49 protein-coding genes and 1 pseudogene (2 of these 50 running past the window's edge) are annotated in these 56,776 nt (G+C 71.8%); 20 read left to right on the top strand and 30 right to left on the bottom strand.

The features are described 5' to 3' along the window. From WQO_RS08750 to WQO_RS08780, 7 genes and pseudogenes are all read right to left on the bottom strand, one after another. Positions 1-99: the start of a cupin domain-containing protein gene (locus WQO_RS08750; RefSeq protein WP_010057744.1), read on the bottom strand. Its footprint begins 279 nt before the window's first position; 99 of the gene's 378 nt are visible here — the first part of the coding sequence; the start codon lies at positions 97-99; its stop codon lies off the left edge, out of view. 10 nt (positions 100-109) lie between these two features. Next, positions 110-343, bottom strand: a pseudogene (locus WQO_RS08755) (hypothetical protein); the annotation flags it as partial. Between the two features lie 14 nt (positions 344-357). Further along, entirely contained in the window at positions 358-924 is a 567-nt protein-coding gene (locus WQO_RS08760) for a GNAT family N-acetyltransferase (RefSeq protein WP_010057741.1), read from the bottom strand. Positions 925-975: 51 nt separating this feature from the next. Continuing rightward, positions 976-1,509 (bottom strand): chloramphenicol phosphotransferase CPT, encoded by a 534-nt coding sequence (gene cpt / locus WQO_RS08765; RefSeq protein ID WP_010057740.1) that lies wholly within the window; start codon positions 1,507-1,509, stop codon positions 976-978. A gap of 66 nt (positions 1,510-1,575) precedes the next feature. Next, positions 1,576-2,535: a M55 family metallopeptidase gene (locus WQO_RS08770; protein WP_010057739.1), complete on the bottom strand. Its 960-nt coding sequence runs from the start codon at positions 2,533-2,535 to the stop codon at positions 1,576-1,578. A 34-nt stretch (positions 2,536-2,569) separates the two neighbouring features. Continuing rightward, positions 2,570-3,031 carry a hypothetical protein gene (locus tag WQO_RS08775; RefSeq protein WP_010057738.1) on the bottom strand — a complete coding sequence of 154 codons (462 nt, stop codon included), beginning with the start codon at positions 3,029-3,031 and terminating at the stop codon, positions 2,570-2,572. 133 nt (positions 3,032-3,164) lie between these two features. Then, entirely contained in the window at positions 3,165-3,470 is a 306-nt protein-coding gene (locus WQO_RS08780) for a hypothetical protein (RefSeq protein WP_030718660.1), read from the bottom strand. A 119-nt stretch (positions 3,471-3,589) separates the two neighbouring features. On the opposite strand from WQO_RS08780, the gene WQO_RS08785 reads away from it, so the two are divergent. Beyond that, a complete protein-coding gene (locus tag WQO_RS08785; RefSeq protein ID WP_010057736.1) occupies positions 3,590-3,955 on the top strand; it encodes an ArsC/Spx/MgsR family protein in 366 nt (121 codons plus the stop codon). 77 nt (positions 3,956-4,032) lie between these two features. On the opposite strand, the gene WQO_RS08790 is transcribed toward WQO_RS08785, so the two are convergent. Beyond that, on the bottom strand, positions 4,033-4,551 hold the full coding sequence (locus tag WQO_RS08790) for a carboxymuconolactone decarboxylase family protein (RefSeq protein ID WP_010057734.1): 519 nt from the start codon (positions 4,549-4,551) through the stop codon (positions 4,033-4,035). A 50-nt stretch (positions 4,552-4,601) separates the two neighbouring features. Here WQO_RS08790 and pdxR point away from each other — a divergent pair, with 50 nt between their 5' ends. Beyond that, positions 4,602-6,083, top strand: coding sequence for a MocR-like pyridoxine biosynthesis transcription factor PdxR (pdxR, locus tag WQO_RS08795; protein WP_029182018.1), 1,482 nt, complete (start codon positions 4,602-4,604; stop codon positions 6,081-6,083). Here pdxR and WQO_RS08800 read toward each other — a convergent pair. Continuing rightward, positions 6,034-6,954 (bottom strand): Gfo/Idh/MocA family protein, encoded by a 921-nt coding sequence (locus WQO_RS08800; protein WP_010057730.1) that lies wholly within the window; start codon positions 6,952-6,954, stop codon positions 6,034-6,036. The two genes, pdxR and WQO_RS08800, sit on opposite strands and share 50 nt — an antisense overlap. 291 nt (positions 6,955-7,245) lie before the next feature. On the opposite strand from WQO_RS08800, the gene WQO_RS08805 reads away from it, so the two are divergent. The 4 genes from WQO_RS08805 to WQO_RS08820 all read left to right on the top strand — a co-directional run bounded on the left by WQO_RS08805 (position 7,246) and on the right by WQO_RS08820 (position 12,134). Further along, the gene (locus tag WQO_RS08805; protein ID WP_010057729.1) at positions 7,246-8,733 is read left to right on the top strand and encodes a hypothetical protein; all 1,488 of its coding nucleotides are present in this window, start codon (positions 7,246-7,248) and stop codon (positions 8,731-8,733) included. 64 nt (positions 8,734-8,797) lie between these two features. Continuing rightward, a complete protein-coding gene (locus WQO_RS08810; RefSeq protein WP_010057728.1) occupies positions 8,798-9,943 on the top strand; it encodes an ARPP-2 domain-containing protein in 1,146 nt (381 codons plus the stop codon). 145 nt (positions 9,944-10,088) lie between these two features. Next, positions 10,089-11,123, top strand: a complete 1,035-nt coding sequence (glnII, locus tag WQO_RS08815; RefSeq protein ID WP_010057727.1) for a glutamine synthetase — start codon at positions 10,089-10,091, stop codon at positions 11,121-11,123. 363 nt (positions 11,124-11,486) lie between these two features. Continuing rightward, entirely contained in the window at positions 11,487-12,134 is a 648-nt protein-coding gene (locus WQO_RS08820; protein ID WP_010057725.1) for a winged helix-turn-helix domain-containing protein, read from the top strand. Between the two features lie 88 nt (positions 12,135-12,222). Here the strand turns inward: WQO_RS08820 and WQO_RS08825 are convergent, their stop codons facing one another. Further along, a complete protein-coding gene (locus WQO_RS08825; protein ID WP_010057723.1) occupies positions 12,223-14,340 on the bottom strand; it encodes an MMPL family transporter in 2,118 nt (705 codons plus the stop codon). Positions 14,341-14,585: 245 nt separating this feature from the next. On the opposite strand from WQO_RS08825, the gene WQO_RS08830 reads away from it, so the two are divergent. After that, complete coding sequence (locus tag WQO_RS08830; protein ID WP_058953920.1) at positions 14,586-15,854, top strand: sensor histidine kinase; 1,269 nt, start codon at positions 14,586-14,588, stop codon at positions 15,852-15,854. Beyond that, the gene (locus WQO_RS08835) at positions 15,839-16,486 is read left to right on the top strand and encodes a LuxR C-terminal-related transcriptional regulator (RefSeq protein WP_010057721.1); all 648 of its coding nucleotides are present in this window, start codon (positions 15,839-15,841) and stop codon (positions 16,484-16,486) included. Before WQO_RS08830 ends, WQO_RS08835 begins: the two co-directional genes overlap by 16 nt. Before the next feature lie 37 nt (positions 16,487-16,523). On the opposite strand, the gene WQO_RS08840 is transcribed toward WQO_RS08835, so the two are convergent. Further along, entirely contained in the window at positions 16,524-17,018 is a 495-nt protein-coding gene (locus WQO_RS08840) for a MarR family winged helix-turn-helix transcriptional regulator (RefSeq protein WP_010057720.1), read from the bottom strand. Positions 17,019-17,050: 32 nt separating this feature from the next. On the opposite strand from WQO_RS08840, the gene WQO_RS08845 reads away from it, so the two are divergent. Next, complete coding sequence (locus WQO_RS08845) at positions 17,051-17,596, top strand: carboxymuconolactone decarboxylase family protein (RefSeq protein ID WP_029182016.1); 546 nt, start codon at positions 17,051-17,053, stop codon at positions 17,594-17,596. Positions 17,597-17,674: 78 nt separating this feature from the next. Further along, positions 17,675-19,168, top strand: a complete 1,494-nt coding sequence (locus tag WQO_RS08850) for a DUF1996 domain-containing protein (RefSeq protein ID WP_058953921.1) — start codon at positions 17,675-17,677, stop codon at positions 19,166-19,168. A 33-nt stretch (positions 19,169-19,201) separates the two neighbouring features. On the opposite strand, the gene WQO_RS08855 is transcribed toward WQO_RS08850, so the two are convergent. Together WQO_RS08855 and WQO_RS08860 are read right to left on the bottom strand one after the other, a co-directional pair. Next, entirely contained in the window at positions 19,202-19,690 is a 489-nt protein-coding gene (locus tag WQO_RS08855) for a hypothetical protein (protein WP_029182015.1), read from the bottom strand. 27 nt (positions 19,691-19,717) lie between these two features. Next, entirely contained in the window at positions 19,718-20,470 is a 753-nt protein-coding gene (locus tag WQO_RS08860) for a class I SAM-dependent methyltransferase (RefSeq protein WP_029182014.1), read from the bottom strand. Positions 20,471-20,561: 91 nt separating this feature from the next. On the opposite strand from WQO_RS08860, the gene WQO_RS08865 reads away from it, so the two are divergent. The 3 genes from WQO_RS08865 to WQO_RS08875 are packed head-to-tail and all read left to right on the top strand — an operon-like array spanning position 20,562 to position 23,323. Continuing rightward, entirely contained in the window at positions 20,562-21,467 is a 906-nt protein-coding gene (locus WQO_RS08865; protein WP_010057712.1) for a metal-dependent hydrolase, read from the top strand. Between the two features lie 3 nt (positions 21,468-21,470). Continuing rightward, positions 21,471-22,559 carry a PDR/VanB family oxidoreductase gene (locus WQO_RS08870; protein ID WP_010057711.1) on the top strand — a complete coding sequence of 363 codons (1,089 nt, stop codon included), beginning with the start codon at positions 21,471-21,473 and terminating at the stop codon, positions 22,557-22,559. A gap of 35 nt (positions 22,560-22,594) precedes the next feature. Next, entirely contained in the window at positions 22,595-23,323 is a 729-nt protein-coding gene (locus tag WQO_RS08875; protein ID WP_010057710.1) for a TetR/AcrR family transcriptional regulator, read from the top strand. Positions 23,324-23,329: 6 nt separating this feature from the next. Here WQO_RS08875 and WQO_RS08880 read toward each other — a convergent pair whose 3' ends face one another. From WQO_RS08880 to WQO_RS08920, 9 genes are all read right to left on the bottom strand, one after another. Then, on the bottom strand, positions 23,330-24,034 hold the full coding sequence (locus WQO_RS08880; protein ID WP_010057709.1) for a DUF2470 domain-containing protein: 705 nt from the start codon (positions 24,032-24,034) through the stop codon (positions 23,330-23,332). A gap of 116 nt (positions 24,035-24,150) precedes the next feature. Continuing rightward, a complete protein-coding gene (locus WQO_RS08885; protein ID WP_058953922.1) occupies positions 24,151-26,301 on the bottom strand; it encodes an ATP-binding protein in 2,151 nt (716 codons plus the stop codon). A gap of 159 nt (positions 26,302-26,460) precedes the next feature. Next, positions 26,461-31,779, bottom strand: coding sequence for a pullulanase-type alpha-1,6-glucosidase (gene pulA / locus WQO_RS08890; protein ID WP_029182012.1), 5,319 nt, complete (start codon positions 31,777-31,779; stop codon positions 26,461-26,463). A 79-nt stretch (positions 31,780-31,858) separates the two neighbouring features. Further along, positions 31,859-33,592: a carbohydrate-binding module family 20 domain-containing protein gene (locus tag WQO_RS08895; protein ID WP_010057706.1), complete on the bottom strand. Its 1,734-nt coding sequence runs from the start codon at positions 33,590-33,592 to the stop codon at positions 31,859-31,861. A gap of 448 nt (positions 33,593-34,040) precedes the next feature. After that, positions 34,041-35,096, bottom strand: a complete 1,056-nt coding sequence (locus WQO_RS08900) for a LacI family DNA-binding transcriptional regulator (protein WP_010057704.1) — start codon at positions 35,094-35,096, stop codon at positions 34,041-34,043. Further along, positions 35,081-36,757, bottom strand: coding sequence for a glycoside hydrolase family 13 protein (locus WQO_RS08905; RefSeq protein WP_010057702.1), 1,677 nt, complete (start codon positions 36,755-36,757; stop codon positions 35,081-35,083). The genes WQO_RS08900 and WQO_RS08905 overlap by 16 nt, the downstream gene beginning before the upstream one ends. 112 nt (positions 36,758-36,869) lie before the next feature. Continuing rightward, positions 36,870-37,751, bottom strand: a complete 882-nt coding sequence (locus WQO_RS08910) for a sugar ABC transporter permease (protein WP_010057700.1) — start codon at positions 37,749-37,751, stop codon at positions 36,870-36,872. Next, positions 37,748-38,767, bottom strand: a complete 1,020-nt coding sequence (locus tag WQO_RS08915; RefSeq protein WP_058953923.1) for a carbohydrate ABC transporter permease — start codon at positions 38,765-38,767, stop codon at positions 37,748-37,750. Before WQO_RS08915 ends, WQO_RS08910 begins: the two co-directional genes overlap by 4 nt. A 19-nt stretch (positions 38,768-38,786) precedes the next feature. Further along, the gene (locus tag WQO_RS08920; protein WP_010057696.1) at positions 38,787-40,055 is read right to left on the bottom strand and encodes an extracellular solute-binding protein; all 1,269 of its coding nucleotides are present in this window, start codon (positions 40,053-40,055) and stop codon (positions 38,787-38,789) included. Between the two features lie 346 nt (positions 40,056-40,401). On the opposite strand from WQO_RS08920, the gene WQO_RS08925 reads away from it, so the two are divergent. Both WQO_RS08925 and WQO_RS08930 read left to right on the top strand, forming a co-directional pair. Continuing rightward, positions 40,402-41,445, top strand: a complete 1,044-nt coding sequence (locus WQO_RS08925) for a LacI family DNA-binding transcriptional regulator (RefSeq protein WP_010057694.1) — start codon at positions 40,402-40,404, stop codon at positions 41,443-41,445. Positions 41,446-41,521: 76 nt separating this feature from the next. Continuing rightward, positions 41,522-42,541 (top strand): phosphatase PAP2 family protein, encoded by a 1,020-nt coding sequence (locus tag WQO_RS08930; RefSeq protein WP_010057693.1) that lies wholly within the window; start codon positions 41,522-41,524, stop codon positions 42,539-42,541. Here the strand turns inward: WQO_RS08930 and WQO_RS08935 are convergent. After that, complete coding sequence (locus WQO_RS08935) at positions 42,510-44,108, bottom strand: amidohydrolase (RefSeq protein WP_010057692.1); 1,599 nt, start codon at positions 44,106-44,108, stop codon at positions 42,510-42,512. The genes WQO_RS08930 and WQO_RS08935 overlap by 32 nt on opposite strands. A gap of 22 nt (positions 44,109-44,130) precedes the next feature. Continuing rightward, positions 44,131-45,600 (bottom strand): APC family permease, encoded by a 1,470-nt coding sequence (locus WQO_RS08940; RefSeq protein WP_010057691.1) that lies wholly within the window; start codon positions 45,598-45,600, stop codon positions 44,131-44,133. Positions 45,601-45,716: 116 nt separating this feature from the next. Here WQO_RS08940 and WQO_RS08945 point away from each other — a divergent pair, with 116 nt between their 5' ends. Beyond that, positions 45,717-46,373, top strand: coding sequence for a TetR/AcrR family transcriptional regulator (locus WQO_RS08945; RefSeq protein WP_010057690.1), 657 nt, complete (start codon positions 45,717-45,719; stop codon positions 46,371-46,373). Between the two features lie 256 nt (positions 46,374-46,629). On the opposite strand, the gene WQO_RS08950 is transcribed toward WQO_RS08945, so the two are convergent. After that, on the bottom strand, positions 46,630-49,626 hold the full coding sequence (locus tag WQO_RS08950; protein ID WP_058953924.1) for a bifunctional [glutamine synthetase] adenylyltransferase/[glutamine synthetase]-adenylyl-L-tyrosine phosphorylase: 2,997 nt from the start codon (positions 49,624-49,626) through the stop codon (positions 46,630-46,632). 183 nt (positions 49,627-49,809) lie between these two features. Here WQO_RS08950 and WQO_RS08955 point away from each other — a divergent pair, with 183 nt between their 5' ends. After that, positions 49,810-50,331: a pyridoxamine 5'-phosphate oxidase family protein gene (locus tag WQO_RS08955; protein WP_010057686.1), complete on the top strand. Its 522-nt coding sequence runs from the start codon at positions 49,810-49,812 to the stop codon at positions 50,329-50,331. Between the two features lie 26 nt (positions 50,332-50,357). Here the strand turns inward: WQO_RS08955 and WQO_RS08960 are convergent, their stop codons facing one another. Both WQO_RS08960 and WQO_RS08965 read right to left on the bottom strand, forming a co-directional pair. Continuing rightward, positions 50,358-51,152 carry a putative protein N(5)-glutamine methyltransferase gene (locus WQO_RS08960; protein WP_010057684.1) on the bottom strand — a complete coding sequence of 265 codons (795 nt, stop codon included), beginning with the start codon at positions 51,150-51,152 and terminating at the stop codon, positions 50,358-50,360. Between the two features lie 254 nt (positions 51,153-51,406). Further along, the gene (locus WQO_RS08965) at positions 51,407-52,906 is read right to left on the bottom strand and encodes an MFS transporter (protein ID WP_050992249.1); all 1,500 of its coding nucleotides are present in this window, start codon (positions 52,904-52,906) and stop codon (positions 51,407-51,409) included. A gap of 237 nt (positions 52,907-53,143) precedes the next feature. Between WQO_RS08965 and WQO_RS08970 the strand changes: the two genes are divergently transcribed. Further along, a complete protein-coding gene (locus tag WQO_RS08970) occupies positions 53,144-53,743 on the top strand; it encodes an acyl-CoA-like ligand-binding transcription factor (protein WP_010057682.1) in 600 nt (199 codons plus the stop codon). Between the two features lie 56 nt (positions 53,744-53,799). Here the strand turns inward: WQO_RS08970 and WQO_RS08975 are convergent, their stop codons facing one another. Further along, the gene (locus WQO_RS08975; RefSeq protein WP_029182009.1) at positions 53,800-54,609 is read right to left on the bottom strand and encodes a GntR family transcriptional regulator; all 810 of its coding nucleotides are present in this window, start codon (positions 54,607-54,609) and stop codon (positions 53,800-53,802) included. Positions 54,610-54,769: 160 nt separating this feature from the next. Here WQO_RS08975 and WQO_RS08980 point away from each other — a divergent pair, with 160 nt between their 5' ends. Both WQO_RS08980 and WQO_RS08985 read left to right on the top strand, forming a co-directional pair. Then, positions 54,770-55,108, top strand: coding sequence for a hypothetical protein (locus tag WQO_RS08980; protein WP_010057680.1), 339 nt, complete (start codon positions 54,770-54,772; stop codon positions 55,106-55,108). A 144-nt stretch (positions 55,109-55,252) separates the two neighbouring features. Beyond that, positions 55,253-55,549 (top strand): hypothetical protein, encoded by a 297-nt coding sequence (locus WQO_RS08985; RefSeq protein ID WP_010057678.1) that lies wholly within the window; start codon positions 55,253-55,255, stop codon positions 55,547-55,549. Positions 55,550-55,682: 133 nt separating this feature from the next. Here the strand turns inward: WQO_RS08985 and WQO_RS08990 are convergent, their stop codons facing one another. Both WQO_RS08990 and glnA read right to left on the bottom strand, forming a co-directional pair. Further along, positions 55,683-56,600: a MerR family transcriptional regulator gene (locus WQO_RS08990; protein ID WP_010057676.1), complete on the bottom strand. Its 918-nt coding sequence runs from the start codon at positions 56,598-56,600 to the stop codon at positions 55,683-55,685. Between the two features lie 165 nt (positions 56,601-56,765). Then, on the bottom strand, positions 56,766-56,776 hold the 3' end of the coding sequence (gene glnA / locus WQO_RS08995) for a type I glutamate--ammonia ligase (protein WP_006124033.1). 1,351 nt of this gene lie beyond the right edge of the window; 11 of the gene's 1,362 nt are visible here — the last part of the coding sequence; its start codon lies off the right edge, out of view — the gene reads right to left on this strand; the stop codon is at positions 56,766-56,768.

Raw genomic sequence — 56,776 nt, forward strand, 5'->3', positions numbered from 1 at the left:
GTGGCGCGGGTCTCCGACGTCCTTGAAACGCCCGAGGAGCCATCCTCGGTCCAGTGCCCCGTCCTTGCCCGCGTTGCCCACGTACACGCTGTCGTTCACGTGGGGGACGCTAGCAGCGGCTGTCGGCATCGATGTTCCACGCCTTCGGCAGATCACTGCCGCAGAAGACGCAGACGAAGTCGTCCTCGCGCACGATGGTGCACTCCTGGCAGCCGGGGCAGCGTCGGAAGACCACTGGGTGGGTGAAGTGGGGTGGGCGCCCGAGCTCGATGGCGTCCAGCGCGTGGGCGACTGCCGGCCAGGAGACGACGTCCGGGCAGTATCCGGTCGACTGGTTGCTGACCCTCGGCGCAGCCCTCACCGCAGCAGCGGCCGCGCCCGTCCCGCCCAGTACTCGTCCGCCGTGATGCCCAGCAGGACCACGTCGTGGTACGTGCCCGCGAAGTACTCGTGCTGGCGCAGACGGCCCTCCTCCACGAAGCCGAGTTTGCGGTAGAGGGCGAGGGAAGCGTCGTTGAAGGCGTAGACCTCCACCTCGCACTTGTGGCAGCGCTGTTCGGCGAACATGTAGGTGAGGATCAGTTCGGTGGCCTCGGCGGCGTAGCCCTGGCGGCGGTGTTCCCGGGTGACCTCGATGCCCGTGCGGAAGCGGCCCGCCCGGGTGTCCGTCTCGCCGACCGACACCGCGCCGACGAAGGCGTGCTCGAAGCGGGTCTCGATGACCAGTTGGTACGAGGCCGGGTTCGGGGTGCGGCCGGCGCGCTCGGCGGCCCAGGTACGGAAGCTCTCGTCCGAGCGCGGGGGTTCGACCACGTCGGCGTTGCGGGCGTCCACGGTGTGCAGGGCCAGGGCCCGGAAGCCCTCCCAGTCCTGGGGTTCGATGCCTCGCAGGCGTACTCGCTCGCCGGTCCACAGGTCGGTCATCTCGCTCCAGCAGGGTGGGAGGGGTGTAGGGGCAGGTCGCTCAGTCGGCGGTCAGGTTACGTGGGCTGCGATCGTCCTCGCGCAGGCCAGGGACTCCATGTGTGTCGTGTCCACTTCCAGGTCGTAGGACACCCCGTCGTGCACCTTCTCCGCCTGGGCTGCGGCCATGCCCTTTGGGCGGTCCCCCCGGGCGATCTCGCGGGCCTCGGCCACCTCACTCGCGCACCGGACGCCCACCCACAGGACGTTCAGGCCTGTGAGCGCCTTCCGCCACGGTTCCTGGGAGGCGGGGCCGCTGAGGAACACGTCGTCGATGATGACGTTCGCGCCCGCCCGGGCCGTCGCGGTTACACCCTCGCGCCAGGCCGCCTCCAGTCTCCGGAACTCCTCGCCGATGGCCACGCCACCGTCCTCCGCGAACGCGATGCCCGCGTCCGTCGTGCGCAGGGACGCGGGCAGGGAGTCCACGAAGGCGTCGATCGCGGCGGCGAGCCACGGGGTCGGCAGCTCCGCCTGGAGGCAGCGGATGATGCCGGACTTGCCGGAGCTGGAGCCGCCGTTCAGCACGATCACCTGGATGGTCACCCGGACACGGTAGAGGCAAGGCGTGCGGTGTTCGAGGTGTTTTCCGGGACGTCCGCCGTGCGCGGCCTACGCGGGCCTGATCGTGGCGAGCTGCGCCAGCAGCAGGATCAAGCGGTACGCCGTCCCGTAGTCGGGGGCCGTGAAGGCGACCGTCCGGGCGCCCGCAGTGCGTGAGACGCCCGGGACCAGGGTCGCCAGGTCGATCGTGTGCGGGCTCGCGAGGTCGACCTCCACGTCCAGCGGGCCGGTGAGGGCCAGCGGCGGGATCTCCGTGCGGCGGCTCACCGCGTCCGCCGCCGCCCGGCGCAGCCGGTCCCGGGCCTCCTCCGGGTGCAGGGTCACGGCGGCCGCCATGCCCAGGGCCTCCTTGACCGGGACGGTGACCACCTGGGGGATCAGGTCGGCCGCCTCGGCGCAGGCCGCGTCGTCGCCGCTGAGCAGGACGACCGGTACGCCGAGGTGGCCGGCCATGGCGGCGTTGAGCCCGATCTCGCCCAGGGAGCGGGCGGTGGTCCGTGAGTCTTCGCCCGGCTTGGGGGCGGTGACCTGTACGCCTTCGCCCGGCTTGGGGGCGGTGATCCGTACGTCCTCGTCCGGCGCGTGGGCAGTGATCCGTACGCCTTCGCCTGACGCGCGGCCCGTCACCCGTACGTCGAGGATCTCGCCGTTCATCGTGTGCGCCAGCACGCCCGGGCCCTCGCCCGCGCGGACGTGGTAACCGACGAACAGCGCCGCGTCCGTCTCCTCGTCGAGCCCGGCCAGCATGTTCAGTGCGCGCGGCTTGCCCCTTACCAGGCGGGCGCGGCGGTCGAGTTGCTCCGGCAGGAGGTTGCGGAAGGTGCCGTGCGCGTCCGCGACCAGGACGTCGGCCGTGGGCTCGGCGTCCAGAACGCCCGCGATCACCGCGTTCGCCTCGGCGGTCATCAGCTCCCGGCCGCGCCGGTAGTCGTAACGCTCGGGGTTGGTCTCGGAGGAGTGGACGATCCCCGAGATGCCTTCCATGTCGACCGAGATGAGTGCCTTCATGGGGGTGGGATCCTACCTGTCGTCGTTCTGCTGCTCAGGCGCCTGCGAGGCTCGCCCGTGCCGCGTTCATGAACGCCGTCTTCGCCTCCTCCAGGTGCTCGTTGACCTCGACGTCCCCGATGTCGCGCCACACGGCGGCGTTCAGCGCGTGGCCGTACGTCCGCACCGGCTCGCGCAGGGCCTCGTCGCACAGCAGCGTGACATTGCCGGACGCGGTCCACAGCGCGGTCATGACCGGGCCCGTCTGCGTCATCCAGCCGTCCTCGTCGTCGCCCCACGGCTCGGGGCGGCGGTAGGCGGCCCGTTCCGCGGCCTGGGCGCAGGAGACGAACTCCTTGAGTACGTCGATCTGTTCGGCCCTGCGGCTCTCCGTGGTGGTTGCGGTCTGGCGACGTTCCTCCGCGCGTTGTGTGGCGCGTTGGGCGAGGGCTGTCAATCCGCCGCCCAGCGCCACACCCGCGAGCGAGACGACCGACGTCCATAGATCGGCAGCCATGGTGATGCCCCTTCGCCCGTTCCCCTGTTCGGTCGAGGTCATGGTGCCGGACGGCGGCCGACGGCGTGCCGGTGCCCCCGGCCGGATGCAGAGGGGCCGGGGGCACGGGTGGAGCGGTCGATGAGCGGTGGGGTCAGCGGCCGTAACGGATCAGGGCGCGGACCATGCGGCAGGTGGTGTCGGACGGCGGGTGGATGCCCAGGCGCTCGGCGGTGATCCGTATCCGGTGGTTGCCGGCGCTGGAGGGCTGGTAGACCCCGCTGTCGAGCAGGGCGATGGCCAGGCGCATGGCCTTGAGGCGGCGGTTGTGGGAGACGTACCACTCGCGGGGGCGGCCGGCGGGCAGCCGCTTCTTCGCGGGCGGCGTGGGGAGCGGCGGGTGGAAGGGCATCGGGAGCTGTCGGTCGAGCGGCTCGGTCGTGACTGTGGCGACGGCCATCGGCATCCTCCTGGCAGCGTGGTGGAACCCTCACGAACTCCCTCCATTTTACTGCCCCCCACTGACAATCGCCCCTGGCCAGAGGCCTTTTCGGCAGTCCCTCGCGTACCCTTGGCCCCATGGAGATCTGGATCAATCCCGCCTGTTCCAAGTGCCGCAGCGCGGTGACTCTGCTGGACGCCGAAGGGGCCGATTACACCGTCCGCCGCTATCTGGAGGACGTGCCCTCGCCCGAGGAGATCCGGGCCGTGCTGGACCGGCTCGGTCTGGAGCCGTGGGACATCACGCGGACGCAGGAGGCGGCGGCAAAGGAGCTGGGTCTCAAGGACTGGCCGCGGGAGGCCGGTTCGCGGGAGCGGTGGATCGTCGCGCTGTCCGAGCATCCGAAGCTGATCCAGCGGCCGATCATCACGGCCGAGGACGGCACCGCCGTGGTGGCGCGGAGCGAGGAGGCCGTGCGGGACGCGCTGGGGCGTGGTGCCTGAGGGCGAGGTGCCTGAGGGCGAGGGCCCGTTGACGACCCGGCTGATACGAGCCCGGGGCCGGTGCGTGCCGGGCAGGCTCAGCGTTCGTCCGTGCCCGCGCGCTTGGCCGTGGACAGGGCGATGCGGTTCCAGGTGTTGATCGTGAAGATCAGGGCCAGCAGGTGGCCCAGCTCCTCCTCGGTGAAGTGGGCCGCCGCCCGGTCGTAGACCTCGTCCGGCACCCCGGCGTCGCCGATCCGGGTGACCGCGTCCGTCAGGGCCAGGGCGGACTGCTCCCGGTCCGTGAAGAAGTGGTCCGCCTCCTGCCACACCGCGACCATGTGCAGGCGCTCCTCGCTCTCGCCCGCCTTGCGCGCGTCCGCGGTGTGCATGTGCAGGCAGTACGCGCACCGGTTCAGGTGCGAGGCGCGGATCTGGACCAGTTCGACCAGGGCCGGGTCCAGGCCCTCGCGGGCCGCAGCGTCCAGGCCGATCACGGCCCGGAAGACCTTCGGGACGGTCTTCGCGAAGTCGAGCCGGGCACTGGCCGGGTTGCTCCGGACGGTGGTGGCGGGGGCGGTCGTGCGGTCGTTCGTCTTGATCTCCGTCGTCGTCATGGGTACGAATCTAGGGCGGCAGGCGACTGGATACGGGGTGCATTTCTGTGATGAATTCATGGGTCAATTCGGCGGAGATCCTGGGCAGCGATCTGCCTCTGGAACTCTCCGGCACCGGGAACCGCCGGGCCCTGCTGATGGACGCCCTGCGTGAGGCCGTGCGCAGCGGGCGGCTCGCCCCGGGCACCCGGCTGCCGCCCTACCGTTCCCTCGCCGCCGACCTGGGCCTGGCCCGCAACACCGTCGCCGACGCGTACGCGGAGCTGGTCGCGGAAGGGTGGCTGGCCGCCCGCCAGGGGTCGGGGACCCGGGTCGCCGAGCGTGCCGCCCCCGTGACCCCGGTGCACCGGCCCCGTACCCCCGAGCGTGCCGCCCGTCCGGTCCACGACCTGGTACAGGGGCAGCCGGACCCCTCGGTCTTCCCGCGCACCGCCTGGCTGGCCTCGGCGCGGCGGGCGCTGGCCGCCGCGCCCGACGACGCGTTCGGGCCCGGTGATCCGCACGGGCGGCCCGAGCTCCGGCGGGCCCTGGCCGGCTATCTCGCCCGGGTACGCGGGGTGCGGGCCGCGCCGGATCGCATCGTGCTCTGTTCGGGCGCCGCGCACGGGCTGCGGCTGCTGGCCGAGGTGGTCGGCGGGCCGTGGGCGGCGGAGGAGTACGGGCTGCCCTTCCACCGCGGGCTGCTCGCCTCCCACGGGGTCGGCACCCGGCCGCTCGGCGTGGACGCGGACGGCGCCCGGGTCGACGGGCTCACCCGCCACGACCGGGCCGTACTCCTCACGCCCGCCCACCAGTTCCCCACCGGCGGGCCCCTGCACCCCGCGCGGCGGGCGGCCGTCGTCGACTGGGCCCGGGCCACCGGCGGGCTCGTCGTCGAGGACGACTACGACGGGGAGTTCCGCTACGACCGGCAGCCCGTGGGGGCCGTCCAGGGGCTCGATCCCGACCATGTGGTGCTGGTGGGATCGGTGAGCAAGAGCCTCTCCCCCGCTCTGCGGATCGGGTGGATGGTGCTCCCCCAGCGGCTCGTCGCCCCCGTCGTCGCGGCCAAGGGCGAGCGCGAGCAGTTCTCCAGCGCCACCGAACAGCTCACCCTCGCGGACTTCATCGAGTCGGGCGCGTACGACCGGCAGGTACGCCGGATGCGGCAGCGCCACCGCCGCCGCCGGGACCAGTTGGTGGCCGCCCTGCACGCGCGGGCCCCGCACGTCCGGGTCACCGGGATCGCGGCCGGGCTGCACGCGGTGCTGGAACTGCCGCCCGGCACCGAGCGGTCGGCGGTCCGGGCGGCGGCCTGGCAGGGGCTCGCGGTGGAGGGCCTGGGCGACTATATGCACCCGGGTGCGGAGAACGCCCGTCTTACCGCTCGGGCCGGTGCCTGCCCCCTCCCCCACCGCGACGGGCTCGTCGTCGGGTACGCGACCCCCGCCGAATCCGCCTACCCGGAGGCGCTCGACGCCCTGTGCCGCTCGCTGCCGCCGGTCAGCCCGCCGCCTGTGCCTGCGCCTCCGCAGCCGCCAGCAGCTCCGTGAGGTGGAGGCCGAAGCGCGCGTCGCAGGCGTGCGGCACTCCCGTGCGTACCGCTTCGGCCAGGGCGTCCACCGCGCCCCGGAACGCGGTCTCCGCTCCGGCCCAGCCCGGGATCGACGCCGTACCCCGCTCGCCCCGCACCTCGATCTCGACGCCCGCCGCACCGGGCGGGGCGCTCAGCCCGAGGGTCACCGTGCTGGACGCGCCGGAGGTGTGGCGCAGGATCAGGTGCGTGGTGTCGGCCGGTCCGGCGGCGGCCGTCAGGTGCTCGACCTCGCCCAGGACCGGGATCAGCACGGACAGCGCGTGCGGGCCGACGTCCCACAGGCCGCCCTTGTCGCGCCGCCACGGGGAGTCCGCGTACTCGCTGTCCGAACCGGCGGCGTAGAGCGAGCCCAGCCACTGGGCGCGCGCCGTGAACCAGCCGTCCACCGCCGCCTGTTCGGCGATCCAGGCGGCGGTCTCGGGTGCGAACCGCAGCGTGCAGAAGACGACCGAGGCCACCGACGCCTTCTCCGCGGCCTCGGCCACCGCGCGGGCCCCGGCGACCGTCGTGGCGACCGGCTTGTCCATCAGCAGGTGGCAGCCCGCCTCCGCCGCCCGGACCGCGAGCGGGGCCTGGACGTCCGGCGGCAGCGCGAAGGCCACCGCGTCGCTCGCCTGAAGGAGCGCGTCGATGCCCTCCTCGCCCGTGTACGCCCGGGTCCCGTGGGCGGTGGCGAGGGCGTCCGCCGCCTCGGCCCTGCGGCCCCAGACTCCGCTCAGCTCGACGCCGGGGTGGGCGGCGAGCGCGGGGGCCTGGGTGTTACGGGCCCAGGGGCCGGTGCCGAGGAGGCCGATGCGCAGAGGAGGAGTGGTGTCCGCAGTCGTCATACGTGCCAGTGTGCCGGGCGCGGCGGGCGTGCGGACAGGGGCCCGGGGCCCGCCGTCGCGCCAGGCTCGAAGGACGCGGGGCCCTGAGCCCACGCCGAGCCCCTGAGCCCACGCCGGGCCCCGAGCGGCTCCGGACCCGAATGCGGTGGCGCGAGGCCGCCCCGCCCCGTTACGTTTCCGGAGCCGGCCGCGGGACTCCGGTGCGACTTCCGAGACCTGCCTGTGAAGCAATGATTTCGCTGTTCGCGCCCCCATTCCCCGGCCGGCACTCCAGCCACCCGGGGGACGACCATGAACATGCCCGACAGCCGCGCCGACAGCCCCGCCGACCTCGTCGCCGCCGAGGACGTCCTCCTCTTCGTGAACGCGGCGATCACCGCGACCGGGCAGCGCGAGTTCCGCTCCCGCGCCGTCGACCAGCAGCTCTCCCTGGACTTCCTGCACACCTACGTACGGGTCAACTACCGCCGGGTGTACGCGGCTTCGCTGGCACTGGACATCAATCACCACAACGCGGCGCTCATCGTGCGCCGGCTGCTGGAGACCTCGGACGAGGCGTCCCCCGAGGAGCGGCGGACCGAGGGCCGGCTGATCGCGGCCCGGCTGGCGACGCTGCCGCCGCAGCGCGTCTACCGGCTCTTCGGCGAGCTGCGCCGCGCCAAGGTCAACAACCGGCGCACCCGGGCGATCATGCGGGACTGGCTGGCGGCCCGGCCGGATCTGGGCCATGACGCGGTGAAGTACCGGGCCGGGCTGAAGACCGTCGCCCGGCACATCCACCTGCCCTGCCCCGAGGGGCGCGGACCGCTCGCCGAGGTCGGGGCGTTCCTGTTCCGGCCGGGCCGGCTGCCCCGGTACGAGCACGGGACGCTGGACGCCTGGCGGCGCGCCCACTACGAGCAGGGGGCCGTGGCCGAGCTGCCGTTCACCGTGGCGGAGGGGTTCGCCGCCCAGCACGGGATGAAGCGCGAGGTGTTCCTGAAGCGGGCCGCGCCCCGGATGACCCGGCTGGAGCGGCTGCGCACCCAGGAGCAGCGGGTGGTGGGCGACCGGCGGCCGGACGTCGATCTGAGGGTGATGCCGCTGACCCGGCTCGCGCTGTACGTGCTGTCGCTCGGTTTCGAGGAGCGCTCCGAGCGCCGGGCCGAGCTCACCGGCGCCCTGCGCGCGGCGGCCCGGCGGGCGGCGGGCGCGCACGCGGGGAGCTGGGGGCGGGTGCACGCGGTGCTGGACGACAGCTTCTCCTCGTCCGGTTCGGGGCAGAAGCGGCGTCGGCCGCTCGCCGTGGCGCTGGCCTGCCACCACCTGTTGGCGGTGCTCGCCGCTCCGGGAGCGTACCGGGGGCTGTGGACCTCGGGGGCGCGGGACGCCCTGCTCGTCCGTCCGTCGGGGCCGACCCCGCTCGGGATGCGGATCCTGGACGCTCTGGAGCCGGGGGCCGACGGGGCCGCGCCGGACCGGCTGGTGATCGTCTCGGACGGCTGGGACAACGCCCCGGCGGGTCTGGCGGGCGAGGTGCTGCGGGTGTGGCGGCGTCGGCTGGATCCGGCGCGGCGGACGGCGGTGGTGCACGTCAACCCCGTATACGACGCGGAGGGTTTCGACGTGCGGCGGCTGGCGGCGGGGGTGGCGACGGCCGGGATCCGGGATGCGGAGGATCTGCCCGCCCTGGTGGAGGTCGCCCGGTTCGCGGAGGGGCGCTCGGGCTCCGCGGAGCTGTACGCGTATCTGGACCGGCAAGTGGCCCGGTTCGTCAGCGGAGAGGGCGCGCGCTCGTGAAGCGGCCGGAGCAGGAACCGACGACCGCCCGCACCGCGCGGGCGCCCGGAGAGGACGTGACACCGTGAACCGGCTGGAGCTGACCGGACTCACCGCCGGTCCCGCGCAGGTGTGGGGCGGTGTCCGGCTCGTCCCGCTGCTCCGCGAGGCGCCGGTGGCGGGGCTGCGGCTGCATCGCGAGGTGTACGAGGGGCTCGGTGCGGGGATCGTCGAGCTCGGGCCCCGGGAGCGCTATCTCTCGTACATTCCGCACGGGCTGGTCGCCGACTGGTCGGGCGAGGAGGACGGCGGCCGGGGCCCGGGGGCGGGCCGGCAGTCGGCCGCGTACGGCACCCAGTTCGGTGGCGGTGACGCGCCCCGGGCCATTCCCCTGCCGCCGGTGCCGCACCACCGGATGGCCAAGCGGCGGCCCGGCGACCGGCTGCGGTTCCTGCCGCTGCACCTGGCGCTGGAGGGGTATCTCGCGCTGCACTTCGGCGGTCCGTCGACCGCTTGGGAGGAGTGGTCGCGCACGGCCCTGCGCGACGGACTCTCGCCGCGTGCCGAGGACGCGTACCTCGGGCTGTCGGTGCGCGGGCTCCCGGACGCGCTGCGGATCTTCGAGATCCATCCGGGCCAGTGCGGGGTGATGGTGTACGTCTCCGACGCGCTCGCCGCCGCGTTCGTGGTGCCGCACCCGGACGACTACCGCCTGCTGCACGGCTCGCTGGTGGAGGATCTCTACGGGGAGCTGGTGCACCAGTACGCGCTGTACGGGGCTCCGGTGGCCGATGCTCCGGTGCGGATCGGGGGCGCGGAGCACATCCGGAACCTCGGGGAGCTGCGGTCGGCCGCGCGGGCGCAGGAGCGGGCGTGGGCCGAGGCGCACGACACCCTGTTCGCGCGGGAGCTGCTGGACACCTCGTACGCGTTCGACCGGGTGTACCGGATGAAGTCCTTCACTCTGTGGCGCTTTCTGCCGCCGTTCGTCCGGGACGGTGGCGGTCAGCACATCGGGGAGACGATCACCGACCACCAGGGGCAGGTCGCCTACCTCAAGACGTTCCGGCTCTCCGACGCCCAGATCCGCCGGGGCCATCTGCTGCGGACCGTGGCCGGGGCCGGCTGGGAGCTGGACCGGGCGGCCGCCGCGCTGGGGTCGAGCCGGGAGGAGCTGGTGCGCCGGATGCGGGCGGCCGGGTTCTCGGCCCTGCTCAGGAGCAGCCTCTGAAACGCAGCCCCTGAGGCCGCCCGCGCACAGCGGAAAACCGCAGGAAACCTCGGTAACACGGGGTTCACACTCGGGCAACGGACGGGAAATCGCATCTTGCCAAGCTGCGCTGCATAGACCGCTGCACCCGCAAAGGATGGCGTCCGTGACGTTCAAGGCTGAGTACATCTGGATAGACGGCACCGAGCCGACCGCCAAGCTTCGCTCCAAGACGAAGATCATGGACGGCGCGCCGTCGGGGGACGTGGCGGATCTGCCGATCTGGGGCTTCGACGGTTCCAGCACCAACCAGGCCGAGGGCCACGCGTCCGACCGGGTGCTGAAGCCCGTCTTCACCTGTCCGGACCCGATCCGCGGTGGCGACGACGTCCTCGTCCTGTGCGAGGTCTTCAACATCGACATGACACCGCACGAGTCCAACACGCGTGCCGCGCTGCGTCCGGTCGCCGAGCAGTTCGCGGGCCAGGCCCCGATCTTCGGCATCGAGCAGGAGTACACGTTCTTCGACGGCCACCGACCGCTCGGCTTCCCCGAGGGCGGCTTCCCGGCCGCGCAGGGCGGCTACTACTGCGGGGTCGGCGCGGACGAGATCTTCGGCCGCGAGATCGTGGAGAAGCACCTCGACAACTGCCTGGCGGCGGGGCTCGGGATCTCCGGCATCAACGCCGAGGTCATGCCCGGCCAGTGGGAGTTCCAGGTGGGCCCGCTGTCCCCGCTGGACGTCTCCGACCAGCTGTGGGTGGCCCGTTGGCTGCTCTACCGCACCGCCGAGGACTTCAACGTCTCCGCGACGCTGGACCCGAAGCCGGTCAAGGGCGACTGGAACGGTGCGGGCGCGCACACCAACTTCTCCACCCGGGCGATGCGCGAGGGCTACGACGCGATCATCACCGCGTGCGAGTCGCTGGGTGAGGGCTCCAAGCCGATGGACCACGTGAAGAACTACGGCGCGGGCATCGACGACCGGCTCACCGGTCTGCACGAGACCGCCCCGTGGAACGAGTACAGCTACGGCGTCTCCAACCGCGGCGCCTCGGTCCGTATCCCGTGGCAGGTCGAGCAGGACCGCAAGGGGTACATCGAGGACCGCCGCCCGAACGCCAACGTCGACCCGTACGTCGTCACGCGGCTGATCGTCGACACCTGCTGCACCGCGCTGGAGAAGGCCGACCAGGTCTGATCCCGACGCCGATCGCGTACGTACGAGGGGCCCGCAGGTTCGCCGGCGGGCCCCTCCGGCGTGGCCGCTGTCGGCGTCGCGTGAGGAACGTAACGCGGCGGGCCGTATCGAGGGGCGAGAGGAGTCTGATGCACGGCCGCAATGTCTGCTTCAATGGAGGACATGGCCAGCTTCCAGTACATCGCGTCGGGTCGCAGCGACCTCGAACCGTTCTGGCCTTCCCGTCAGCACCATGATTTCGACCGGGTGTGTTGCCGCGCGTGGAACGCGCAGGCCCACTAAAGCCGCTCACCCCGGCCTTCGGTCCGCGCGTACGACGCAAGTCCGTCCCTGACGACTCCTCGCGCGAAAGAGCTGACCCTCATGGCGAACACCCGTACCTTCTCCGCCGCGTCCGCCGCCACCGCGGCGTCCCCGGCGCCCGCTGCGGCCCACCCCACCGCTCGCTCCGTTCCCGCCCACCCGAACCGGCACCGCCTGCGCGCGGTGGACCGCGACGAGGTCGCGACCCCGGCCGATGTGGCGGGCTTCCTCCCGCCCGGGGCCACCTGGCTGCCGGCCCCGCCGCACACCCTGCCCTCGCTGCCCGGCCAGCCGCCGATGATCGGTTACCTGGTGCTCGTGCCGGCCGACCAACAGCCCGCGCTCGCGGGGGCCGTCGCCGGCGCCCCGCTCCGGCCGGCGCCCGACGCGGGCTCCGGTGCGGCTGCCGGTGCCGAGGGGGGGTCGGCCGGTCCGGTCCGGATCGACGCCACCCGGCGTACGGCCTCGGTCGACGGCGTCGTCCTCGACCTCACGTACCTGGAGTTCGAGCTGCTGGCCCATCTGGTGGCGCACCCGCACCGGGTGCACACCCGCGACCAGTTGGTGACGACGGTGTGGGGCTACGGGCATGTGGGCGACGGGCGCACCGTCGACGTCCATGTCGCCCGGCTCCGCCGCAAACTGGGCGCGGAGTACCGCCGTTCCATCCAGACGGTCCGCCGGGTGGGGTACAAGTACACGCCCTGACCAGCCGGTCGGGCCTTGCATGACAGCACGTCCGGCGGCCCCGGAGCACGGTTCTCGTTCACCGTGCTCCGGGGTCGCCGCCCTGTCCTCAGACGCGTACGGTGTCGCGCTCCGGCTCGGCGGGCTCCTCGTGCTCCAGGCTCGGGAGCCGGGAAAGCCCGCGCGGGGTGCGCCAGTTGCGCTCGCCCAGCAGCAGCATCACGGAGGGCAGCAGCACCATCCGTACGACGGTGGCGTCCAGCAGCACCGCGACGGCGAGGCCGACGCCCATCTGCTGCATGTCCTGCATGGACAGCGTCCCGAAGACCGCGAAGACCGCCACCATGATGGCCGCCGCTCCGGTGACCGCGCCGGCCGTGCGGCGCAGACCGGTCTCGATGGCCGACCGGTTGTCCAGGCCGCCGCCGCGTGCCTCGCGGATCCGGGAGACGACGAAGACGTGGTAGTCCATGGAGAGGCCGAACAGGACGACGAGGACGAACAGCGGCATCCACGCCTCGATCGCGCCGACGCCCTCCGAACCGATGAGTGAAGCGCCCCAGCCGTGCTGGAAGACGGCGGTCATCACCCCGTAGGAGGCGGCCACCGAGAGCAGGTTGAGGACGATGGACGTCACGGCGATGACGTAGCTGCGGAAGCAGAACAGCATCAGCAGGAAGGTGACCGCCGTGATGAAGGCGAAGACCGGGACGATGCCGCGGCGGAGCTGGTCGTTGAAGTCGACCGATCCGGCGGTCTCGCCCGCGACGTGGGCTTGCGCCCCGGTGCCGTCGAACGCGGCGGGCAGGGTCCGCTCGCGCAGTTCGGTGAGGTCGGCCTCGCCCTTCGGCAGGGGGATCTCGATCTCGGCGACGTTCTTGTCCCGGTGGACGGTCACGTCCTCGAAGCCGCCCAGGGCCTTGGTCACCTCCGGGGTGGTGATGTCGGGCGCGGTGACCACGACGAGGGCGGGGGCAGGACCGCCGGGGAAGCTGTCGGTGATGCGGTTGTAGGCGATCGAGAGCTGCGCGTCGGAGCCGAACTGCTTCTCCAGGCCCAGGGATTCGGTCTTCATGCCGAGGGCGGGCGCGGCGAGGGCGAGCAGCAGGACGACGGCGGCGACGACGAAGGTGCGGGGCCGGGCGAGGACGGGGCCGAGCAGCCGGCCGGTGATGCGGCCGCTGCCCGTGTGGCCGTGCTTGGCGCGGCGGTTCAGCAGCGGGATACGACCCGCGTCGACGCGGTCGCCGAGCCAGGAGAGCAGGGCGGGCAGGACGGTGACCGAGCCGAGCATGGCGATGAACACGACGATGATCGTGGCGAGCGCGAAGCCCTTGAACAGCAGAAGGCCGGAGAGGAACATGCCGCCCATCGCGACCATCACGGTGAGGCCGGAGACGAGGACCGCCCGGCCGCTGGTGGCGGCCGCGATGCGCAGGGCGGTCTCGGCGTCCCGTCCGGCGGCGCGTTCGTCGCGTTCGCGGCGCAGGTAGAAGAGGCAGTAGTCGACGCCGACGGCGAAGCCCATCAGGAACATCACCGAGTACGTCGTCTGGAACAGGTGCAGCTGGTGGCTGGCGATCGACAGGAGGCCGAAGGCGGCCATGCACGCGGTGAGGGCGAGCCCGACCGGGAGCAGGGCGGCGACGATCGCGCCGAAGGCGACGACGAGGATGCCGAGGGCCAGCGGTACGGCGGTGAACTCGGCCTTCTTGAAGTCCTCGGCCAGCAGGTCGCCGAGCCACTTGCCCGCGCTGGCCTCGCCGAACTGGTGGATCTCGACGCCCGGGTGGTCGTCGCCCACGGCGGCGACCGCGTCCAGGACGGGCTGGATCCGGTCGGGCGAGGTGGCGGCGTCGCCCTTCATCTCGAAGGTGACCAGGGCGTCCTTGCCGTCCTTCGAGGCAACGGGCGGGGCGATGTTCTGCGCCTCGCCGGTCTCGCGTACGGCGGTGGCGAGAGCCTCGGCGGCCGGCTTCCAGTCGCCGGCGGCGGGGGCGGAGACCATGACCAGTTCGCCTGCGGGCTTGTCGAGCCCGGCGTCGAGGAGGATCTGCTCGGCGCGGGCGGACTCCCCGGCGCCGTTCTCCGCGTTGGTCATCTCGACCATGCCGGTGGCTCCGCCGATGCCCGTGGCGAGCACGACGAAGAGCAGCCAGCCGAATACGGCGGTCTTGCGGTGGTGCGTGCTCCACACGCCGATGCGTGCGGCGAGGTTGCGCCTCATGTGGTCTCTCCCCCGGAGGTAAGCGTCAGGTAAATGGATCGGGACGCTTCGAATCTAGGAATCGGGGGCGGTCCGCCCCAGCCGTCGAAGCCCCCGGTCGCGGAGGCGTAAGGGGCGGATGCGGGGGTGGTGCCAGGTACACCCCCTTCGGGTGGCGGACCGGCTGACGCGGCGGGGCGGGCCCGGGTGAGACTGGCATCCGGATCGGGCATCGGCCCGGCTCCGGTGAGGGGAGAGGGATCGCGATGAAGGTGTTCTCGGGGCGGCTGGGGCCGGCGATGCTGGCGGCGGGGCGGGGGCTGTTCCTGTCCGTGGTCGGTCTTGCGGTGTCCATCACCCTGTTCGTGCTCGCGATGCTCTCGATCGCCTTCATCTCCCTCGGCATCGGGGTGTTCACCACCCCGGTGGTGCTGGAGGCGGTCCGCAAGCACGCCAACCAGCGGCGGCTGTGGGCGATGACCTGGTCGGACGTGCGGATCCCGGTGCCGTACCGGCCCTTCCCGAAGGACCTGCGGCCGGGTGTCACCGGTCAGGTGGAGCGGACCACGCTGATGCTGAGGGATCCGGCGACCTGGCGGGATCTGCTGTGGCTGCTGGTGGACATGACGGCGGGAACGGTGCTGGCGGTGGTGGCCGCCGGGCTGATGCTCTACCCGATTGAATCGGTGGTGCTGGCGGCGGGGCTGTGGCGGGTCTTCCAGGACGAGCCGTACTGGTACATGTTCGTTCCGGTGGACAGCCAGTTGACCGGGCTGGCCGCTCTCGCGCTGGGCATCGTGCTCTTCCACTTCGGGATGCGGGCAACCGAGGCGGTGCTGCGGTCGCACTTCCTGCTCGCCCGCACCCTGCTGGAGCCCACCCGGGACGAGCAACTGGCACAGCGCGTCGAGCGGCTGACGGAGACCCGGCACCAGGCCGTGGACACCGCTGCCGCCGAACTCCGCCGCATCGAGCGGGACTTGCACGACGGGGCGCAGGCCCGGCTGGTCGCGATGGGCATGAACCTGGGCACGATCGAGGCGCTGATCGAGAAGGATCCGGCGCAGGCCAAGAAGCTGCTGGCGATGGCCCGGGAGTCCTCGGCGGAGGCCCTCACCGAGCTGCGCGACCTGGTCCGGGGCATCCACCCGCCGGTCCTCGCCGAGCGCGGTCTCGGCGACGCGGTCAAGGCGCTGGCGCTGCGGCTGCCGGTCGCATCCGAGGTGACGGTCGAGCTGCCGGGCCGGGCCGAGGCCGCGGTGGAGTCGGCGGCGTACTTCGCGGTCAGCGAGGTCCTGACGAACACGGCGAAGCACGCGGAGGCCGAGCGGGTGTACGTGGATCTGCACCACGCGGAGGGGATGCTCCGGATCTCCGTGACAGACGACGGCCGGGGCGGCGCGGCGGTCGGATCGGGCTCGGGCCTGAGCGGTATCGAACGGCGACTGGGTACATTCGACGGCGTCCTGGCCGTCAGCAGTCCCGCGGGCGGTCCCACCATGGTGACCATGGAGATCCCTTGCGAGTTGTCCTAGCCGAAGATCTCTTCCTGTTGCGCGACGGCCTGGTGCGCATGCTGGAGGCGTACGACTTCGAGATCGCCGCGGCTGTGGAGACCGGGCCCGAACTGACCAAGGCACTCGCCGAGTTGGAGCCGGACGTCGCTGTCGTCGACGTCCGGCTCCCGCCGTCGCACACGGACGAGGGCCTCCAGTGCGCCCTGGCCGCCCGACGGGCCCGGCCGGGGCTGCCGGTGCTGGTGCTCTCGCAGCACGTGGAGCAGTTGTACGCACGGGAGTTGCTGGCGGACGGCAACGGCGGGGTCGGCTATCTGCTGAAGGACCGGGTCTTCGACGCGGACCAGTTCATCGACGCGGTACGGCGGGTGGCGGCGGGCGGCACGGCGATGGACCCGCAGGTCATCTCCCAGCTCCTGTCGCGCCGTTCGCAGGACAAGCCGATGGGCGGCCTCACCCCGCGCGAGCGGGAGGTGATGGAGCTGGTGGCGCAGGGCAGGTCGAACGCCGCCATCGCCTCGCAGCTGGTCATCACGGAGCGGGCGGTGGCCAAACACACGTCGAACATCTTCGGGAAGCTGGACCTGCCCCCGTCGGACGACGACAACCGCCGGGTGCTGGCGGTGCTGGCATATCTGGACCGCGGCTGAGCGGTGGTACGCGCGGACGGGGTGCGTATGAGGGCGTTCAGCCTGTGAACCAGCCCGCCGCGTCCAGCCGGAACGCGCCGCCCGGGGCCATCGTGCGGAGGTCCTGCTCCAGGGCGGCCAGCCGTTCCTCGCCGAGCGTCCGGGCCCAGTCCGCCCGCAGCCGGTCGAAGCCCTCGGCGGACCGGGCCAGCAGGTCGACGCCGTGCGGGGTGAGGCGGATCAGGGTGCGCCGGCCGTCGGCGGGGTCCGGGGTGCGCTCCACGTAACCGAGCCCCTCCAGCTTCTCGACGGTCTTCCCGGCGGCCTGCTTGGAGACCCCGAGGCGTCGCCCGATGTCACTGATGGCCGCGCCGTCGCGCCCCACCGCCTGGAGGGCGAAGCCGTACGCGGGCCGGGTCTCGGGGTGTCCGCGCTCGGCGAGGTCACGGTGCAGGGCGTCGATGATCGAGCGGAAGCCGGCGAAGAGGAGCAGTGGCAGTTCGAAGCCGTTGCGGGACTCGACAACCTGGTTTACCTTTTTTTCGTCAACCATGTTGTCGACCCTATCTCCCTGAGAGGTTCCCCATGCCCTTTGCCGATCTCACCCCCGCCACCGCCCCACCCGCATCGCGGCGCGCCATGGAGGCGGTGACGGAGCGCCTCGGCTACCGCCCCGCCGCCGTCGCCCGGCTCGCGGCCTCGCCCCACGCCCTGGACGGCTTCCTGAAGATCAGCGCGATCTTCGATGCCTGCACGCTGGACCCGCTCTCCCGCGAGGTCGTCATCATGACGATGGCCACCCGCAACGACTGCCATGTCTGCGTCGCGATGCACACCGCGAAGCTGACCGCCCTGGACGCCGACCCGGCGCTGATCGCCGCCCTGCGCGACGGTATGGAGGCTCCGCTGCCGGACGAACGTCTGGACACTGTACGGCGGTTCACCCTGGCGGTGCTGGCCTCGGCGGGCGCGGTGGACGACGCGGACCTGCGGGACTTCCTCGCGTACGGCTACACCGAGCAGAACGCCCTGGAAGTGGTGCTGGGCATCGGCGCGTACACCCTGTCGACCCTGGCCAACCGGCTCACCGGAGCCCCCGTGGACGAGCAACTGGCGGCTATCGCAGGCTAGTCGGGGGATGAGCTGAACGGGCCGGGCCTCCCGTCCGTATGGGACGTCACGCTTCTCCCTCGAAGCACGAGGAGTCCCATGCGACGCACATCGCGCAAGAAACGTTCCACGCTGGCCAACCGGGCCATCGCCGCCTCCGCAGCCCTGATCCTGGGGGGAGGCGGTCTGGTCGCGGTCAATGTCTACGCCTCCGCGGGAGAAGGACCGTCCGGTTCCTCTCCGCCCACCCGGACGCAGAACGCCGGCCGCCAGCTGTCCACCATCGACTGTCCCGAAGCCGTCAACGGACTGCCCCAGGTGCCGGACGAGGCACGCGGGGAGGTCGACCGCGAACTCGCGGCGATGGATACCCAGATCACCGACGCCTACCGGCAGTTCGCGGACCGGAAGGAGCAGATAGCCCGGGATCCCGGGCTGGCGGAGAACGCCGTGCTCGGCCCGTTGCGCAGCAAGCGGACGGCGAGCCTCGACCGTATCGGCATCGCGATCGGACGCGCTGGCGAGCGGCCGGCGGGGCTGGAGAGCCTCGCCGGATGCAGCCTGCGCGCCGACGACAGCCGCGGCGGAAACGGCGGCGGCCGCGGCAACGGCGGCGGTGACGGTGGCCAGGACGATGGCCAGGGCCAGGACCAGGGCCAGGACGGGGGCCAGGGGCAGGACCCCGGGCAGGACCAGGGCCAGGGCGGCAACGGGCCCGTGGCCGCCGATTTCGTCGATATCCAGTCCGTGCAACCCAACGTCGACCGGCCCCGCCAGCGCCGCGGCGCGTCCCGGGGCACCTTCACCACCGACTGCGGCCGTAATGAGAACGGGAAATTCAACCCGGACAACGTCATCGTCGCGCCCGGCGTGAGCAACGGCGCGCACCATATGCACGATTACATCGGCAACCAGGCCAACGACGCCTTCGCGAGCGACGACGATCTGGCGAACGGCGCGACCACCTGCCGCAACCAGGGCGACCGCTCCACCTACTACTGGCCGGTCCTGCGTCTGCAGAACGGACAGAACGAGGACGACGTGGACGCGGACGGCGGCGGCCGGGACCAGAACGTCGGGGAGATCCAGACCCCGTCGCAGGTGACGCTGAAGTTCGTCGGCTCGCCCGTCGGCCGGGTCACCGCGATGCCGCGCTTCCTGCGGATCATCACCGGCGACGCGAAGGCGTTCACCAACGGCGACGCCAACGCCAACGCCTCGTGGAGCTGCACCGGATTCGAGGACCGTCAGTTGACGGACAAGTACCCGATCTGCCCCGAGGGCAGTCAGGTGGTGCGGACGTTCGCCTTCCAGAACTGCTGGGACGGGCAGAACACCGACAGCGCCAACCACCGCACCCATGTGGCGTTCGCGCAGGAGAACGGCCGGTGCCCGAACGGGTTCCGGGCGGTGCCGCAGCTGGTGCAGCGCATCGTCTACGACGTTCCGCCGGGGCCCGGCTTCGCCGTGGACTCGTTCCCCGAGCAGTTGCACAAGCCGATCACCGATCATGGTGACTTCATCAACGTCTTCGACGACCGGCTGATGAACAAGATGGTGCGGTGCATCAACGACGGCCGCCGCTGCCGCTGACGCGGCGCGTGCGGCCCCCGTGAACCTGCTCGGTCAGCCCGGGTGGTGACCGGAGTGCCCGTCCTCGCTCCCCCCTCCGCCACTGTCCCCCGGGTGGTGAGGCGAGGCGGTCTCCACCGTCCCCCCGAGCCGGCCGCGCAGCGCCGCGATCACCTCCGGTTCACCGACGGCCACCCACCGCCGTCCGACGAGGTACGAGCCGCCGTAGTCCTTGGCCTCGTTGATCCACTCCCGCTGCCCGCGGTCGGTGGCGAAGGTGGTGAGGACGTAACGCCCCTCATCGGCCTCGCAGTTCGCCTGCCGAAGCTCGGCCGCGTCGGTCTGCACGTTCGGGGCGCAGCCGGCCTTCTTCGCCAGCTCCTCCAGCGTGCCCGTCGCGGCCGGCTTCGGCGTGGGCCGCTCCCGGCCGCCGTTGTCGTCGGCCGGTTCCGCGCTGCACCCGGCCACGAGCAGAAATCCCGCCAGGACAAGGGCCGTTGCCCCGCCGCGCCTCATGTCTCGCCATTCCGGTTGTGTCACCATCGGGCCATCCTGCACCCGGAAGCGGGGCTACGGGTGGGCTACGGCAAGACTCACGAGATACGCCTCTTCGACCTCGCCGTCCGGGAACAGAGCGGCCAGCAGGGCCCGTTCACGGTCGAAGAAGTCGCGGACCGCCACCGGGTCGCCGATCAGGAAGTCGGAGTGGGTGGCCATGTTGGCGATATGGACGTCGACCGGTACGCGGCGGCTCCACGCAACCTGCCGGGTGCGGTAGTCGAGCCCGTCGGGCAGCACGGCCCGGTAGCGGGCCCTCACGCCGGGGACGACCGGGATGTCCACGCCGAAGAAGACCCGCATCCGGTTCTCCTGGTCCGCCAGCCACTCCACGGCCGGGTCGCCGTCGTTCCACCACAGGGCGAGCGCCCCGCCCGGCCGCAGCACCCGGCGGGCCTCGGGGATCGAGCGGGCGCGGTCGGTCCAGTGCCAGGCCTGGGCGTACGTGATCAGGTCCATCGAACCGGTCCGCAGCGGCAGGTTGTTCCCGTCGCCCCGGACCAGGGGCACGTGCGGCAGGCTCCGGGCGAACTGCTCGGCCATCCCGTCGCCCGGCTCCACCGCGGTGACCCGGGCCCCGCGCTCGTGCAGCCGGGCCGTGCCGAGCCCCGTGCCCGCGCCGACGTCCGCGACCCGGGCCCCGGCGAGCGGGATTCCGGCCAGCTCCTCGATCGCGTCGAACAGCGCGGGCGGGTAGGAGGGACGGTGGGCGTCGTAGGCGGCGGCGATGGCGTCGAAGGAGCGGGCCTGCACAGGTTCTGTCATACAGCGATCATCGCGCGACACCCCGCGGAGCCGCTGGGAGAATCCCTGCACGCCTCTGGTCCGCCCGCATACCCGTCAGTACATTGACAGTATGTCTAACACGCAGCCAGCGGCGGTCGCGTCGGAGCGGACGCCCCTCAAGGCCCGCAAGGTGTCCTTCGCCTGGGAGAAGACCCCCCTGCACTGGGTGCCGGGCGACCCGTTCACCACGCACACCATCAACGTGCTCCATCTGCTGCTCCCGGCCGGGGAACGCTGGTTCATCCACGTCTACCGGCAGATCCTCCCGTACATCCACGACGACCAGCTCCGCGAGGACGTCATCGGGTTCATCGGGCAGGAGGCCGTGCACTCGCAGGCGCACGACGATGTGCTGCCGCATCTGCGGGAGTTGGGCCTCGACCCGACCCCGTACACCGCGCAGGTCGACTGGTTCTTCGAGAAGCTGCTCGGGGACCGGACGCTGCCGCCGGGGCGGGCGTCGAAGTGGTGGCTGATGGAGCGGGTGGCGACGATCGCGGCGATCGAGCACTACACCGCGTTCCTCGGCGACTGGATCCTCAACGCCGAGGCCCTGGACCGCAAGGGCGCGGACCCGACCATGCTGGACCTGCTGCGCTGGCACGGGGCCGAGGAGGTGGAGCACCGGTCGGTGGCCTTCGACGTCTTCATGCATGTGGACGGCGGCTACCGGCGGCGCGTGCGCACCTGGGCTGCGGCGTTCTCCGCGCTGGTGTTCCTCTGGCAGCGCGGCACCCGGTTCTTCATGGAGAACGACCCCACGCTGCTGGACGGCAAGGCCTCCTTCAAGGCGTTCCACGCGAGCGGCAAGCAGGGCACGCTGCCGAGCACCGGCGCGATCCTGCGCTCGGTCCCCAGCTACCTCAGCCGGTCCTACCACCCTTCACATGAAGGCAGTACGGCCCAGGCCGTCGAGTATCTGACCCGCTCCCCCGCCGCCCTCGCCGCCGAATCCGCCACGGCGAAGGGGGCCTGACCGATGGCGCTGTCCCGTCTCCGTACCGTCGTGCTGGTCTCCGGCGCCGCCCTGCTCACCCGGCGCGCCCTGAAACGCCGGATCGCCCGGTCCCCACTGTGGCCGCTGCCCGCCCTGCCCGAGCCGGTATCGGGCCACTCGAAGCGGCGCGCGACGGCGGTCCGCAAGCTGCTGATCACCGGGCGGACCGAGGTCGCCGACGGAGTGGTCCAGCTCCGCCTGGAAGGGCCCGGCCTGCCGCCCTGGTCGCCCGGCGCCCATCTGGATCTGGTGCTGCCGTCCGGCCTGGTGCGCCAGTACTCGCTGTGCGGCGCCCCGGAGGACACCGGGGCGTACACAGTGGCGACCCGGCTGGTGACGGACGGCCGGGGCGGTTCGCGGGAGGTGCACGAACAGCTCCAGGAGGGCCTGGAGGTGGAGGTCCGCGGACCACGCAACCGCTTCCCGCTGACCGAGGCCCCGGGGTACGTCTTCGTCGTCGGCGGCATCGGCATCACCCCGGTCCTGCCGATGCTGCGGGCGCTCGCCGCGTCGGGTGCCGAGTGGCGGCTGCTGTACGGGGGCCGGTCGCGGGCCTCGATGCCGTTCCTGGAGGAGATCGAGAAGCTGGGCGCGGACGGGGGCCGGGTCACGGTCGTCGCCCAGGACGAGGCGGGCCACCCGGACGTGGCGGGGGCGCTGGCGGACGTCGCCCCGGGGACGGCGGTCTACTGCTGCGGCCCCGAGCCGCTGATGTCCGCCGCGACCGCCGCACTTCCCGAGGGCTGCACCCTGCATCTGGAGCGGTTCTCGGCCGCGACGGGCGGCGCGGCCGGCCCCGGTGAGGGCTCCGCGGCGTTCGAGGTGGAGCTGCGGCGCAGCGGGCGTACGGTGCCGGTCGCGGCCGGGCAGTCGGTGCTGGCCGCCGTCCGCGCGGAGCTGCCCCATGTGGCGTACTCCTGCGAGCAGGGGTTCTGCGGGACCTGCCAACAGCGGGTGCTGGAGGGCCAGATCGACCACCGGGACGAGCTGCTGACCGACGACGAGCGGGGCGACTCGATGCTGATCTGCGTCTCGCGGTGCCGGGGCGGGCGTCTCGTCCTGGACCTCTAGGGTCTTCGCGGCCGCACCCCGGATAGGCTGTTCGCATGACGACCGGGGTGCGGCGCAGGATGGGCGTCGACGAGCGCAGACAGCAACTGATCGGCGTCGCGCTGGACTTGTTCAGCCGCCGCTCGCCCGAGGATGTGTCGATCGACGAGATCGCCGCCGCGGCGGGCATCTCGCGTCCGCTGGTGTACCACTACTTCCCCGGGAAGCAGAGCCTGTACGAGGCGGCGCTGCGCCGGGCCGCCGACGAGTTGGCGACCCGCTTCCTGGAGCCCCTCGAAGGGCCTCTGGGAGCGCGGCTGCTGCGGGTGATGGGACGGTTCTTCGACTTCGTCGACGAGCACGGCCCGGGCTTCTCGGCGCTGATGCGCGGCGGGCCCGCGGCCGGCTCCTCGACGGCGAACGCCATGATCGACGGGGTGCGGCAGGCCGCGTACGAGCAGATCATCACGCACCTCGGGGTGAGCGAACCGCCCGCCCGGCTGGAGCTGGTGGTGCGCTCCTGGGTGTCGCTCGCCGAGTCCACGGCGCTGATCTGGCTGGACGGTCGGCGCATTCCGCGCGAGGAGCTGGAGAAGCAGCTGGTGCACGACTTCGCGGCGCTGGCCGCCGTCAGCGCCGCGTACGACCAGGAGATGGCGGGCATCGTGCTGCGGGTGCTGTCCCAGGAGCCGGCGGACGGCCCGTTCGGGGACCTGCTGGCGCGGCTTTCCGCGTTCGCCCCGGATGTGCCGACGGTCCCGCCGCAGCGGCTGCCGAAGCCGTAGGACCGCTCAGGCGGGCAGGCCGTTGCGGTGGGAGACGCGGCGGGCGGCGGCCAGCAGGGCGTGGATCTGCGGGCCGGCCTGGTCGATCTCGGTGACCGGGCGGGGGAACGGCAGCCGGACGTCCTCGTGGGTGCTCGGGTATTCGAGCCGCAGGGTCACGCCGTACCGGTCCATCGCCAGCGGCACGGCCCGGGTCATGCCGCGCTCCGGGCGGGGGTGGACCAGGCGCAGCAGCAGCGGGACCAGTTCGGCGTGGTCGTCCACGAGATGGGTGAGCATGCCCGCCTCGCAGGCGGCGATCGGGTCGGTCTCCGCCTCCTCCAGCTCCTCCAGGGTGACGAAGGCGCGCCCCTCGGCGTCCTCCAGCACGGCCTGCCCGAACTCCATGCAGGTGGACTGCTCGGTGTCGGTGCTGTACGGGGAGGCCAGCAGCCCGGTGACCGTGACGCGGGCGCGCAGCCGGTCGCGTACGGGAGCGGCGGCGATGTCCGTGAACTCCAGGCGGGCCGGGACGCGTTCGGTGCTCGGCGCGTGGTTGCCGTCGTTCGGGGCGTGCAGGTGGATGTGGCCCATCGCGCCCGTGCCGTCGAGGCGGCGGACTTCGGTGTGCAGCCCGTCGCTGACCACCGTCATGGAGTGGGCGACGGTCAGGATCGACCGGACACGCTCGGCGCGGGTCGGCTGCGTGGCGCGGGGGCGGGAAAGACGCATCCGAGTTCTCCAGGGAGGGTCAGCGGAACCCAAGAGGCTACTTAGGTATGCCTAACCTTACCCACAGGGCAGTGGATGCGGGTAGTCCGGGGACACGAGTGACACACAGGCCCTGGTCAGAGCTGTAGTTCGGTACGCAGGGCGGCTGCGAGGCCGACCTCCGCGTTGTCCGACTGACCGCGCTCGAAGGCCCGCTGGTAGGCCTCGTCGCCGACGGCCGCCCGCGCCTGGAGTTCGCACCGCTCGCGGACCGGGCCCAGCTCGGGCGTGCCGCGCTGGGGGTGGCCGACCATCCGCCAGTACGCGTGCCCGGTGCCGTAGACCCGCGCGGCCTGGGCGCCGGCGCCCTGGGCGGCGATGGCGGCGGCGAGGAGGTCCAGCCCCAGCGCGATGCCGAAGCTGTCGCGGAGCCGGTGCTTGCCCGCGAGCATCGCCCGGGCGTGCGCGGCGGAGGCCTCCGGGCGGCCCTGGAGCAGGGCGATCAGGGCGAGCTGGTAGTCCGCGTAGGTGCGGGTCCAGAACTCGCCGCCGCGTTCGCAGGCCCGGCGCAGCGCGGTGGCCGCCGCCTCGGACTCGTCGAGCCGGCCGAGCGCGGTGAGCGCGAAGACGGTGACGAGGCGGCAGCGCAGCCGGTGGCCGGAGTCCCCGGGGACGCCCTCGGTCATCCGCAGGACGCGCCGGGCCGCCTCCAGGGCCGCCTCGGGCTCCCCGGTCATCAGCTGCGTGATGCCGGAGAGATACGTGGCGGCGAGCATGCCCTCGTCGTCCTGGTCGTACAGGGCGGTGGCCGTGCAGAGCGCCCCGTACTTCTCGGCGGTCGCGAAGTCGCTCTGGAGCAGGGCCGCGACGCCGAGGACCCACTGGAGCCTGGTCCGGTGAGGTCCCTCGACGGGGCCCGCGTCCAGGGCCCGCTGAGCGTAGTTCCGGGCCTCGGAGAGGTGGCCGCAGCAGGCCCAGAAGAAGCCGACCCGGCCCGCCATCTCCTGGGCGCCTTCGACGTCGTGGGCGAGCAGGTGCTCCAGAGCGGCGCACAGGTCCAGGTGGGTGTCGGACACCTTGTGGTACCAGGACACCTGGTCAGGGCCGGTCCAGCCCTCGTGGGCGCGGCGGGCGAGGCCGAGGAAGCTGCGCGCGTGCCGGTCGGCGGCGGCGCGGGCCTCGCCCAGCTCGGTGAGCCACATCCGGCCGTACTCGCGCAGCGTGTCGAGCATCCGGTAGCGGTCGCCGTCGCGCTGGACGACGGACTGGGCGACGAGCCCCTGGAGCGCCCGGTCCACCCCGTCGGGGGTGAGCGGTCCCCCGGCGCAGACCTCGCGGGCGACCTCCGCGTCGAAGTCGGTGCGCAGCGGGGTGAGCCGGGCCCACAGGAGGCGCTCCAGCGGGGTGCACAGCTCGTGGGACCAGCCGATGGCGGTGCGCAGGGTGCGGTGGCGGCGGGGCCAGGCGGTCTCGTCGGCGAGGAGGTCGAGCCGGGAGGTCCCGGGGGCCGGGGACGCCCCGACGCCGCCAGGGAGCCCGGCCGCGCCGGAGGAGCCGTACGCCCCGGGCGCGCCGACGGTGAGGCCCGGAGCGTCGAAGCGGGTGCCGATCCGGTGGGCGAGCTGGGCCACGCTGTGCCGGCCGATGCCCGCGGCGGCCAGTTCGATGGCGAGCGGGATGCCTTCGAGGCGGCGGCAGATCTCGGCGGCGGCCGCCTCGTCCCCGGGGGCGTCGAGGCCGGCCCGCGGGTCGGCGGAGCGGAGCCGGTCGGCGAAGAGCTGGAGGGCGTCGGGCGCGCCGTCCACCGGGAGCGGCGGCACCTCGACGACGTACTCGCCGCGGGTGCCGAGCGGCTGCCTGCTGGTGACGAGGACGCTCAGCCCGATCGAGGTGGTCAGGATCTCGGCGAGCAGGTGGGAGCAGGGGCCGCGGAGGTGTTCGGCGGAGTCGAGGACCAGCAGGAGGTGCTTGTCGCCGAGCCATTCGCAGAGCGCCTCGACGGGCATCCGCAGGGTGTGGTCGGCGAGCCCGACCGCGTCGGAGACGGTGGGGAGCAGCAGCCGGTCGTCGGAGAGCGGGGAGAGGTCGGCCCACCAGACGCCGTCCGCGTAACGGTCGGCGGCCGCGCGGGCGGCCCGGAGCGCGAGCCGGGTCTTGCCGACCCCGCCCGGGCCGATCAGGGTGGTCATCCGCCGGGTGGTCAGCGCGGTGTGCAGCCGGGCCAGTTCGGCCCGCCTCCCGACGAAGCTGCTCGTCTCCTCGGGAAGGTGTCCCACCTTGGTCATCATCACCGTCCGCGCGCTGGGGCAGGGTGCGCCGGCGGGCCGACAGCCGCGGGCCGGCCCCGTCCTCCCCCGGAGGGGTGGGCGGGGCCGGCCGGACGGTACCGGGTACGGCTGTCGCGGCTCCGTTGCCGACGTCTGCCGTCACCGTAGTGCCGTGGGAGGTCAGCGCAGGGTGAAGACGGCCGCCGTACGTCCCGGTACGGTGAAAGTGGCTGATTTCCCGTCGTACCTGGCTCGTTTGACCGTAAGATCCGCACCCTTGGCCTGGACCGGGTGCAGCGCGTACGTCTTCCCGGCCGGTGCGGCGAGCCGCTGGGTCGCGGTGTCCGGGGCGGCGTTGAGGACGACGACGAGCTTGCCGAGGCGCATGGTGATCACGCCGGGGGTCTCGTCCTTGCCGGAAAGCGGGAAGGACAGGGACGACTGCACCTGATCCGCGGTGCGCAGGGAGAACTCCTTCTCGGTGGAGCGGATGGTGAGCAGGTCTCGGTAGGCGGCCGAAGCCCCGTCGATCTGCGCGCACTTGGGGGCGATGGTGCCGGTGGCGGCCAGGAGCGGCTTGGCGTACGACCACTTGTCCCGGTTGTCGGCGGCGGGCGGGAGGCCCCGGCCGAAGCCGTTGCCGTCGCGGCAGTCCCAGTGCAGGGCGTTGAACCAGTCGCCGCTGTCGTAGGAGTTGCGGTCCAGGGACTTGGAGCGCAGCAGGTCGGTGCCCGCCTGGGAGAGCGAGGGCCCCTGGGAGAGGACGGAGGCGCCCATGGCGACCACCTGGGCCCTGGCCCGCTCGGCGGCCGTGGAGTCGGCCGGGAGCTTGAAGGCGAGGGCGTCGAAGAGGGTCTCGTTGTCGTGCGCGTCGGAGTAGGCGAGCGCGTCGCCGGGTGCGGCCGCGTATCCGGCGGGCGCCCCGTTGTAGTCGACGTCGGAGCCCTTGACCGTGCGCCCGGAGGTGTCGGTGAAGGTGTAGCCGGCGAGGTTGCCGGTGAGGCCGACCTTGATCAGGTCCTGGTAGTGCAGCAGCCGGGCCTTCTGCTCGGCGCGGGTGCCGTTGGCGGGCGAGGAGTTGGGGTCGGTGTAGAGGCCGGAGGCGAAGCCCTGGACGCCGGGGTCCTCGTCGAACGGGCCGCCGCCGCGCACGGCGTCGCGGGCCCGGTCGGAGAAGGTGGCGATGCCGGTGCCGGCCATGTTCTTCTGGGTGGCCTGGACGAAGCGGGCGTCATCCGCGATCTCGCCGAAGTTCCAGCCCTCCCCGTACAGGATGATCTTCTTGCCGTCGACGCCGTCCTTGGCGAGCGTGAGCCGGTCCAGCGCCTTGCGGACCTCCAGGATGTTGTCCTTGGGGTGGTGGCCCATCAGGTCGAAGCGGAAACCGTCGACCTTGTACTCCTTGGCCCAGGTGACGATCGAGTCCACGACGAGCTTGCCCATCATGGTGTTCTCGGGCGCGGTGTTGGCGCAGCAGGTGGAGGTGGCGACGGTGCCGTCCTCCAGGAGCCGCTGGTAGTAGCCGGGCACGATCCTGTCGAGGACCGACTTGTCGTCCTGACCGGAGGCGACGGTGTGGTTGTAGACGACGTCCATGACCGTGCGCAGCCCGGCCTCGTTCAGGCCCTGGACCATCTGGCGGAACTCGACCGTGCGCTCGGTGCCGTCCGGGTCGGAGGCGTAGGAGCCCTCGGGGACGGTGTAGTGCAGCGGGTCGTAGCCCCAGTTGAAGCCGTCCTTGGCGGCGGCCTCGCTCACGCACTCCTGCTGCTTCTCGGAGTCGGGTGCGGGGGCGGTCAGGTCGCAGTCGGGGGTCGCCTGGTCCTTCTTCTTCTCCGGGACGGTCCCGATGTCGAAGACGGGCAGCAGGTGGACGTAGCTCGTGCCGGAGTCGGCGAGCTTCTTGAGGTGCCGCATGCCCTGCGAGCGGGTGTCGGTGAAGGCCCGGTACTCACCGGGGTGCTTCGCCGTGCGGTCCGTGATCGAGAAGTCCCGGACGTGCAGCTCCTGGATCTGGGCGTCCCGCAGCGGGGTGGCGGCGGGCTTCTTCAGGCCGGACCAGCCGCGCGGCGCGAGCTTCGGGTCGGTGAGGTCGACGACGAGGCTGCGGGCGGAGTCGGCGGTCAGGGCGGTGGAGTAGGGGTCGGTGACCTTGTTGGTGACCAGCTTCTGGACGGTGGGGGCCCAGACGGTCACGGCGTACCGGTAGGGCTTGCCCTGCCAGCTCTTCTTCCCGGTGACGGACCAGACCCCGGTGCGGTCGTCGCGCTTCATCGGGACGGTCCGGCCGTCGAGTTCGAGCGAGACGGTACGAGCGGTGGGAGCCCACACGGAGAGGGTGGGCGTCGACCCCCGGAAGACCGGGCCGAGTTCGGCGGAGGCGGCCTTCTTGCCGTACAGGTCGTCCAGGATTCCGGCCGTCTGTACGCCGGTGGCGGCGAGCAGGGCCCCGTTGGCGGCACGCTGGGTCGCGATCAGCTGGCCCCGCAGGGACTCGCGGACACGGTCACGGTCACGGGCGTCCACAGTGAACGCCGGATAGTCCTTCAGGTGGGGGAACTTGGCCTTCTGGGCGTCGCTCAGCTCACCCTGCTGGAGCCGCAGCCACTGACCCTCGTCGGAGAGCGCCCCGTCGACGACGGAGATGCCGCCCTTCTTCGCGTACACGAGCTGCTGGCTGGTGGCGTCGGTGGTCTTCACCTTCCAGACGACGGTGTTCGCGTCGATCCACTGCGCCTCGGCCTTGGACAGGTCGGGGGCCGCGCCGCCGCCGGTCTGCGGGAGGAGGTAGCCGGGCTTGCCGCCGAGCATCCAGACCTCGTGGCCGTAGGTGGCGAGGTCGAGGGACTGGTCGCTGGGCAGGTCCTTCTCGTCGCCCTTGTGCAGGATGTAGCTGAGGCTGGTGGCCCCCTCCACGAGCGGCACCTCGAAGGCGACCCCGTAGGCGTCCTTCTTCACCGGCATCAGCGGCTTGGCCCAGTCGGTGGGCTCCTTGGCGCCGGTCCAGGTGTGCAGCCCCCAGCCGTCGTAGTCGCCGTCCGGGCGGTGGTAGTTGAGGACGGCCTTGGTGGTGTCCTGCGGCGGGGTCTCGGGGGCCTCGGCCTGCTGCCCGTCCTTGTCCTGCTCGATCCAGACCTGTCCGGTCACGCCGAGGTCGATGGTCCGCTGCGGTCCGTCGGCCGTGCCGTTCTTCTCGACGGTGTACGGGACGGAGTCGGTACCCTTCTCCAGGTCGATCCAGGCGAACGCGCCGTAGGCGGTCCTGCCGATGAACTCGGCGGTCTTCTCCCCGGACTTGAGCTGCCAGCCGTCGTAGTCGCCGTCGGGACGCTGGTAGTGGACGACGGCCCGGTCGCGCTCGACGGCGACGGGCTTGCCGGGCGGCGGGGCCTGTCCGGCGGTCGTGGAGGCGAGAGCGCTGGAGGTGCGGCCGGTGCGGTCGACGACGACGGCCTTGTAGCGCAGCGGGGTGCCCGCCTTCACCGTCGTGTCGAGGTGCTGGGTGACCTTGTACGGGGCGTGGTCGGCGGTGCCGAGCGTCTGCCACTTCCCGTTGCCGGCCTGGGCGGCGAAGACGACCCGGTTGAGCTGTCCGCCGTCCACGTCGGCGGTGATCTCGACGGTGCCGGTGGCGCCGGTGGCCGGGGCCTTCAGGGAGATCGCGGGCTTGGCGGCGGGGGCGCCGACGGTCCGGTCCGCCTTCAGCACCAGGCTGGACAGGGCGGGCACGGTGACGGTGACCTTCTTGTCCTTGCCGCTGCGGACCGTGCCGGAACCGCCGTACAGGGTACGGAAGTTCATGTCGGCCGACTCGGTGGCGAGCTGGACCTTCTTCGGGCTCGTGCCGTTGTTGGAGGCGACGAGGTACTCGTACGGCCGCTCGGTCGCGATGCGCGAGGTGGCGTACACCGACCCGTCCGCGAGCCGCTCGGTCTGGGTGCCGTCGCGCAGCGCCGGGTGCTCCTTGGTGAGCTTCGAGAGCGCGGCGATGGAGCGGTAGACCGGGTGCTTCGTGTCGTAGGCGTCCGAGGCGTGGGTGCGGTCGGTGCCGAGCTGGTCGTCGTCGAGGTAGTCGGCGGTCTTCGAGGCGAAGAGGGTCTGGCGGGAGTCCTTGTCCCCACCGGCGCCGGTGAAGCCCTGCTCGTCGCCGTAGTAGATCACCGGATTGCCGCGGCCGAGGAACATCAGCTCGTTGGCGAGCCGGGCCCGCTGCAGCAGCTCGGCGTCATCCGCCTTCGGGTTGTCCTGCTTGAGGAAGGTCCCGATGCGGCCCATGTCGTGGTTGCCGAGGAAGGTGACCTGCTCGTAGGCGTTGGCCTTGTCGGTGGTGTAGCGGAAGTCGTTCCCGTACACCGAGGCGAGTTTGTCGGCGGGAGCGCCCTGGGAGGCGAACTGCCGGGCGGCGTCCTGGAACGGGAAGTCCAGCGTGGAGTCCAGGCGGCCCCGGGTGACGTACGGCGAGGTGACCTCGGTGTCGGCGGAGTAGACCTCGCCGAACATGAAGAAGTCGTCCCGGCCGCGCTTGGCCGCGTAGGCGTCGAGCGCGGTGGCCCACTGGGTCCAGAAGTCCAGGTCGACGTGTTTGACGGTGTCGATCCGGAAGCCGTCGATGTCGAAGTCGCGGACCCACTTCTCGTAGATCCTCTCCATGCCCTTCACGACCTCGGGACGCTCGGTCCACAGGTCGTCGAGCCCGGAGAAGTCGCCGTACTCGTTGGACTCGCCGGCCCACGTCGAGTCGCCCCGGTTGTGGTACATGGTCGGGTCGTTGAGCCAGGACGGGACCTTCTTGCCGGTGCCGGGGGCCTGCACCGGGGTGTACGGGAAGGAGTCCCGGTCGACCTTCTTGACGCCCTCGCGGTCGTCGAAGGGGCGGCCGGTCCTGTCGAGGTAGGGGAAGGCGCCCTTGGGCTTGTAGCCGTAGGCCTTCTCCGCGTAGTCGACGGTGTCGGCGGTGTGGTTGGTGATGACGTCGAAGAAGACCTTCATGCCCTTGGCGTGGGCCTTGTCGATCAGCTTCTCCAGGTCGGCGTTGGTGCCGAAGTGCGGGTCGACCTGGGTGAAGTCGGTGATCCAGTAGCCGTGGTAGCCCGCCGACGCGTCCTTGCCGGTGCCCTGGACGGGCCGGTTCTTGAAGATCGGCGCCATCCAGATGGCGGTGGTGCCGAGGCCCTTGATGTAATCCAGCTTCTGCGTCAGGCCCTTGAGGTCGCCGCCCTGGTAGAACCCCTTGTCGGTGGGGTCGTAGCCGTGGTCGAGACGTGAACCGGTCAGCCCGCCCCGGTCGTTGGAGGCGTCACCGTTGGCGAAGCGGTCGGGCAGCACGAAGTAGAACTGCTCGCGCGTGAGGTCGTGCCGGGCCGACTCCCGGGCCAGCTTGGCGTCCGAGGGCGGGGACGGCGGCCGGGGCGAGGCGGCTGCGGTGGCCGCCGGGACGACGGGCAGCAGCGCCGCGCACAGGACGGCCACCGCCCCTCGTCTGAGGGTGGTTCGGGACACGGAGGGTGCTCCTCGGGGCTTGATCGGTGCGGAGACGGGCCGGTGGCGATGCCACCGGCCCGTTGGCGAGGGGTACGGGTCAGGCGCGCCAGACGTCGGCGGTCAGCGTGACCTTCCCGGAGGCCGGGACGGTGGCGGTGCGGTTGGCGCCGCTCTCCCAGGTGACGTTGCCGGCCGCGTCCTTGCGGACGTACTTGTAGGCGAACGTGGTCCCGGCGGGCAGGGCGACGTCGAGCTTCCAGACGGGGTACGCGGCCGGGTCGAGCTTGGGGGCGTTCGCCGGGTTCCAGTTGCCGAGGGCGGCCTGGTCGCCGGTGACGTGGATGTTCTGGCCGGGCTGGGTGGTGGCGTTCACGCCGAAGGACGCGCCGGAGGAGCCGTTGCCGGGGCCCGGGTCGGGGTTCGTGCCGCCGCCCCCGGAGCAGGTCCGGGCGTTGGCGTGCAGGGCGACGGCGGTGCCGGCCGGGACGGTGGCGGTGAACTGGCCCGAGCCGTTGACGGTGACGCCCTTGCCGGACTGGACGTCGCAGTAGTCGCCGGCGGGCAGCGAGGTCTGGAAGGTCCGGTTCAGCGCGGAGCCCTCGTGGTTGATGGCGACGTACGCCTTGCTGCCCCGGCCGAAGGCGATCTGGTCGCCGCCGTTGTCCCACCAGTTGGTGACGGACTGGCCGCGCGCCGCGTTGCGGAAACCGACCATGGAGGAGATCTCGCGCCAGGCGTGCTGGCACTTCCAGCCGTCGCTGTAGCAGGCGTTGACCTGGCCGCCGCCGGGCGGCCCGGCGTCGTGGTCGCTGAACTCGTAGCCGGAGTGGACGTCCGGGGAGCCGTAGGGGTAGGCCAGCATGAAGACGTTGGCGAGCGTGTAGGCGGAGCCGTTCTTGTAGTTGAGGGTCTCGCCGTTCCGCTCGGTGTCGTGGTTGTCGACGAAGACGCCGGACTTGCCGGACTCCATGAAGCCCCAGCCCTCGCCGAAGTTCTTCAGGTGGGCGAGGTTCTCGTTGAGGAAGACCTGCTTGAGGCTCCGCCCGTACCGGAACTCCTGGACGTCCCCGGTGCCGAGGTATTCGGAGGGCGAGACGGCCTCGCCCGCCCCGAAGATCGCCTCCTGCTTCCAGTAGACGTTCGGGTTGGTCAGCCGGGACTTGATGTTGGCCAGGTCGGCGGCGGGCATGTGCTTCGCGGCGTCGATGCGGAAGCCGTCCACGCCGAGCGAGAGCAGGTCGTTGAGGTACCCGGCGATCTTGCCGCGTACGTAGTCCTCGCCGGTGTCCAGGTCGGCGAGGCCGACCAGCTCGCAGTTCTGGACGTTGCCGCGGTCGTTGTAGTTGGTGATCTGGGAGCGGCAGTCGTCCAGGTCGGCGCCGGAGTAGAGGCCCGGGTAGTCGTACTTGGTGTACGCGGAGCCGCCGGTGCCGGTGCCGTTGCCCGCCGCCATGTGGTTGATGACAGAGTCGGCGACGACCTTCACGCCCGCCGAGTGACACGTGTTGACCATGGCGGAGAAGGCCGCCCGGTCACCGAGCCGCCCGGCGATCCTGTAGCTGACGGGCTGGTAGGAGGTCCACCACTGGCCGCCCTGGATGTGCTCCTGGGGCGGCGAGACCTGGACGTAGCCGTAGCCCGCCGGACCGAGGGTGTCCGTGCAGGCCTTGGCTATGGAGACGAACTTCCACTCGAACATCACGGCGGTGACGTCCTTGTCGCCCGGAGCGGCGGCCTGCGCGGGGGACGCGGCGCCGAATCCGGTGGGGACGACGAGGGCGGCGGCGCCGGCCACGAGGGCGAGCGCGGCAGACAGTGGTCTGCGTGCCATGTCTTTCCTCCTGCGGGTGGGGGAAACGCGGGTGACGGTGCAGCCTCAGTCGGCAACGCGCCATGCCCTCAAGGCTCCTGAAGGTTCTTGCTGCAAGAATGCAAACCTTGCTGCGGACCAGACCGTACGAGGCCGCCAGGCACCGGTCAACCCTTTGGACACGCTGCGCTCACATCCACGAAACAAGCCATTTTTCTTCGCGGTTTCTCGTTGCAAGGTCTTTCGCAAGAGATTGCGGGCCTGTTACGTTGCCTTCGACTCCGGTCCGGTCGGCCGAGGGTTCCGGGCCCGTCCGCAGGGAGGGGTTCCGGACTCCACGCGCCCGGCCGGCCGGGCCGGTCACGACAAGAGAGGCACCCGGAGTCGCTGAAACTCCCCGCCGGCCCTTCCTGGGCCGACTCCTGGTGCCTCTCCTGTGCGTGTCCCGCTCGGTCCCGCCGGACCCGCCCTACGCGCGTACCGCCGCAGTCGAGCCCCGTACCACCAGCTCCGGCTGGAAGACGTACTCCGTGCGCTGCACCGGGCTCCCGCCGATCTCCTCCAGCAGCGCCCCCACCGCGGCCGCCGCCATCGCCTGCACGGGCTGGCGCACGGTGGTCAGCGGCGGGTCGGTGAACGCGATGAGCTGCGAGTCGTCGAAGCCGACGACCGAGACGTCGCGCGGCACGTCGAGCCCCCTCCCCCGGGCGGCGCGGACCACGCCCAGCGCCATCAGGTCGCTGCCGCAGACGATGCCGGTGCAGCCCGCGTCCAGCAGGGCGCCCGCCGCCACCTGGCCGCCCTCGACGCTGAACAGGGTGGAGCAGACGAGCGGTTCGGCCTCGGACCGGTCCATGCCGAGCACGGAGACGGCCGCCTCGACGAACCCGTCCCGCTTGCGGCGGGAGGGGACGTAGCGCTGCGGGCCGATCGCCAGGCCGATCCGGCGGTGGCCGAGGTCGGCGAGGTGCTGGAGGGCCATCCGTACGGCAGCGTTGTCATCGGGCGAGACGAACGGGGCGCTGATGCGCTCGTTGTAGCCGTTGATCAGGACGAACGGCACGCCGCGCTCGGTGAGCGCGGCATACCGTCCCGGGTCGGCGGAGGTGTCCGCGTGCAGCCCGGACAGGAAGACGATGCCGCCGACGCCGCGCTCGACGAGCTGCTCGACGAGTTCGTCCTCGGTGGCCCCGCCCGGGAGCTGGGTGCAGAGCACGGGGGTGTAGCCGTGCCCGGCCAGCACCTGTTCGACGGACTGCGCGAACGCCGGGAAGATCGGGTTGGTGAGTTCGGGCGTCACCAGGCCGATCAGTCCGGCGCTGCGCTGCCGCAGCCGCACGGGGCGTTCGTAGCCCAGGATGTCGAGCGCCGCGAGCACCCGCTGACGGGTGGAGTCCGCGACGCCCTGCTTCCCGTTCAGGACCCGGCTGACCGTCGCCTCGCTGACCGCCGCCTGTCCGGCGATGTCGGAGAGGCGGGGCGTGGCGGTGGTCCTGGGCGCGGGGAGTGTCACACCGTCCACCACACCGTGGTGTCGGCGGGCAGCTCGGCCTCGGCGCCGTCCACGGTGACCGGGGAGCTGGCGAGCAGCACCCGGCCGCGGGCGGCGATCCGGACGGGGGCGCCGGTGGTGTTGACGGTGCAGACGAAGCCGGGGCGGGCGAAGACGAGGACGCCCTCGGGGCCCTCCAGCCACTCGACGTCGGTGCCCGCGCCGAGGCCCGGGTGGTCGCGGCGGGCGGCGATGGCGGCCCGGTACAGCTCCAGGGTGGAGCCCGCCACGCCGGTCTGCGCCTCGACGGACAGCTCGCCCCAGCCGACGGGCTGCGGGAGCCAGCTGCCGCCGTCGCCGAAGCCGTAACTGGTGCCCTCGCGGGTCCAGGGGATCGGGACGCGGCAGCCGTCGCGGAAGCCGTCCTGGCCCTCGGCGCGGAAGAACGACGGGTCCTGGCGGGCCTCGTCGGGCAGGTCGGTGACGTCGGGCAGGCCGAGCTCCTCGCCCTGGTAGACGTAGGCGGAGCCGGGCAGGGCGAGCATCAGCAGGGAGGCGGCGCGGGCGCGGCGCAGGCCCAGTTCGCGGTCGCCGGGGGTGCGGATCTGGGTGCCGAGGCCGGACGGGTTGGCGTACCGGGTGGCGTGCCGGGTGACGTCGTGGTTGGAGAGCACCCAGGTGGTGGGGGCGCCGACCGGGCGCATGGCGTCGAGCGAGGAGTCGATGACCTTGCGGAGCTCGGCGGCGTCCCAGGCGGTGGACAGGTACTGGAAGTTGAACGCCTGGTGCATCTCGTCGGGGCGCACGTAGTTGGCGGTGCGCTCGACGGTCGGGGTCCACGCCTCGGCCACGGCGATGCGCTCGCCGGGGTACTCGTCGAGGATGGTGCGCCAGCTGCGGTAGATGGCGTGCACGCCGTCCTGGTCGAAGAACGGCATGACGTCGTTGCCGAGCAGCTTGAGCTGGTCGTGGGTGCCGAGGTCGGGCAGCCCCTCGGCCTTGACGAGGCCGTGGGCGACGTCGACGCGGAAGCCGTCGACGCCCATGTCGAGCCAGAAGCGCAGGATGGAGCGGAACTCGTCGGCGACGGCCGGGTGTTCCCAGTTGAAGTCGGGCTGCTCGGGGGCGAAGAGGTGGAGGTACCAGTCGCCGGGGGTGCCGTCCGGGTTCACCGTACGGGTCCAGGCGGGGCCGCCGAAGATGGACTCCCAGTCGTTGGGCGGGAGTTCGCCGTTCGCGCCCTTGCCGGGGCGGAAGTGGTAGCGCTCGCGCAGGGCGGAGCCGGGGCCTTCGGCCAGGGCGCGCTTGAACCACTCGTGCTGGTCGGAGGAGTGGTTGGGGACCAGGTCGACGATGACGCGCAGGCCCAGGCCGTGCGCCTCGCGGATCAGCGCGTCGGCGTCCAGCAGGTTGCCGAACATGGGGTCGATGGCCCGGTAGTCGGAGACGTCGTAGCCCGCGTCGGCCTGCGGGGAAGCGTAGAACGGGGAGAGCCACACCGCGTCGACGCCCAGGTCCTTGAGGTGGGGCAGGCGAGCGGTGACGCCGGGGAGGTCGCCCATGCCGTCGCCGTTGCCGTCGGCGAAGCTCCGCGGATAGACCTGGTAGATCACCGCGTCCTGCCACCAGCCGGTGCGGTGGCCCGGGGCGTCGTCGGACGTGCCGGTGGAGGGGGCAGCGAGGTGCTGGGTCATGTCGTCCCTGGGGTGTCTGGGTGGGGAGCGGCGCCGGTGACCGGGTCGGGGTTTTCCGACGCCGCCGTGACGGGTGCGGTGGTGCGGGCGGGTGCTGGGCGTCCTGGTGGTGTCAGCCCTTGACGGCTCCGGCGGACATGCCGGTGACCAGGTGCTTCTGGGCGAAGAGGAACACCAGGGCGGCCGGGATGGCGATGAGGACGGAGGCCGCGGTCATGGGGCCCCACTGGGCTCCGTACTGGTTGACGAACTTCTGGAGTCCGCCGGCCAGCGTGAGGTTCTCGTCGCCGACCAGGAAGGCGGAGGCGTAGGCGACCTCACCCCAGGCGGTGATGAAGGAGTAGAACGCGGTGACGGCGAGGCCCGGCTTGGCCAGCGGCAGGATGAGCCGCCAGAAGGTGCCGAAGGGGGTGAGGCCGTCGACCTCGCCCGACTCGTCGATCTCGCGCGGGATGGTGTCGAAGAAGCCCTTCATCATCCAGGCGCAGAACGGCACCGAGATGGTGAGGTAGGTGATGACGAGACCGGTCGGCTGGTTGAGCAGCCCGAGGGTCGACATGATGTTGTAGATCGGCACGATGAGGACGGCGACCGGGAACATCTGGGTGATCAGCAGCGTCCACATCAGCCCGCGCTTGCCGGGGAAGCGGAAGCGGCTGACGGCGTATCCGGTGGTGGCGGCGACGAAGACGCCGATCACGGTGGAGAGCGCGGAGATGATGACGGAGTTGGCGAACCAGTTGAGGAACTCGGTGTCGCGGATGAGGTTCGTGTAGTTGAGAAACGTCGTCTCGCGGAAGAAGTCCGTGGTGGTCGCGTACTTGGCGGGCTTGAGCGAGGTCAGCAGGACCCACAGCACCGGGAAGACCGCGATCACCGAGGCGACGATCAGGGTGAGGTGCAGGGCCACGGAGGCGAGCGGGGAGCGCTCGCCGCGCAGGCGGACCTTGCGTACGGCGGCGTGCCGGGCGGGGGTGTCGGTCGCGGTGGTCACCAGTTGTCTCCCTGGGAGCGCAGGACCCGCCGGTAGACGACGGCGAAGACCATCAGGAGGACGAGGATCAGCACGCCCCACGTGGAGGACTGCGCGTAGTCGCGCGGGCTGATCTCGAAGGAGAACTTGTACGCCTGGGTCACCAGGATCTGGGTCGCCTCACCGGGTCCGCCGCGGGTCAGCAGGAAGATCACCGGGAACATGTTGAAGGTCCAGATGGTGGAGAGCAGGATCACCGTGGTGGAGACCGGGCGCAGTCCGGGCAGCGTGATGTGGCGGAAGCGCTGCCAGGCGGTCGCGCCGTCCATCTCGGCCGCCTCGTACTGCTCGGAGGGGATGGACTGGAGTCCGCCGAGGAGGGCGACCATCATGAACGGGATGCCGAGCCAGACGTTGACGGCGATGACCGCGAACTTGGCCCAGGTCGGGTCGTTCAGCCACGGGACGGCGTCGATGCCGGCGCCGCCGAGGACCTTGTTGAGCAGGCCGCGCTCCTCGTTGTAGAGGAAGCGCCAGGCGAAGACGGAGACGAAGCCGGGGATGGCCCAGGGCAGGATGAGGGCCATGCGGTAGGCGGAGCGTCCGGCGATACGGCGGTTGAGGATGTTCGCCAGGGCCATGCCGAGGGCGAACGTGATGCTCACGCAGGAGACCGTCCACACCAGTGTCCAGCCGAGCGTGCCGAGGAACTGCGAGCCGGTCAGGGCGTCGACGTAGTTGTCGGCGCCGACGAACTCGTAGGTGGCGGGGATCTCGTTGACCCCGATGGAGCGGGCGACGTTGCGCTCGTCGGCGTCGGTCATCGAGAGGTAGATGCCGCGGACCAGCGGATAACCGATGATCACGCCGATCACGACGACGACCGGGGCGACCATGGCCCAGGCGTACCAGTGGACCGACAGGGCGCGCCGGAGGCGGCCGGGGGTCGGCGGTGGGGTGCCAGTACCGCGGCTCCGGCCGCGGGCGGTGTTCTCGCCCGCGGCCTTCACCACCGACTGGCTGGTGTGGACAGCCATCAGTCGGCCAACCTTCCTGTTACTTCCAGTCCTTCAGGAGCTTGCGGTACGAGTCGCCGGTGGCCTTGGCGGCCTTCTCCGGCGTGGTCTGGCCGGTGAGGACCTTGGTGTACTCGATGCGCAGCGGCTCGAAGAGGCTGCCGCCCTCGGGGATCCAGGGGCGCTCGACGGCGGTCTCGACGACCGGCTTGAAGAAGCCGACGATCTCGCTGTCGACCGCTTCCTTCTTGGCGTACGCGGAGGTGCGGGTGGGCAGCAGGTTCAGCTCGCCGGCGGCGGTGGCCTGGCTGTCGACGGAGGTCATGTACTCGACGAAGGCGTAGGAGGCGTCGAGGTTCTTGGAGCCGGCGTAGACGGCGAGGTTGTGGCCGCCCTGCGGGGCGCCCTGGGCGGCGGAGCCGGCCGGGACCGGGGCGACGCCGAGGTTGTCCTTGTCGGTGAACTGGCTGCCGGTCAGGGTGTCGGCGACGGCCCAGGGGCCGTTGATCATCATGGCGACGTCGCCGTTCTTGAACGCCTGCATCATGTTCTCCCAGCCGTCCGAGGCGTCCGTCTTCGCAGTGCCGTCGTCGACCAGGTCCTTGACCGCCTTGAACGCCTTGACGCCCTCGGGCTTGTCGATGGTGACGCTCTTGGAGCCGGCGTCGACCATGTCGCCGCCCTCGCCGTACAGGAAGGAGAGGAAGTAGTACGGGTCGTCGCCGCGGAGGTAGAGGCCGGTCTTGCCGGTCTTGTCCTTGATCTTCTTGGCGACGGTCTTGAGGTCGTCCAGGCTGGCGGGCGCCTCGACACCGGCCTCCTTGAACATCTTCTTGTTGTAGAAGATGCCCATCGAGTCGATGACCTGCGGGACGGCGTAGGTCTTGTCCTCGTACTTGGTGGAGGCGACGGCCTGCTTGAGGAAGTCGTCCTGGTTCTTCAGGGCGGCGGTGCCGTCCAGCGGGGCCAGGTAGCCGAGGTTGGCGAAGTCCGGCGTCCAGGCGACCTCGGAGCGGATCACGTCGGGCGCGCCGTCGCCGGCCTGGGCGGCGTTCTTGAACTTGTTCTGCGCCTCGCCGAAGGGCACGTTGACGTACTTGACGTCGACCTTCGGGTGCTTCTTCTCGAAGCCTTCGGCCAGCTTCTTGAAGACCTTGTCCTCGCTGCCGACGCTGGAGGTGTCCCACCAGGTCACGGTGCCGGAGAGCTCGCCCGAGCTCTTGCTGCCGGTCTCGTCGTCGCTGCCGCAAGCGGTCGCCGCGAGCGCCAGGGCCGCGACCAGGGCGGTGGCCGTTATGCCACGTCGCATCTGAACTCCTTCAACTGCCGTACCGCTCCGTCGCGGCGCCGGGTCGACGTGAACGTAACAAGGATGAAAGACGACCGAAAGACCTTGCGGAAGATTTCTGCAAGCCCTGGTGATCGTTACATTCGCGTGTCCTCAAGGTTGCCGTCAAGCCCCTTGACGACCGCCGTCCACCCCTGGCAGGGGCGGGCGGGCCTGGCCATATCCGCAGGGCGACGAGCCGACAGCGGTCCGCGATCCGGAACCGCAAGACCTTGCAAGACGTTGCCGGAAGCACGCCCGAAACCCCTTCCCGTACGGCCCCACGCACAGTGGGCAATCCGACACGGGCCCGGTACAGTCGCATCCCATGACCGCACGGCTTGCCGATATCGCAACTCAGGCGGGGGTCAGCGAAGCGACGGTCAGCCGGGTCCTGAACGGCAAGCCCGGAGTAGCGGCGGCCACCCGCGAATCCGTCCTCGCGGCGCTCGACGTCCTCGGCTACGAACGCCCGGTGCGGCTGCGCAGGCGCAGCGCGGGGCTGGTCGGCCTGATCACCCCGGAGCTGGAGAACCCGATCTTCCCGGCGCTGGCCCAGGTCATCGGCCAGGCGCTGACCCGGCAGGGCTACACCCCGGTGCTGGCGACCCAGACCCCCGGCGGCTCCACCGAGGACGAACTCACCGAAATGCTGGTGGACCGGGGCGTCTCGGGCATCATCTTCGTCTCCGGGCTGCACGCGGACACCTCGGCCGATATGCAGCGGTACGAGCAACTGCGCGGCCAGGGTGTCCCCTTCGTTCTGGTGAACGGCTTCTCCGCCAAGGTGCAGGCGCCGTTCATCTCCCCGGACGACCGGGCGGCGATGCGGCTCGCGGTGACGCATCTGGTGGCGCTCGGCCACACCCGGATCGGCCTGGCGGTCGGCCCCAAGCGCTTCGTGCCGGTGCTCCGCAAGATCGAGGGCTTCCACGCGACGATGCGGGAACAGCTGGGCCTCTCCGAGGAGGAGATCGAGGAGCTGGTCCAGCACTCCCTGTACACGCTGGAGGGCGGCCAGGCCGCCGCCACCGCCCTGATGGAGCGCGGCTGCACGGCGGTCGTGTGCGCGAGCGACATGATGGCGCTCGGGGCGATCCGGGCGGCCCGCCGGGAGGCCAGGGAAGTGCCCCGGGACCTCTCCGTGGTCGGCTACGACGACTCGCCCCTCATAGCGTTCACCGACCCGCCGCTGACGACGATCCGGCAGCCGGTGACGGCGATGGGGCAGGCCGCGGTCCGTACGCTCCTGGAGGAGATCGGCGGAACCCCGGCCCCGCACAGCGAGTTCGTCTTCATGCCCGAGCTGGTGGTACGCGGCACGACGGCCGCCGGACCCGCAGGGGGTTCAGGGTCGGCCCCTCGTCCTTGAGACGCAGAACGTGCGACCGGAACCCGACCGGAGGATGATCGTAGGCAGAGGAAGCTCTATGGAAGACTCTCTGCCTATGGGTGAAACACAGGTGACAGCACAGGAAGGCCGGTCGACGGCCGGTCCTTCACCCATCGCGGCCGAGGCGGCCCCCCAGGCCGCCACCGCGTCGTCGACACCTCCCCCGGCCCCCGGAAAGTCCGGTTGGCAGGCCCGCATCCGTTCGCTGCGGACGCCCGGCCGCCCCCGGCTCTGGTTCGAGATCCTGCTCATCGCGGTCAGTTACTGGCTGTACTCGCTCGTGCGCAACGCGGTCCCGGAGCAGAAGGCGGCGGCGCTGGCCAACGCGGACTGGATCTGGTCGGCGGAGAAGTCCCTGGGGCTCGCCTTCGAGGAATCGGTCAATCACGCGGTCAATTCCGTGACATGGCTGATCGTGTCGATGAACTACTACTACGCGACGCTGCATTTCGTCGTGACCATCGGCGTCCTCGTCTGGCTGTTCCGCCGCCATCCGGGCCGCTACGCGGCGACCCGTCTCGTCCTCTTCGCGACGACGGGCGTGGCCCTGCTCGGCTACTACCTGTACCCCCTGGCGCCACCCCGTCTGATGAACGGGGCCAACTTCATCGACACCGTGCTCGTGCACGAGACCTGGGGCTCGATGGCGTCGGGCAACTTCAAGAACATGTCGAACCAGTACGCGGCGATGCCGTCGATGCACATCGGCTGGTCGCTCTGGTGCGGTCTGACGATCTTCGCCCTGGCCTCGGCGCCGTGGGCCAAGATCCTGGGCCTGCTCTACCCGACGCTCACCCTGGTCGTCATCGTGGCCACCGCCAACCACTTCTGGCTGGACGCGGTGGGCGGCATGGCCTGCCTCGCCTTCGGTTACGCGGTCTCCCGCGCCTGGTACGGCTCGCTGCCGCACCGGCTGCCGAAGTGGGTGCCCGGGGCGAGGAAGGGCCGGCTGACCGGCCTGCGCGCCGCCGCCCGCCTGCCCCGCCCGGCGTCCGAACCGGAACCGAAGGCGGAGGCGGAGGCGGAGGCGGAGGCGGAGCCCGCTACCCCCGGTGCGTCACGCGTCCCCCGGTGACCGTGAGCCGCACCGGCGCCTCACCCAACTCGTCGGCCGGGGCGTCGACCGGGTCCAGGCCGAAGGCGGTCAGGTCGGCCCGGTAGCCGGGCGCGATCCGCCCCGCCACCTCCTGCTCCCCCGCCGCGACGGCCGCGTGAGAGGTGCAGCCCTCCAGGGCCATCAGCCCGGTGAGCGCCTGTTCCGGGGCGACGGGCTCGGTGTCGTACGCCCCCGGCAGCCGCCGCAGCCGGGCGGTGGCGAGCACCTGCCGTACGTCGTAGTGGGCGATCGGCCAGTCCGAGCCGAGCGCCAGATACGCCCCGGCGTCCCGCAGGTCGCGGCAGCGCCAGGCGCGCGCGGCCCGCTCGTCGCCGAGCCGCCGGGACCAGGCGTCGGTGTGGTCGGCGCGGGTGTACGCGGAGTGGGTGGGCTGCATGGAGGCGATCACCCCGAGCCGGACGAACCGCTCGGCGATCTCGTGCGGCACGGTCTCGATGTGCTCGACGCGGTGGCACAGCCGCCCGCTCTCCCCCAGCGACTCGACGGTGTCCAGGACGTGCCGTACGGCCGCGTCCCCGATGGCGTGGGTGGCGGTGCGGACTCCGGCGCGGTGGAGCTGGGCGACGGCCTCGGTGTACGCGGCCGGGTCGGGCCAGAACGCCTCGGTGCCCTGGCCGTGGCAGTCGGCGTGCTCCAGCCAGGCGGTACCGCCCTCGACGGTGCCGTCCATGAAGAACTTCACCCCGCCGACCCGCCACAGCCGACCCGCCCTGCTCTGGAGCCGCACCAGCTCCTCCAGCCCCTCCTTGTCGACGCCCGGCATGCACCAGGGGGCGAGCCGGAGCCGTACGGGCAGGTCGGTACCGTCCTCCACGGCGGCCAGCAGATCCGGTACGGAGCCGTCGCCGAGGTCCATCACATGGGCCCCGGTCAGCCCGGTGGCGGCCATGGCGGACAGCAGCCCGACCAGCCCGGCCCGCCGCTCGGCGAGGGACGGCCGGGGCAGGAGCCCGGTGAACAGATCCATCGCGGCGTGCTCGATCAGATGCCCGGTGGGCCGCCCGCCGGGGTCGCAGACGACTTCGGAACGCTGGGCGAAGGTGCGGGGCCCGGTGATCCCGGCGCGTTCCAGTGCGGCGGCCGAGGCGAGGGCGGAGTGCCCGTCGTAGAGTCGGATGAAGGCGGGCGCGCCGCCGAGGGCCTCGTCGATGAGGGTGTGGTCGACGGGCTGGTCGCCGAAGGCGTTGTGGTCGAGCCCCCACCCGAGGACCCACCCCTCGGTGCGCGGGGCGGCGGCGAGGGCCGCCCGGAGCCGGTCGAGGTCGCGGACGGCGGTGAGGTCGACGCCGGTGGCCATCTCCAGGCCCCAGACGGGGTGGCTGTGGGCGTCGGTGAGCCCGGGGGTGAGGGTGGCCCCGGCCAGGTCGAGGTGTTCGGTGCCGGCCCCCTTCAGCTCCCGCAGATCCTCGGCGTCGCCGACCGCGACGATCGTGCCGCCCCGGACGGCGACGGCGGTGGCCTCGGGGCGGGCGGGGTCGAGGGTGCGGACCCGGGCTCCGGTGATCAGGAGGTCGGCTGCGGGCATGGTGGGGCTCCTTGCGTGGTGGTCAGCGGGTTACGGAGGTGGCGGAGGCGGGTTTTGGAGTTCCCTCCGGGACATCGGCCAGCTCGGCGGCGAAGGAGGCGTACACCTCGGGCCGGCGGCGCTTCAGCCGGCGGGCGAGGAGCAGGCCCAGCAGGAAGGTGCCCGGTACGAGCGAGACGAGGACGACGTTCACCCCGGTCGAGGCGCCGGTGAACAGCTCCACGTTGTACGAGACGAGCCCGATGGCCCCGGCCAGCAGCACGGCGGCGACCAGCGGGGCGACGACGGTGCGCAGGACGCCTTCGCCGTGCGGGATCTTCCGGAAGAAGAGGAAGACGGCCACGGCGGCGAGGAGCTGGAGGACCATGAGCCCGATCATGCCCGGGGTGTTGACCCACAGCAGGAGCTGCGCGTACGGATCGGCCCCGGCGGCGGCGAATCCGATGACGACGACCGCCCCGAGCACGGTCTGCGCGGCCCCGGCGACGTACGGGGAGCGGTGGCGCGGGTGGACGCGGCCGAGGGCTGCGGGCAGGACGCCTTCCTCGGCCAGCGCGAGCCCGTACCGGTTGATGGCGTTGTGGAAGGCGAGCAGCGAGGCGAGGACGCTGGTGACGATGAGGATGTGCATCAGGTCGGCGGCCCAGGCCCCGACGTAGGTGGTGATGGCGGAGAAGAAGAGCCCGCCGGGGTCGTCGGCGGCGGCCTGGACGACCTTCTCCTCGCCGAACGCCTGGATGACGGTCCAGACGATGAAGGCGTAGAAGAGCCCGAGGAAGGCGACGGCGATGTAGGTGGCGCGCGGGACGGTCCGCTCCGGGCTCCGGGCCTCGCGGCGGTAGATGACGGTGGACTCGAACCCGGTGAAGGCGGCGAAGGCGCAGGCGAGAACGGCGGCCATGCCGGGCACGAGGACGGTGCCGGGCGAGAAGGAGCCGAAGGAGAGCCCGCCGGAGGCACCGCCTTCGAGCAGCACCCCGCCCGCGAGCAGAACGAGAATCCCCGTCTCGGCGACGAGGAGGACACCGAGCACCTTGGCGCCGAAGTCGATGGAGCGGAAGCCGCCGTACCAGATGAGCGCCAGGCCGAGGAGGGAGACGGGCAGCCAGGGCACGTCGACGCCCCACAGGGCGTGGGAGGTGTCTGCGGTGGCGGAGCCGAGGAGTCCGTAGACGCCGATCTCCATGCCGTTGTAGCCGAGCATGGCGATGAGCGCGGCGGCGATGCCGACCGGGATGCCGAACCCGCGCGTGATGTACGCGTAGAAGGCGCCGTCGCTGCGGACGTGCCGGCTCATCGCGGTGAACCCGACGGCGAAGACCGCGAGCGTGATGCCCGCCAGCAGATAGCCGACCGGGGCGCCGATGCCGCCGAGCATCAGGGCGACGGGGGCGACCCCGGCCATGACGGTGAGCGGGGCGGCGGCGGAGATGACGAAGAAGGCGATGTCGGCGGTGCCGAGCGTGCCGCTCCGGAGGGTGGGCGCAGACATGTGCAGGGAGAGCCCTTCCGCGACGTAAACCTAAAGCCTTTCGGTTTCGGGGAATGTAGCCTCACCCCAGGTCATCGGGGAAGACCTTTCGCCGACGCAGATCAGGAGAACCACACATGGGACGGCCGCGCACACCGCTGCTCGACCGGGAGCGCATCGGTGCCACAGCGCTCGAACTGCTCGATGAACAGGGGGAGTTCAGCGTGCCGCAGGTGGCCCGCAGGCTGGGGGTGCAGACGGGTTCGGTGTATCACCATGTGGACGGGCGGGCCGGGGTGATCGAGCTGGTCCGGGAACGTGTCAGCGCGTCGATCGACACGGCCACGCTGGACCTCCACCCCTGGGACACGGCCCTGACCGCCTGGGCCCGCTCCTACCGCGCCGCCTTCGCCGCCCACCCGCACGCGATCCCGCTGCTGATGACGTCACCGGTACGGGCCCCGAAGGTGCTGGCCCAGTACGAACAGGCGGTCCGGCTGCTCCTGGACGTGGGCTTCCCGGTGGAGCGGGTGATGACGGTGATCACGGCCCTGGAGAACCTGGTACTCGGCTCGGCGCTGGACCTGGCGGCCCCGGAGACCATGTGGGAACTCCCGGCGGACTCCCCCGGCACGGAGAATCTGGCGGAGGCACTGGCGGCGATCGGCCCGGGCCGGGCGGACGCGGCGTTCGAACTGGCACTGGGGGCGTTCATGGAGCACTGCCGCACCCACCTCGGCCCACCCGCCGCCGATTCCGACCCGCCCGCCCCCTCCAGCCCGTCCGGCGTTTGAGGACATCTTTTCCGCTCGCGCACGTGGCGCCCGGCGGTTGAGGACCCCTGATCCAGCACCTCCGGGCGCACCACCCAGCCCCTCCGGCGTTTGAGGAGCGGGGTCCGGGGCCGGAGCCCCGGGAGGGAGCGCCGGGGCCGGCCCGGGGCGGAGCCGGGGCCTGGCGGGTGCGGAGCCGGGGCCTGGCAGGTGCGGAGCCGGGGCCTGGCGGGTGCGGAGCCCCGAGGAATCCCGGGCCCGAGCCCGGGAAGTCCCCTCAGCCCGCCGCCCCGTAGAACCGCTCCTCCACCACCGCCCGGGCCCGCCGCGTGGTCCGCCGGTAGTCGTCCAGCATGTCCCCGACATGCCCCGGCTCGTACCCCAGGTACCGCCCCACCGCCGCCAGCTCCCGCGGATCGGACGGGAACGTGTCGCCCGGCCGCCCCCGCACCAGCATCACCGCGTTGCGCACCCGCGCCGCCAGCACCCACGCCTCGTCCAGCGTCTGCGCGTCCTCCGCCGGGATCAGGTCGGCCGCGCACGCGGCGGCCAGCGCCTCGCGCGTGCGCGTCGTGCGCAGGCCGGGCTCCGCCCACCCGTGCTGCATCTGGAGCAGCTGGACGGTCCACTCGACATCGCTCAGCCCGCCCCGCCCCAGCTTCGCGTGGAGCGTGGGGTCCGCGCCGCGCGGCATCCGCTCGGACTCCATCCGCGCCTTGAGCCGGCGGATCTCGCGTACGGCGTCCTCGCCGAGCCCCTCCATCGGATAGCGCAGCGGATCGACCAGCTCGACGAAGGCCCGCCCCAACTCCTCGTCGCCCGCCATGTGTTCCGCCCGCAGCAGCGCCTGGCTCTCCCAGACCAGCGACCAGCGCCGGTAGTAGGCCTCGTACGACTTCAGCGTGCGGACCATCGGCCCGGTCCTGCCCTCGGGACGCAGATCGGCGTCGATGAGCAACGGCGGGTCCGCGGTGGGCAGTTGGAGCAGTCGCCGCATCTCGCTCACGACCGCGTTCGCCGCCCGCCCGGCCTCCTCGTCGCTCACGCCCTCGCGCGGCCGGTGGACGAAGAGGACGTCCGCGTCGGAGCCGTAACTCAGCTCGTGCCCGCCGAAGCGGCCCATGCCGATGACGGCGAACCGGGTCGGCAGGGTGTCGCCCCACTGTTCGCGGACGGCGGCCCGCAGCGCGCCCGCGATGGTGGCGGCGTTGAGGTCGGTGACGGCGGAGCCGACGCGGTCGACGAGGGCCCCGTGGTCCTGCTCGGCAGGGCTGTCCTCGGTGCCGTACGAGCCGATGAGGTCGGCGGCCGTCGTACGGAAGAGCTCCCGGCGGCGCACCCCGCGCACCACCGCGACGGCCGACTCCGCGTCCCCGGCCCGCCCCACCGCGGCCAGCACCTCCTGCTCCAGGTGCTCCCGGGTGCGCGGCGTGAGCCCCTCCGGATCGCCAAGGATCGCCACCGCCTCCGGGGCCCGCATGAGGAGGTCCGGGGCGAGGCGGCCCGCGGACAGGACCCGGGCGAGGTTCTCCGCTGCGGCCCCCTCGTCGCGCAGGAGCCGCAGATACCACGGGGTCTTGCCGAGCGCGTCGGACACCTTGCGGAAGCCGAGGAGCCCGGCGTCCGGGTCGGCGGAGTCCGCGAACCAGCCGAGGAGCACCGGCAGCAGCGTGCGCTGGATGGCGGCCTTGCGGGTCACCCCGGAGGAGAGGGCCTCCAGGTGCCGCAGGGCGGCCGCCGGGTCGGCGTACCCGAGGGCCTCCAGCCGGATCGCGGCGGCCTTCGCGCTGAGCCGGGACTCGCCGGGGGCCAGCTGGGCGACGGCGTCCAGCAGCGGCCGGTAGAAGATCTTCTCGTGCAGCCGCCGTACGACGGAGGCGTGCCGCTTCCACGCCTTGTTCAGCTCGGCCACCGGATCGGTGCGCATCCCGAGCGACCGCCCGAGCCGCCGCAGATCCGCCTCGTCCTCGGGAACCAGATGGGTGCGGCGCAGCCGGTAGAGCTGGATGCGGTGCTCCATGGCGCGCAGGAAGCGGTACGCCTCGTCCAGCTGCGCGGCGTCCGCGCGGCCGACGTACCCGCCCTCGGCGAGCGCCCGCAGCGCCTCCAGGGTGGAGCCGCTGTGCAGCGAGGCGTCACTGCGGCCGTGCACCAACTGGAGGAGCTGGACGGCGAATTCGACGTCCCGCAGCCCGCCGGGGCCGAGCTTCAGCTCGCGCTCGATACGGTCGGCGGGGATGTTGTCGACGACCCGGCGGCGCATCTTCTGCACGTCGGGGACGAAGTTCTCCCGGTCGGCGGCCCCCCAGACGAGCGGCGACACGGCCTCGACGTACCCGGCGCCCAGCTCGGGGTCGCCTGCCACCGCCCGGGCCTTCAGCAGGGCCTGGAACTCCCAGGTCTTGGCCCAGCGCTGGTAGTAGGCGAGGTGGGAGCTGAGGGTACGCACGAGCGGCCCGTTGCGGCCCTCGGGGCGGAGGTTGGCGTCGACCTCCCAGATGGTGCCCTCGACGGTGGTGTCGGAGCAGATCCGCATCATGTGCGCGGCCAGCCGGGTGGCGGCCTGCATGGCCTTGGTCTCGTCGACCCCGTCGCGCGCCTCCCCGACGAAGATCACGTCGACGTCGGAGATGTAGTTCAGCTCCCGCCCGCCGCACTTGCCCATCGCCACGACGGCGAGCCGGCACTGCGCGGCGTCCTCGGGCGCCGCCGTGCGGGCGATGGCGAGCGCGGCGCGCAGGGTGGCGGTGGCGAGGTCGGCCAGCTCGGCGGCGGTCTGGGCGAGGCCGGTCGTCCCGCAGACGTCCCGGGCGGCGAGGGTGAGCAGGCACCGGCGGTAGGCGACCCGCAGCGAGTCCGGATCGACGGCCTCGGCGAGCCCCTGCTCGAACTCGGCGACCCCGGGGTGCAGGTCGGCCGACTCGTACGTGACGAGCGCCTGCCAGTCGCGCGGGTGCCGGGCCAGATGGTCCCCGAGCGCCTCGGATGCGCCGAGGACCCCGAGGAGCCGGTCGCGCAGGGGCTTGGCGGTGACGAGGGTGTCGAGCAGCACCTGCCGCTCGCCCTCCTCCCCCGCCTCCACGATCCGGACCAGTCCGCGCAGGGCCAGATCGGGGTCGGCGGTGGCCCCGAGCGCCTCCAGGAGGACCGGATCGGACCGTACGGAGGCGAGCGCGTCCAGGTCGAGGAGCTGCTCGGCGGCGGACGGGTCGGTGAATCCGTGCCGCAGCAGCCTGGTGAACGTACTGCTTCTGCGCCCCGGCGCGGTCGTCATCCCGTGCTCTCCTGCCAGCCGAACCGATCTGCGTAACTGCTCGGCCGCTTCCCTCTCGGCGTCACAGCTCTCCGAGCCTAGTCCCGTACCGATGAATTCGGGGCAGCGGCGGAGTCCACCCACAGGGAGAACACCTGACAGCACCCCGCGACAGCACCACTAGACGCCCCCCTCGGAGGAACGATGTCCACGACCGAGCAGCCCCCGGCCACCCAGCTGGACGCCCGCTACAGCAGCGAGGCTGCGACGGCCCGCCCCTGGCCGGAGACGGCCGCCGTACTGACCGACGCCCCGCTGTACTGGCTCTCCACGGTCCGCCCCGACGGCCGCCCCCACGTCACCCCGCTGATCGGCGTCTGGTCGCAGGGCGCCCTCCACTTCTGCACGGGCCCGCAGGAGCGCAAGGCACGCAATCTGGCGGCCAACCCCGAGGTGGTCCTGACGACGGGTGCGAACACCCTGGACTCCGGCTTCGACGTCGTGGTGGAGGGCCGGGCGGACCGGGTGACGGACCACGAGCGGCTGACCACCCTGGCCCGGGAGTGGGAGGCGAAGTACGGCGCCGACTGGCACTTCGACGTCGAGGACGGCAGCTTCGTCCAGGCGGAGGCGGGCCGCGCCCATGTGTTCGCGGTCCACCCCCGTACGGCGTTCGGCTTCGGCAAGGGGGAGCCGTACAGCCAGACGCGCCACCGCTTCACGTGATCCGGGCCGACCCGACGAGGACGGTGTCACGTGATCCGCAAGGCCGTCCCGACGAGGACGGTGGCGTACAGCTCCTCGGAGACCAGGACCCGCGGGGTGAGCCCGGCGGAGCGCAGGACCTCCACCGCCGTGTCGCGCTGCCGCTCACCGGCCTCGACGAGCAGGCTGCCGCCGGGCGCGAGCCACTCGGGCGCTTCGGCGGCGACCCGGCGCATGACGTCGAGGCCGTCGCCGCCCCCGTCGAGGGCGACGCGCGGTTCGTGGACGCGGGCCTCGGCGGGGAGCAGTGCGACGTCGGCGGTCGGAACGTACGGAACGTTGGCGAGGAGTACGTCGACACGGCCGCGCAGGCCGCCGGGAAGGGGGGCGAAGAGATCACCCTCGTACACCTCCCCCATGTCGCCGACGTTGCGCCGGGCGCAGCGCACGGCGGCGGGTTCGACGTCGCAGGCGTGCAGTTCGGCCGTGTCCGACGCGTCGGCGAGGGCGACGCCGAGGGCGCCGGAGCCGCAGCAGAGGTCGACGACGACGGCCCGGCGGGGTGCGAGGGCGGCGGCCTGCGCCACGAGGAACTCCGTACGCCGCCGGGGCACGAAGACACCGGTGTCCACGGAGAAGCGGCGACCGCGGAACTCCGCCCAGCCCAGGACGTGTTCGAGCGGGAGCCCGGCGGCGCGGTGCTCGACGAGGGCGGACAGTTCATCGGGGGAAGCGGCCGCTTCGTGGAGGAGGAGGGCCTCGTCCTCGGCGAAGACGCAGCCGGCGCGGCGGAGGGCGAGGACGGTGGCGGAGAGGGTGGTGCTGACGGGGTGAACCGACATACGAGCGAAGCCTTTCGGGACATCCGATGGGCGCTCGACGATCGTCCTAGTCCGTCCGGTCAGCTTCGGCTGCCGCCGGTCGTCCGACGTGATCGCGTGGGGGTGAGCACCCAGCCTGATCCAGCGGTCATGGGTCTCACCTCCTCGGTCGATCGCGTCGTTCCCCGTGGCGTACGGGGGTCGTAACAGTACAACAGCCCGCTTCCGCACCCGCGGGGGGCGCGAAAGCGGGCTGTACGAGCCGTGCGGGTGACTTACAGATCCACGCTGTCCCGCAGCTTCGTCGGCGTGAGGAACAGCGACGCGATGACGCCGATCACCGCGATACCGGCCGAGATGAGGAAGATGTGGCCGGTGGCGTCCCCGTACGCGGCCCGGACGACCTCCTGGACCTGGGGCGGCATGGCGGCGACGTTGAGGGTGGAACCGCCGGAACCGGAGGCGGCGGGACCGATGCCGAGCTTCGCCAGCCCGTCCGTGATCTTCGTGGACACCTGGTGGGCGAGGACCGCGCCGAGGACGGAGACGCCCATGGTGCCGCCGAGGGAGCGGAAGAAGGTGATGGCCCCGCTGGCCGCGCCGATCTCGCTGAGCGGCACGGTGTTCTGGAGGACGAGCACCAGGTTCTGCATCGACATACCGACTCCGACGCCCACGCCGAGCATGCCCAGCGACACCATCACGAGCGAGGTCTCGTGGTCGATGAAGGACAGTCCGAGAAAGCCGAGGGCGAGGACCACGACTCCGGCGACGATGAACGGCTTGACCTTGCCGGTCTTGGAGACCAGCCGCCCGGCGACGGTGGAGGAGACGAGGACGCCGGCCATGAGCGGAATGGTGAGGAGCCCGGCCTCGGTCGGCGAGTAGCCGCGGCCGATCTGGAAGTACTGCCCGAGGAAGACGGCCCCGCCGAACATGGCCATGCCGACGGCGAGGCTGGCGACGATGGCGAGGGCGGGGTCGCGGCGGCGGACGACGTGGAGCGGAACGACTGGCTCCTTGACCCGGTTCTCCACGAGAACGGCCGCCCCGAGGATGACCACGCTCCCGCCGACCATCAGTGCGCTCTGCCAGGAAATCCAGTCGAAGTCGTCGCCGACGAAGGTGACCCAGAGGAGCAGGAGGCTGACCCCGGCCGCGATGAGCGAGGCCCCGAGGTAGTCGACCTTGGTGTCGGGCCGGCGGACCTCGACGAGGTGCAGGGTCCGGGCGAGCAACACGGAGGCGAGGAGGGTGAAGGGCACGGCGACGAAGAAGCACCAGCGCCAGCCGAGCCAGGAGGCGTCGGTGATGAACCCGCCGAGCAACGGCCCGCCGACGGTGGCGACGGCCATGACGCCGCCGAGGTAACCGTTGTAGCGTCCGCGCTCCTTCGGGCTGATCATCGCGGCGATGATCACCTGGACGAGCACCTGGAGCGCGCCCATGCCGAGCCCCTGAACGGCACGGAAGGCGATGAGCTGCTCGGTGGACTGGGCGAACCCGCACGCGACCGACGAGACGACGAAGAGCCCGATGGCTATCTGGAGCAGGAGCTTCTTGCTGAACAGGTCGGCGAGCTTGCCCCAGATCGGGGTGGAGGCCGTGGAGGCGAGCAGGGTCGCGGTGACGACCCAGGTGTACTGGGACTGCGTGCCGTCGAGGGACCCGATGATCTGCGGCAGCGCGACCGAGACCACGGTGCTGCTGATCATCGCCACGAACAGCACGATGAGCAGCCCGCTGAGGGCCCGCAGGACGTGGCGGTGGTCCATGGGCGCGGCGGCGGGGGCCCCGGCCGGGGCGGCGGCGGTGTCTGCTGCGCTCACGCGCAACCTCCGGAAATGTTCGTACGAGAGGCCCGTCAGCGGTGTCGGGACCGGGTCAACCCGAATCCGTGCACGACCCCGTACGGGAGGGAGAAGACTTCACCATACATGCACACTGGGCAATTTTGCCCACTGAGCAAGAATCTCATACCTCGGGGGATGCACCCGGGGGATAATGCCCCCATGGACAGCAGCACCGCGGGCCCTGGACTTCGGGAACGCAAGAAGGAAGCCACCCGCCAGGCTGTGCACGAGGCGACCCTGCGCCTGACGGTGGAGCACGGTTTCGACCAGGTGACGGTCGAGGCGGTGGCGGACGCGGCCGGGATCTCCCGCAGAACGTTCTCGAACTACTTCACCAACAAGGAGGACGCCCTCCTCTACGGCGAGGAGCAGCAGATCAGGGCCCTGGTCCGGACGGTCCGCGAGCGCCCGGCCGACGAGCCCGCCTGGCCGGCGCTGCGCGCGGCGGTGGCCCAGTTCGCGGACCGCGTGGCACCACCGGAACGCGAATGGGCGATCCGCACCCGCCTGGCGATGCGTCACCCCTCGCTGCTGGCCCGCCAGTTGGCCAACCACGCCGCCCTGGAACGCGACCTGGCCGAAGCGGTGGCAGCCCGCCCCGGCCCGTCGTCGGCCCCCATCCGCCCGATCGTCCTGGCGGCGGGATTCCTGGCCTCGCTCAGGATCGCGATGCGCATGTGGATCGAGGAGGACCTGGCGCGGGAGCCGGCGGCGGTGATCGACGAGATCCTGGACGAGATGGGGCGGGGGTTCGCGTGAGGGCGGGTTCACCGACGGGCCAGGCCCGTCGGTGAACCCGCCCCTCGGCAGCCGCGTCAGGAATCCGGCTGGTCGGAGTCCGGGCGGTCGGAGTCCGGCTGGTCGGAGTCCGGCCGGTCGATGCGGATCTCGTAGGCGATCTCCCAGCGGATGTCCGGCACGACGACGTCGGCCGTCTCCACGGGGCGGCCCTCGCGGTCGAAGTACGTGCGCTCGATCTCGATGACCAGATCGCCGATGGAGATCCCGAGCAGGTTGGCCTGTTCCCGCGTCGCACGGGCCGGGCGGGGCAGTTCGATGCCGGTGGCGATGTCCACGCCGATGGAGCGCATGCGCTCGACGACGCCGATCTTGCCGTGCGGGCCCATCTCCGGGAGCAGGACCGGCGTCCCGTCCGTGATGGCCATCGGCTCCCAGCTCTTGGCGAGTTGTACAGGCATGCCGTCGGCGAGGAACTCGTAGTCCGTCACGACGCACAGGTCGCCCGGCTCGATCGCCAGGCGCTCCGCGATGTCCTCCGGTGCGGGTACGCGCGCCACACTCGTGCACTCCCAGTCCGCCTCGTGGTCGAGCTCGGCCATGTCCGAGGCGAACGGACTCCTGTTCCGCTGCTCGCGGTGGCGTGAACGGACCATGCGCCGGCGCTCGCGGGCCCGGCGGACGTACGTACCGGAGCCGGCGCGCCCTTCGAGGATGCCCTCGATGATCAGACGCTCCATGGCCCGCTGCGCCACGGACTGGCCCACGCCATACTCCTCGGCGAACCGCGCCCGGGACGGCAGCTTGTCGCCGACGGCCCATTCACCGGCCCGGATGCGAGCCCGCAGCTTGTCCGCCACCTGCAAGTACGGCGTATCACGTGGCATTTGAGCAGCTCCGTGTGTTCGGCGTCGGTATGGGCGTCGCTGGTTGACAAAGCTAACCCATCAGGTTGAAGCTGAATACTCAGCATTACCTGGAGTGACCTTCAGTTCACAGGGGAGAAGTGTGCGCTCTGCAGAAGCGCGGATTGCGGCGCTGACCGGCATGCTCGCCGCCGCCACAGGCACCGAACCGCGTGTGGCCACCGACCTGGACGTCATCCGCGTCGAGGCCGATCTCCCCGCCGAGTTGAGCGCGACCGCCCACGCGGCCGTCCTCGCAGCCCTGGCCACGGCGGACCGCTACGGGCACACGCGCACCCGCGCCGCCGAGTACGTCTGGGCCGAGATCAGCAGAGAGGCGAACGTGACCACGACCGAATCCCCCGACACGGCCTACCGCGCCCTGCTCGGCCACACGATGACCTGCACCGCCTGCCGGACCGGGGCGATCTGCCCCGACGCGGCGAAGCTCGTCCGCGTCTGGCGGGAGACCCGCCGATGAGGGCGCCCGGCCTCGTCTGGCGGGAGACCCGCCGGTGAGGCCCCGGCCACATCAGCCCCACCACGCCCACCGTCCCGACCAGCGACGGAGGCACCTGATGCGCAAGACCCGCCAGGCGTTACCGACACCACCCGGGAGGCTCGAATGATCACCCTCTCCCCGACCGACGTCCTCGACTGCGAGGCGTGCTGGAACGCCCCGGTCGCCGCCGCCCGGCAGACCCCTGCCGGCCGTGACCTGCTCTGCGAGGAGTGCGCGGAGGGCGACTACCCACGCCGCGTCGACCTCTTCCCGCCGTTCGGCATCTACGGCCTGACGCCCCGCAAGCTCCTGAACGACGGCCGGCACGGCAGCGGCCCCCCGAAGCTCCCACCCAACCCGGGCCCGCCACTGCCCAACCCTCCCCCGGCCCCGTCACCGCCGGGGACGCCGCCGGTGTAGGGGGCGCGCTCCCCAAGCCGGGGGCGTTGTCAGTGCCCCTTGCTAGATTCCCTGGTGGCAGAAGACCGGTCAGACCTTCGAGGTACGCGGTCAAGGGGGGTGGGCACAAAGGTCCCCGGGAGCCACCTCGGGACTATGTTGGAAGCCGTGGATTCCCACCCCCCTCATCCGCCGTGAGCACGGACAGCTCTGCGGCCAGTTCCATACAGCGCAGGCGGGCCGGGGAGAATTCGTAGGGCATTTTGCCGGTCGCTTCGAGCACACTCATGGCTCTGCCGGAGCTGGAGCCTGAACCGTTCTCTTCGTTGTCGCCGGTCTCAGGGTGCGCAGCGTCCCAGGCGTCGAAGAGCGCGTCGTCGTCCGCGTCGAGGCCGGACTCCTCGATGACGGCGTGCAGGGCGCCTTCGAAGGCATGCCGTTGGGCGGCCACTTGAGCCACCCGTGGGTCATCGACGGCGACACTGTCGTCGAGTGCCTCCTCGGCGGCGTCGACACGATCGGATTCCTCCCGCAGGGCGGGGTGCACGGCCAGGGCGACGAACCGCGTGGCCTGCACGGCTGCTCCGAGCGGCCCGAAGATCCGCTCGGTGACCAGGAGGGTGTCCAGGTCGGCCTGGTGCAGGGAGCCCTCGGGCAGGCCCTTGAGGCGTTCGGTGACGAGGTCCGAGAGCAGCCCCATCCGGCTGCCTTCGACGCGCATCCGCTGCACGGCGGTCCGTTGGCGTCGCAGTTCCGCCTCCTGGGCGGCGAGGGCTCCCTCCACGCGCTCCAGCACGGCCTCGATGCCGTCTCCGCCGTGCGCGTCGGCGGAGTCCTCGGCGAAGGCCTCGCGGATATCCTCCAGCGCGATCCCGGCGTCGGCCATCCTGCGGATCCACAGCAGCCGGATCATGTCCTCGTACCCGTAGCGGCGGCGGTCATCGCCACCCCGCTCGGGCTCCGGGAGCAGGCCGATCTCGTGGTAGTGCCGGATCGCCCGCGGCGTACAGCCGGCGAAGGCCGCCGCGTCGCCGATCTTGACCTGACGGGGTGGCACGAAAGACGCGGGCATGGGCGAGGACCTTCTCTCAAGGGTCGAGGACGTACGTCCACCGGACCACATGCCGCTACGGAAGGTGCAACCCTTCACCTCTTCAGCACCGGGTCACACTGTGGACGGGCCACCTCGATGGAATCGGGCGACCCGCCCACAGTCACGTACGTAGGTACGTACGCCCTACAGCACCG

It is taken from the genome of Streptomyces globisporus C-1027 (genome assembly GCF_000261345.2).
GTDB classification, from domain to species: domain Bacteria; phylum Actinomycetota; class Actinomycetes; order Streptomycetales; family Streptomycetaceae; genus Streptomyces; species Streptomyces pakalii.

Coding starts and splice junctions, on each gene's coding strand:
- WQO_RS08960 (WP_010057684.1), bottom strand. CDS start 51,152: ATGTCGGTTCACCCCGTCAGCACCACCCTCTCCGCCACCGTCCTCGCC.
- WQO_RS08790 (WP_010057734.1), bottom strand. CDS start 4,551: ATGACGACGACGGAGATCAAGACGAACGACCGCACGACCGCCCCCGCC.
- WQO_RS08770 (WP_010057739.1), bottom strand. CDS start 2,535: ATGAAGGCACTCATCTCGGTCGACATGGAAGGCATCTCGGGGATCGTC.
- WQO_RS08800 (WP_010057730.1), bottom strand. CDS start 6,954: ATGACGACTGCGGACACCACTCCTCCTCTGCGCATCGGCCTCCTCGGC.
- WQO_RS08925 (WP_010057694.1), top strand. CDS start 40,402: ATGACCGCACGGCTTGCCGATATCGCAACTCAGGCGGGGGTCAGCGAA.
- WQO_RS08855 (WP_029182015.1), bottom strand. CDS start 19,690: ATGGTGACACAACCGGAATGGCGAGACATGAGGCGCGGCGGGGCAACG.
- WQO_RS08885 (WP_058953922.1), bottom strand. CDS start 26,301: ATGATGACCAAGGTGGGACACCTTCCCGAGGAGACGAGCAGCTTCGTC.
- WQO_RS08820 (WP_010057725.1), top strand. CDS start 11,487: ATGGCGAACACCCGTACCTTCTCCGCCGCGTCCGCCGCCACCGCGGCG.
- WQO_RS08895 (WP_010057706.1), bottom strand. CDS start 33,592: ATGGCACGCAGACCACTGTCTGCCGCGCTCGCCCTCGTGGCCGGCGCC.
- WQO_RS08805 (WP_010057729.1), top strand. CDS start 7,246: ATGAACATGCCCGACAGCCGCGCCGACAGCCCCGCCGACCTCGTCGCC.
- WQO_RS08875 (WP_010057710.1), top strand. CDS start 22,595: ATGACGACCGGGGTGCGGCGCAGGATGGGCGTCGACGAGCGCAGACAG.
- WQO_RS08870 (WP_010057711.1), top strand. CDS start 21,471: ATGGCGCTGTCCCGTCTCCGTACCGTCGTGCTGGTCTCCGGCGCCGCC.
- WQO_RS08880 (WP_010057709.1), bottom strand. CDS start 24,034: ATGCGTCTTTCCCGCCCCCGCGCCACGCAGCCGACCCGCGCCGAGCGT.
- WQO_RS08930 (WP_010057693.1), top strand. CDS start 41,522: ATGGGTGAAACACAGGTGACAGCACAGGAAGGCCGGTCGACGGCCGGT.
- WQO_RS08935 (WP_010057692.1), bottom strand. CDS start 44,108: ATGCCCGCAGCCGACCTCCTGATCACCGGAGCCCGGGTCCGCACCCTC.
- WQO_RS08830 (WP_058953920.1), top strand. CDS start 14,586: ATGAAGGTGTTCTCGGGGCGGCTGGGGCCGGCGATGCTGGCGGCGGGG.
- WQO_RS08980 (WP_010057680.1), top strand. CDS start 54,770: ATGCTCGCCGCCGCCACAGGCACCGAACCGCGTGTGGCCACCGACCTG.
- WQO_RS08970 (WP_010057682.1), top strand. CDS start 53,144: ATGGACAGCAGCACCGCGGGCCCTGGACTTCGGGAACGCAAGAAGGAA.
- WQO_RS08845 (WP_029182016.1), top strand. CDS start 17,051: ATGCCCTTTGCCGATCTCACCCCCGCCACCGCCCCACCCGCATCGCGG.
- WQO_RS08850 (WP_058953921.1), top strand. CDS start 17,675: ATGCGACGCACATCGCGCAAGAAACGTTCCACGCTGGCCAACCGGGCC.
- WQO_RS08920 (WP_010057696.1), bottom strand. CDS start 40,055: ATGCGACGTGGCATAACGGCCACCGCCCTGGTCGCGGCCCTGGCGCTC.
- WQO_RS08950 (WP_058953924.1), bottom strand. CDS start 49,626: ATGACGACCGCGCCGGGGCGCAGAAGCAGTACGTTCACCAGGCTGCTG.
- WQO_RS08975 (WP_029182009.1), bottom strand. CDS start 54,609: ATGCCACGTGATACGCCGTACTTGCAGGTGGCGGACAAGCTGCGGGCT.
- WQO_RS08990 (WP_010057676.1), bottom strand. CDS start 56,600: ATGCCCGCGTCTTTCGTGCCACCCCGTCAGGTCAAGATCGGCGACGCG.
- WQO_RS08785 (WP_010057736.1), top strand. CDS start 3,590: ATGGAGATCTGGATCAATCCCGCCTGTTCCAAGTGCCGCAGCGCGGTG.
- WQO_RS08985 (WP_010057678.1), top strand. CDS start 55,253: ATGATCACCCTCTCCCCGACCGACGTCCTCGACTGCGAGGCGTGCTGG.
- pdxR (WP_029182018.1), top strand. CDS start 4,602: ATGAATTCATGGGTCAATTCGGCGGAGATCCTGGGCAGCGATCTGCCT.
- WQO_RS08860 (WP_029182014.1), bottom strand. CDS start 20,470: ATGACAGAACCTGTGCAGGCCCGCTCCTTCGACGCCATCGCCGCCGCC.
- WQO_RS08940 (WP_010057691.1), bottom strand. CDS start 45,600: ATGTCTGCGCCCACCCTCCGGAGCGGCACGCTCGGCACCGCCGACATC.
- WQO_RS08955 (WP_010057686.1), top strand. CDS start 49,810: ATGTCCACGACCGAGCAGCCCCCGGCCACCCAGCTGGACGCCCGCTAC.
- WQO_RS08865 (WP_010057712.1), top strand. CDS start 20,562: ATGTCTAACACGCAGCCAGCGGCGGTCGCGTCGGAGCGGACGCCCCTC.
- WQO_RS08965 (WP_050992249.1), bottom strand. CDS start 52,906: ATGGACCACCGCCACGTCCTGCGGGCCCTCAGCGGGCTGCTCATCGTG.
- WQO_RS08945 (WP_010057690.1), top strand. CDS start 45,717: ATGGGACGGCCGCGCACACCGCTGCTCGACCGGGAGCGCATCGGTGCC.
- WQO_RS08760 (WP_010057741.1), bottom strand. CDS start 924: ATGACCGACCTGTGGACCGGCGAGCGAGTACGCCTGCGAGGCATCGAA.
- WQO_RS08825 (WP_010057723.1), bottom strand. CDS start 14,340: ATGAGGCGCAACCTCGCCGCACGCATCGGCGTGTGGAGCACGCACCAC.
- WQO_RS08905 (WP_010057702.1), bottom strand. CDS start 36,757: ATGACCCAGCACCTCGCTGCCCCCTCCACCGGCACGTCCGACGACGCC.
- WQO_RS08840 (WP_010057720.1), bottom strand. CDS start 17,018: ATGGTTGACGAAAAAAAGGTAAACCAGGTTGTCGAGTCCCGCAACGGC.
- WQO_RS08780 (WP_030718660.1), bottom strand. CDS start 3,470: ATGGCCGTCGCCACAGTCACGACCGAGCCGCTCGACCGACAGCTCCCG.
- WQO_RS08915 (WP_058953923.1), bottom strand. CDS start 38,767: ATGGCTGTCCACACCAGCCAGTCGGTGGTGAAGGCCGCGGGCGAGAAC.
- WQO_RS08775 (WP_010057738.1), bottom strand. CDS start 3,031: ATGGCTGCCGATCTATGGACGTCGGTCGTCTCGCTCGCGGGTGTGGCG.